The 56840-nt window shown below is 71.8% G+C and carries 52 protein-coding genes (1 of these 52 running past the window's edge); 27 read left to right on the top strand and 25 right to left on the bottom strand.

What is annotated here, in order from left to right; genetic code table 11:
* The 5 genes from G5C60_RS00260 to G5C60_RS00240 all read left to right on the top strand — a co-directional run.
* Positions 1-1009, top strand: the 3' portion of a protein-coding gene (locus G5C60_RS00260; protein WP_165254063.1) for an FAD-dependent oxidoreductase. 83 nt of this gene lie to the left of the window's left edge; 1009 of the gene's 1092 nt are visible here — the last part of the coding sequence; its start codon lies off the left edge, out of view; its stop codon occupies positions 1007-1009.
* Positions 1010-1018: 9 nt separating this feature from the next.
* A complete protein-coding gene (locus tag G5C60_RS00255; protein ID WP_420907325.1) occupies positions 1019-1660 on the top strand; it encodes a helix-turn-helix domain-containing protein in 642 nt (213 codons plus the stop codon).
* 102 nt (positions 1661-1762) lie between these two features.
* Complete coding sequence (locus G5C60_RS00250; RefSeq protein ID WP_165254062.1) at positions 1763-3070, top strand: ammonium transporter; 1308 nt, start codon at positions 1763-1765, stop codon at positions 3068-3070.
* Between the two features lie 97 nt (positions 3071-3167).
* Positions 3168-3953: a cyclase family protein gene (locus G5C60_RS00245; protein WP_165254061.1), complete on the top strand. Its 786-nt coding sequence runs from the start codon at positions 3168-3170 to the stop codon at positions 3951-3953.
* Entirely contained in the window at positions 3950-5587 is a 1638-nt protein-coding gene (locus G5C60_RS00240; protein WP_165254060.1) for a thiamine pyrophosphate-binding protein, read from the top strand. Before G5C60_RS00245 ends, G5C60_RS00240 begins: the two co-directional genes overlap by 4 nt.
* Positions 5588-5642: 55 nt before the next feature.
* Here the strand turns inward: G5C60_RS00240 and G5C60_RS00235 are convergent, their stop codons facing one another.
* Positions 5643-6572 (bottom strand): TIGR03619 family F420-dependent LLM class oxidoreductase, encoded by a 930-nt coding sequence (locus tag G5C60_RS00235; RefSeq protein WP_206438920.1) that lies wholly within the window; start codon positions 6570-6572, stop codon positions 5643-5645.
* A gap of 116 nt (positions 6573-6688) precedes the next feature.
* Between G5C60_RS00235 and G5C60_RS00230 the strand changes: the two genes are divergently transcribed.
* Positions 6689-7480: a PIG-L deacetylase family protein gene (locus tag G5C60_RS00230; RefSeq protein WP_165254059.1), complete on the top strand. Its 792-nt coding sequence runs from the start codon at positions 6689-6691 to the stop codon at positions 7478-7480.
* Between the two features lie 63 nt (positions 7481-7543).
* Here G5C60_RS00230 and G5C60_RS00225 read toward each other — a convergent pair whose 3' ends face one another.
* From G5C60_RS00225 to G5C60_RS00205, 5 genes are all read right to left on the bottom strand, one after another.
* Entirely contained in the window at positions 7544-8887 is a 1344-nt protein-coding gene (locus tag G5C60_RS00225; protein WP_338145630.1) for a D-arabinono-1,4-lactone oxidase, read from the bottom strand.
* Positions 8888-8951: 64 nt separating this feature from the next.
* Positions 8952-10130: an amino acid deaminase/aldolase gene (locus G5C60_RS00220; protein ID WP_165254164.1), complete on the bottom strand. Its 1179-nt coding sequence runs from the start codon at positions 10128-10130 to the stop codon at positions 8952-8954.
* Positions 10131-10204: 74 nt separating this feature from the next.
* Complete coding sequence (locus tag G5C60_RS00215; protein WP_165254058.1) at positions 10205-11056, bottom strand: SDR family NAD(P)-dependent oxidoreductase; 852 nt, start codon at positions 11054-11056, stop codon at positions 10205-10207.
* A 122-nt stretch (positions 11057-11178) separates the two neighbouring features.
* Complete coding sequence (locus G5C60_RS00210) at positions 11179-12150, bottom strand: SMP-30/gluconolactonase/LRE family protein (RefSeq protein ID WP_165254057.1); 972 nt, start codon at positions 12148-12150, stop codon at positions 11179-11181.
* Between the two features lie 18 nt (positions 12151-12168).
* Positions 12169-12768 (bottom strand): TetR/AcrR family transcriptional regulator, encoded by a 600-nt coding sequence (locus tag G5C60_RS00205; protein WP_241266372.1) that lies wholly within the window; start codon positions 12766-12768, stop codon positions 12169-12171.
* A gap of 227 nt (positions 12769-12995) precedes the next feature.
* Between G5C60_RS00205 and G5C60_RS00200 the strand changes: the two genes are divergently transcribed.
* The 7 genes from G5C60_RS00200 to G5C60_RS00170 all read left to right on the top strand — a co-directional run bounded on the left by G5C60_RS00200 (position 12996) and on the right by G5C60_RS00170 (position 23952).
* Complete coding sequence (locus tag G5C60_RS00200; protein ID WP_338145629.1) at positions 12996-15263, top strand: serine/threonine protein kinase; 2268 nt, start codon at positions 12996-12998, stop codon at positions 15261-15263.
* On the top strand, positions 15167-16384 hold the full coding sequence (locus tag G5C60_RS00195) for a hypothetical protein (protein ID WP_165254056.1): 1218 nt from the start codon (positions 15167-15169) through the stop codon (positions 16382-16384). The genes G5C60_RS00200 and G5C60_RS00195 overlap by 97 nt, the downstream gene beginning before the upstream one ends.
* Positions 16381-17658 (top strand): extracellular solute-binding protein, encoded by a 1278-nt coding sequence (locus G5C60_RS00190; protein WP_165254055.1) that lies wholly within the window; start codon positions 16381-16383, stop codon positions 17656-17658. The genes G5C60_RS00195 and G5C60_RS00190 overlap by 4 nt, the downstream gene beginning before the upstream one ends.
* A 111-nt stretch (positions 17659-17769) precedes the next feature.
* Positions 17770-18225 carry an SRPBCC family protein gene (locus tag G5C60_RS00185; protein ID WP_165254054.1) on the top strand — a complete coding sequence of 152 codons (456 nt, stop codon included), beginning with the start codon at positions 17770-17772 and terminating at the stop codon, positions 18223-18225.
* Positions 18222-19715 (top strand): MFS transporter, encoded by a 1494-nt coding sequence (locus tag G5C60_RS00180; RefSeq protein ID WP_165254053.1) that lies wholly within the window; start codon positions 18222-18224, stop codon positions 19713-19715. Before G5C60_RS00185 ends, G5C60_RS00180 begins: the two co-directional genes overlap by 4 nt.
* Positions 19712-21100 carry a carotenoid oxygenase family protein gene (locus G5C60_RS00175; protein ID WP_165254052.1) on the top strand — a complete coding sequence of 463 codons (1389 nt, stop codon included), beginning with the start codon at positions 19712-19714 and terminating at the stop codon, positions 21098-21100. Before G5C60_RS00180 ends, G5C60_RS00175 begins: the two co-directional genes overlap by 4 nt.
* 86 nt (positions 21101-21186) lie before the next feature.
* The gene (locus tag G5C60_RS00170; protein WP_165254051.1) at positions 21187-23952 is read left to right on the top strand and encodes an ATP-binding protein; all 2766 of its coding nucleotides are present in this window, start codon (positions 21187-21189) and stop codon (positions 23950-23952) included.
* Between the two features lie 34 nt (positions 23953-23986).
* Here the strand turns inward: G5C60_RS00170 and G5C60_RS00165 are convergent, their stop codons facing one another.
* Complete coding sequence (locus G5C60_RS00165; protein WP_165254050.1) at positions 23987-24766, bottom strand: DeoR/GlpR family DNA-binding transcription regulator; 780 nt, start codon at positions 24764-24766, stop codon at positions 23987-23989.
* A gap of 130 nt (positions 24767-24896) precedes the next feature.
* Between G5C60_RS00165 and G5C60_RS00160 the strand changes: the two genes are divergently transcribed.
* Positions 24897-25781 (top strand): SIS domain-containing protein, encoded by an 885-nt coding sequence (locus tag G5C60_RS00160; RefSeq protein WP_165254049.1) that lies wholly within the window; start codon positions 24897-24899, stop codon positions 25779-25781.
* A 33-nt stretch (positions 25782-25814) separates the two neighbouring features.
* Positions 25815-26669 (top strand): ketose-bisphosphate aldolase, encoded by an 855-nt coding sequence (locus G5C60_RS00155; RefSeq protein ID WP_165254048.1) that lies wholly within the window; start codon positions 25815-25817, stop codon positions 26667-26669.
* A gap of 10 nt (positions 26670-26679) precedes the next feature.
* Here G5C60_RS00155 and G5C60_RS00150 read toward each other — a convergent pair whose 3' ends face one another.
* Positions 26680-26964: a hypothetical protein gene (locus G5C60_RS00150; RefSeq protein WP_165254047.1), complete on the bottom strand. Its 285-nt coding sequence runs from the start codon at positions 26962-26964 to the stop codon at positions 26680-26682.
* Positions 26961-27782 (bottom strand): phytanoyl-CoA dioxygenase family protein, encoded by an 822-nt coding sequence (locus G5C60_RS00145; RefSeq protein ID WP_165254046.1) that lies wholly within the window; start codon positions 27780-27782, stop codon positions 26961-26963. The genes G5C60_RS00150 and G5C60_RS00145 overlap by 4 nt, the downstream gene beginning before the upstream one ends.
* A 70-nt stretch (positions 27783-27852) precedes the next feature.
* Here G5C60_RS00145 and G5C60_RS00140 point away from each other — a divergent pair, with 70 nt between their 5' ends.
* Positions 27853-28644, top strand: coding sequence for an AraC family transcriptional regulator (locus G5C60_RS00140; RefSeq protein WP_165254045.1), 792 nt, complete (start codon positions 27853-27855; stop codon positions 28642-28644).
* Here the strand turns inward: G5C60_RS00140 and G5C60_RS00135 are convergent.
* Positions 28634-29800, bottom strand: coding sequence for a methyltransferase (locus G5C60_RS00135; RefSeq protein WP_165254161.1), 1167 nt, complete (start codon positions 29798-29800; stop codon positions 28634-28636). The two genes, G5C60_RS00140 and G5C60_RS00135, sit on opposite strands and share 11 nt — an antisense overlap.
* Before the next feature lie 101 nt (positions 29801-29901).
* Between G5C60_RS00135 and G5C60_RS00130 the strand changes: the two genes are divergently transcribed.
* Both G5C60_RS00130 and G5C60_RS00125 read left to right on the top strand, forming a co-directional pair.
* The gene (locus G5C60_RS00130; RefSeq protein WP_165254044.1) at positions 29902-30591 is read left to right on the top strand and encodes an alpha-ketoglutarate-dependent dioxygenase AlkB family protein; all 690 of its coding nucleotides are present in this window, start codon (positions 29902-29904) and stop codon (positions 30589-30591) included.
* Positions 30592-30642: 51 nt separating this feature from the next.
* The gene (locus G5C60_RS00125) at positions 30643-31878 is read left to right on the top strand and encodes an ROK family protein (RefSeq protein WP_165254043.1); all 1236 of its coding nucleotides are present in this window, start codon (positions 30643-30645) and stop codon (positions 31876-31878) included.
* A 54-nt stretch (positions 31879-31932) separates the two neighbouring features.
* Here G5C60_RS00125 and G5C60_RS00120 read toward each other — a convergent pair whose 3' ends face one another.
* A complete protein-coding gene (locus tag G5C60_RS00120) occupies positions 31933-32958 on the bottom strand; it encodes a hypothetical protein (RefSeq protein WP_165254042.1) in 1026 nt (341 codons plus the stop codon).
* Positions 32959-33085: 127 nt separating this feature from the next.
* A complete protein-coding gene (locus G5C60_RS53480) occupies positions 33086-33733 on the bottom strand; it encodes a LysR substrate-binding domain-containing protein (RefSeq protein WP_338145628.1) in 648 nt (215 codons plus the stop codon).
* Between G5C60_RS53480 and G5C60_RS51405 the strand changes: the two genes are divergently transcribed.
* Entirely contained in the window at positions 33728-33958 is a 231-nt protein-coding gene (locus G5C60_RS51405; protein ID WP_241266371.1) for a hypothetical protein, read from the top strand. The two genes, G5C60_RS53480 and G5C60_RS51405, sit on opposite strands and share 6 nt — an antisense overlap.
* A 68-nt stretch (positions 33959-34026) precedes the next feature.
* On the opposite strand, the gene G5C60_RS00105 is transcribed toward G5C60_RS51405, so the two are convergent.
* Genes G5C60_RS00105 through G5C60_RS00095 form a run of 3 tightly spaced genes read right to left on the bottom strand, consistent with a single transcriptional unit; the run spans position 34027 to position 36137 of the window.
* Positions 34027-34935 (bottom strand): phosphotriesterase family protein, encoded by a 909-nt coding sequence (locus G5C60_RS00105; RefSeq protein WP_165254041.1) that lies wholly within the window; start codon positions 34933-34935, stop codon positions 34027-34029.
* Positions 34932-35516: a DUF4865 family protein gene (locus G5C60_RS00100; RefSeq protein WP_165254040.1), complete on the bottom strand. Its 585-nt coding sequence runs from the start codon at positions 35514-35516 to the stop codon at positions 34932-34934. The genes G5C60_RS00105 and G5C60_RS00100 overlap by 4 nt, the downstream gene beginning before the upstream one ends.
* Positions 35517-35573: 57 nt before the next feature.
* Positions 35574-36137 (bottom strand): TetR/AcrR family transcriptional regulator, encoded by a 564-nt coding sequence (locus tag G5C60_RS00095; protein ID WP_241266370.1) that lies wholly within the window; start codon positions 36135-36137, stop codon positions 35574-35576.
* 188 nt (positions 36138-36325) lie between these two features.
* Between G5C60_RS00095 and G5C60_RS00090 the strand changes: the two genes are divergently transcribed.
* From G5C60_RS00090 to G5C60_RS00080, 3 genes are read left to right on the top strand one after another with little or no spacing between them, the layout of a single operon-like run.
* Positions 36326-36631: an SHOCT domain-containing protein gene (locus G5C60_RS00090; protein WP_165254038.1), complete on the top strand. Its 306-nt coding sequence runs from the start codon at positions 36326-36328 to the stop codon at positions 36629-36631.
* Entirely contained in the window at positions 36628-37404 is a 777-nt protein-coding gene (locus G5C60_RS00085; protein ID WP_206438919.1) for an ABC transporter ATP-binding protein, read from the top strand. The genes G5C60_RS00090 and G5C60_RS00085 overlap by 4 nt, the downstream gene beginning before the upstream one ends.
* Entirely contained in the window at positions 37401-39962 is a 2562-nt protein-coding gene (locus G5C60_RS00080) for an ABC transporter permease (protein WP_165254037.1), read from the top strand. The genes G5C60_RS00085 and G5C60_RS00080 overlap by 4 nt, the downstream gene beginning before the upstream one ends.
* A gap of 23 nt (positions 39963-39985) precedes the next feature.
* Here the strand turns inward: G5C60_RS00080 and G5C60_RS00075 are convergent, their stop codons facing one another.
* Entirely contained in the window at positions 39986-40546 is a 561-nt protein-coding gene (locus tag G5C60_RS00075; protein ID WP_165254036.1) for an ATP-binding protein, read from the bottom strand.
* Between the two features lie 183 nt (positions 40547-40729).
* On the bottom strand, positions 40730-41053 hold the full coding sequence (locus G5C60_RS00070) for a hypothetical protein (RefSeq protein WP_165254035.1): 324 nt from the start codon (positions 41051-41053) through the stop codon (positions 40730-40732).
* 343 nt (positions 41054-41396) lie between these two features.
* Here G5C60_RS00070 and cds1 point away from each other — a divergent pair, with 343 nt between their 5' ends.
* Positions 41397-42494 carry an L-cysteine desulfhydrase Cds1 gene (cds1, locus tag G5C60_RS00065; protein WP_165254159.1) on the top strand — a complete coding sequence of 366 codons (1098 nt, stop codon included), beginning with the start codon at positions 41397-41399 and terminating at the stop codon, positions 42492-42494.
* Positions 42495-42626: 132 nt separating this feature from the next.
* Here cds1 and G5C60_RS00060 read toward each other — a convergent pair whose 3' ends face one another.
* On the bottom strand, positions 42627-43106 hold the full coding sequence (locus tag G5C60_RS00060; RefSeq protein ID WP_165254034.1) for an SRPBCC family protein: 480 nt from the start codon (positions 43104-43106) through the stop codon (positions 42627-42629).
* A gap of 112 nt (positions 43107-43218) precedes the next feature.
* Positions 43219-44067 (bottom strand): DeoR family transcriptional regulator, encoded by an 849-nt coding sequence (locus G5C60_RS00055; protein ID WP_165254033.1) that lies wholly within the window; start codon positions 44065-44067, stop codon positions 43219-43221.
* A 303-nt stretch (positions 44068-44370) separates the two neighbouring features.
* Here G5C60_RS00055 and G5C60_RS00050 point away from each other — a divergent pair, with 303 nt between their 5' ends.
* On the top strand, positions 44371-46815 hold the full coding sequence (locus G5C60_RS00050) for a hypothetical protein (RefSeq protein ID WP_165254032.1): 2445 nt from the start codon (positions 44371-44373) through the stop codon (positions 46813-46815).
* On the opposite strand, the gene G5C60_RS00045 is transcribed toward G5C60_RS00050, so the two are convergent.
* The 4 genes from G5C60_RS00045 to G5C60_RS00030 form a co-directional block, all read right to left on the bottom strand.
* Positions 46785-49220, bottom strand: a complete 2436-nt coding sequence (locus G5C60_RS00045; protein WP_165254031.1) for a right-handed parallel beta-helix repeat-containing protein — start codon at positions 49218-49220, stop codon at positions 46785-46787. The genes G5C60_RS00050 and G5C60_RS00045 overlap by 31 nt on opposite strands.
* 180 nt (positions 49221-49400) lie before the next feature.
* Positions 49401-50006, bottom strand: a complete 606-nt coding sequence (locus G5C60_RS00040; RefSeq protein ID WP_165254030.1) for an Rv1733c family protein — start codon at positions 50004-50006, stop codon at positions 49401-49403.
* Positions 50007-50167: 161 nt separating this feature from the next.
* On the bottom strand, positions 50168-50992 hold the full coding sequence (locus G5C60_RS00035; protein ID WP_165254029.1) for an MOSC domain-containing protein: 825 nt from the start codon (positions 50990-50992) through the stop codon (positions 50168-50170).
* Between the two features lie 54 nt (positions 50993-51046).
* Positions 51047-51496 (bottom strand): DUF6643 family protein, encoded by a 450-nt coding sequence (locus tag G5C60_RS00030; protein WP_165254028.1) that lies wholly within the window; start codon positions 51494-51496, stop codon positions 51047-51049.
* Positions 51497-51790: 294 nt separating this feature from the next.
* Between G5C60_RS00030 and G5C60_RS00025 the strand changes: the two genes are divergently transcribed.
* The gene (locus G5C60_RS00025; protein WP_165254158.1) at positions 51791-53062 is read left to right on the top strand and encodes a TerD family protein; all 1272 of its coding nucleotides are present in this window, start codon (positions 51791-51793) and stop codon (positions 53060-53062) included.
* Between the two features lie 4 nt (positions 53063-53066).
* On the opposite strand, the gene G5C60_RS00020 is transcribed toward G5C60_RS00025, so the two are convergent.
* Positions 53067-54242 (bottom strand): glycosyltransferase, encoded by a 1176-nt coding sequence (locus G5C60_RS00020; protein ID WP_338145627.1) that lies wholly within the window; start codon positions 54240-54242, stop codon positions 53067-53069.
* Between the two features lie 58 nt (positions 54243-54300).
* On the opposite strand from G5C60_RS00020, the gene G5C60_RS00015 reads away from it, so the two are divergent.
* Together G5C60_RS00015 and G5C60_RS00010 are read left to right on the top strand one after the other, a co-directional pair.
* Positions 54301-55086, top strand: a complete 786-nt coding sequence (locus G5C60_RS00015) for an aspartate/glutamate racemase family protein (protein WP_165254027.1) — start codon at positions 54301-54303, stop codon at positions 55084-55086.
* Positions 55087-55182: 96 nt separating this feature from the next.
* Positions 55183-55740: a hypothetical protein gene (locus tag G5C60_RS00010; protein WP_165254026.1), complete on the top strand. Its 558-nt coding sequence runs from the start codon at positions 55183-55185 to the stop codon at positions 55738-55740.
* Between the two features lie 9 nt (positions 55741-55749).
* On the opposite strand, the gene G5C60_RS00005 is transcribed toward G5C60_RS00010, so the two are convergent.
* On the bottom strand, positions 55750-56835 hold the full coding sequence (locus G5C60_RS00005; RefSeq protein ID WP_420907328.1) for an O-antigen ligase family protein: 1086 nt from the start codon (positions 56833-56835) through the stop codon (positions 55750-55752).
* Positions 56836-56840 lie beyond the last annotated feature (5 nt).

Here is a 56840-nt window from a genome sequence, read left to right as displayed (position 1 = left end):
CGAGGCGTACGACATCGCCCACCGGCACGGCAGTTCGCACGGCAGCTCACGGATCTTCCGCCGGGCGTACGCCGACCCCCTCTACGTACGACTGACCGGGCAGGCGCACGACCAGTGGCAGGAACTGGAGGACGATGCGTCAACTCCCTTGCTGCGCACGGCCGGTGGCCTCGACCTGGGGGAGGGGCGGGACCCGGAGGGGCTGGCGGCCGTGCTGGGCGCGGCCGGGGTGCCATGCGAACTCCTCGGCGCGGAGGCCGCCGCCGAGCGCTGGCCGTACATCCGCTTCCCGGGTCCGGTGCTGTACCACCCGGACGGGGGCGTGATCGACGCCGACCAGGCGGTCGTGGCCTGTGTGCGGAGGGCGATCGAACACGGCGCGGATGCCGTCATCGGCGTACGCGTCGAGGGAATCGACGTCCTCGGCGACGGCAAGGCGCTGCTGCGCACCGACGACGGGCGTGAGGTCGTCGCGGACACGGTGGTGATCGCGGCCGGTCCCTGGCTGCCCGGTCTCGAACTGCCCGTCCCCCTTCCGCCGTTGAGCGTGACCCAGCAGCAGGTCTTCCACTTCCGGCAGCGGGACCCGTCCGTCGCGTGGCCGGTCCTGGTCTCCAAGGACGCGGACATGCAGGTCTTCGGCCTGCCGTCCGGCAGTGACGGTGGCCCGCTGCCCGCCGTCAAGGTCGCCGAGCACGACCGCGGCACTCCGAGCACGGCCCGCACCCGGAGCGGAGCCGTCGACCCCTCGTCGCGTACGAGAATCAGCGCATTCGTGCGCGATCGACTCCCGGGACTCCACCCGGACCCGGTCGCCGAAGCCACCTGTCTCTACACGACGACCCCCGACGATGACTTCGTCCTCGACCGTCACGGCCCCCTCGTGATCGTGTCCCCGTGCTCCGGGCACGGCGCCAAGTTCGCCCCGCTGATCGGGGCGATGGCCGCCGACCTGGCCATGGGCCGTGCCGAGCCTCACCCCCGCTTCCGCCTGGACCGGGCGGGCTAGGATGCGCCGGTGACCGAGCACGACCACCACGACGACCACGACGACGAGGACCAGGCCGCCGACGACCTCGACGACAAGGCGCTGGAGCGCATCATCGCGGTCAGGGCCCGCGAGTACCGGCAGGCGGCCGGGGTCTCCGTCGGCGAGATGGCGCAGCGGGTCGGTATCTCCAAGGCCATGCTCTCCAAGATCGAGAACGCTCAGACGGCGTGCAGCCTCACCACCCTCTCGCGCCTCGCGCGCGGCCTCGGGGTCCCGGTCACCGCCCTGTTCCGCGGTATGGACGACGAGCGTGAGGCGGTCTTCGTCCCCGCCGGGCACGGCGCCCGCATCGTCCGGCGCGGCACGCGCGTCGGCCACGAGTACGCGCAGCTCGGCTCGCTGCGCGGCGCCCACAAGCGGATGGACGCGCTGCTGGTCACCCTGACCGAGTCCAGCGAGGTCTTCCCGCTCTTCCAGCACGCCGGTACCGAACTCCTCTACATGCTGGAGGGCGTCATGGTGTACGGCCACGGCAAGTCCAGCTACACCCTTCGCCCCGGTGACGCCCTGCAGTTCGACGGCGAGGCTCCGCACGGTCCAGAGAAGCTGGTCGAGTTGCCCATCCGATTCCTGACGGTTACGGCCTTCGGAGACAGCCCGCAGCACTGAAACCCGCCCTTAATTCGCCGTGGAGCAGGCGCGTAACGCCCCTCCGGTCTACTGCGGTGAAACGTCGTTTCCTTCTGCTGGACCACTTCGCGGAGCGTGCGCATGGATACCGGAAGTACCGCCTGGATGCTCGCGAGCACGGCACTCGTCTGCCTGATGGTGCCGGGGCTCGCCCTCTTCTACGGCGGCATGGTCGCCGCCAAGAGCGTCCTGAACATGATCATGATGACCTTCGGAGCCGTCGCCCTGGTCGGCTGCATCTGGGTCGTCTACGGCTACTCGGCCTCGTTCGGCGACTCACTCGGCGGCGCCGGAGTACTGGGTGACGTCACCGAGTACTTCGGCCTGAGCGACGTCATCAAGGACGACCCGAAGGCCACCATCCCGCTTTCCGTCTTCGCCGCCTTCCAGGCCCTCTTCGCGGCGCTCACCGCCGCCCTGATCTGCGGTGCGATCTCGGACCGCATCAAGTTCGGGGCGTGGCTGGCCTTCACCGGAATCTGGGTGACGCTGGTGTATCTGCCGGTCGCCCACTGGGTGTTCGCCTTCGACGGCGAGGACGTCGTCGGCGGCTGGATCGTCAACAAGCTCGGCGCCATCGACTTCGCGGGCGGCACCGCCGTCCACATCAACTCCGGTGCGGCAGCCCTGGCGATGATCATCGTCCTGGGCAGACGCATCGGCTGGCAGAAGAACGCGAAGAACGGGGAACGGCCCCACAACCTGCCCTTGGTGATGCTCGGCGCGGGCCTGCTGTGGTTCGGCTGGTTCGGCTTCAACGGCGGCTCCGCGCTCACCTCCTCCAACGCCGCGTCCGTCGTCGTCCTCAACACCTTCACAGCGACGTGCTCCGCGATGCTCGGCTGGCTCCTCGTCGAGAAGCTCCGCGACGGTCACCCCACGAGCCTCGGCGCCGCGTCCGGAGCCATCGCCGGTCTGGTCGCCATCACCCCGTCCTGCGGCGCGGTCTCCCCGGTCGGCGCCCTCGCCCTCGGCGCCATCGGCGGCGCGGTCTGCGCCCTCGCCGTCGGCCTGAAGTACAAGTTCGGCTACGACGACTCCCTGGACGTGGTCGGCATCCACCTCGTCGGCGGCCTCACCGGAACGCTGCTGGTCGGCATCCTCGCCACGGCGGACGCCCCCAACGGCGTCGACGGCCTCCTCTACGGCGGCGGTCTCGGTCTCCTCGGCAAGCAGGCCGTCGGTGCCTTCGCCGTCATGCTGTACTCCTTCGGCGTGACCTGGCTCATCGCCCAGGCCCTGGACAAGACGATGGGCCTGCGGGTCCGCCCCGAGGTCGAACAGGAAGGCGTCGACACCCACCTGCACGCCGAGAGCGCCTACGACCTCAACCACTCCCCGGTCACCGCCCCGACCGCCCCGGCACCCACACCTGCCTCCGCGGGCTAGCGGACGAGAGGCCAAGCTGCGCGACCCGGAGCGGCCGCCGTATCGGACTGCGATGCTGTCAGTGCTGTCAGTCCCAGCACCCTCCCGGGAGGCATCCATGTCCGAGCCGTCCGTTCTCACCGCACTGGTGTCCGGGTTGCGCAGCGGGTCGATAGAAGTCGTCGACCTCACGTCGCCGTTGTCGTCGTCGACACCGGTGATCCAGCTGCCGCCCGAGTTCGGCCAGACCGCCACCTTCGCACTGGAGGAGATCAGCAGGTACGACGACCGGGGGCCGGCCTGGTACTGGAACAACTTCCGCAGTGGTGAGCACACCGGCACCCACTTCGACGCTCCCAACCACTGGGTCACCGGGAAGGACCTCGCCGACGTGGCCTCGGTGCCGTCGCGTCGGCTGATCGCACCGGCGGTCGTGCTGGACTTCAGCGCCGAGGCGAAGCACGATCCGGACTTCCTCGTCGAGGTCGAGCACGTGAAGGCGTGGGAAGCCGTGAACGGGCCGCTGCCGGAGGGCGGCTGGCTGCTCCTGCGCACAGGCTGGGACGTCCGCTCGCACTCGCAGGAGACGTTCCTCAACGCGGACGAGAACGGCCCGCACACCCCCGGTCTTTCGCCGGACTGCGCCCGTTGGGTGGCGCAGGAGTCGCCGGTGATCGGGCTCGGTGTCGAGACGGTGGGCACCGACGCCGGCCGTGCGCACGGGTTCGACCCGGCCTTCCCGTGCCACTCCTACCTCATGGGCAGCGACAAGTACGGGCTGACCCAGTTGCAGAACCTGGCGGTGCTGCCGGCGACCGGCGCCGTCGTCATCGCGGGACCGCTGCCCATCGTCACGGGGTCCGGGGCTCCCGCGCGGGTGCTCGCGCTGGTGGAGCGGCGATGAAGGTCGCGGAAGCCGTCGGCCGGGCGTTGTCCGCGTCCGGGATCAGCCATGTGTTCGGCGTGGTGGGTTCGGGCAACTTCCATCTGACCAACGCGATGGTCGCGGCGGGCTCGCGGTTCGTCGCCGCACGCCACGAGGGCGGCGCCGCGACCATGGCCGACGCCTACGCGCGGATGAGCGGCACGGTGGCTGCGCTGAGCGTGCATCAGGGACCTGGCCTGACGAACGCCGTCACCGGTGTCGCCGAGGCGGCCAAGAGCCGTACCCCGCTCCTCGTACTGGCGGCCGAGGTGACCCGGCCGACGTCCAACTTCCACGTCGACCAGGAGGCACTGGCCCGCGCGGTGGGCGCGGCCACGGCGCGGGTGACGTCGGCGGAGGACGCCGTAGAGCAGGCCTGCGAGGCGATGCGGCGAGCCCTGCACGAACGGCGCACCGTGCTGCTCAACCTCCCGTTGGAGGTGCAGACTCTGGACATGCCCGACGGCGCGCCGATCCCGGCGCCGCCGCCTGCACGACGGGCCGTTGAGCCGGCCGCGTCCGACGTGACGGCGTTGGCGGAGGTGCTCGAGCGGGCTCGACGACCGGTCTTCGTGGCCGGCCGCGGATCACGCACACGTGGTGGCCGGGACGCCCTCACGGCACTCGCCGAGCGCCACGGTGCACTGCTGGCCACATCGGCCGTCGCCCGCGGACTGTTCCACGGCAACCCGTGGTCCCTCGACGTGTCCGGAGGCTTCTCGTCGCCCCTGGCAGCCGAGCTCATTCAAGCGGCGGACGTCATCGTGGGCTGGGGCTGCGCGCTGAACATGTGGACGATGCGGCACGGCCGGCTCATCGGTCCGGAGGCGACCGTCGTACAGGTCGACGACGACGCGTCGGCGCTCGGCACGCACCGGGAGGTGCATCTCGGCGTCACCGGAGATGTGGAACTCACGGCGCGGCGCCTGCTCGAGACCGGCGGCGGGCCACGGCAGGGTTACCGGAGCGCCGACATCGCCACGGCCATCGCCGAGCGCGTGCGCCGGCGGGATGTGCCGTACGAGGACACGAGCAGCCGCGAGCGGATCGACCCGCGAACGCTGAGCATCGCCCTGGACGACATCCTTCCCGGTGAGCGGGTGATCGGCGTGGACTCGGGCAACTTCATGGGCTACCCGAGCATGTACCTGTTGGTGCCGGACCAGGACGGCTTCTGCTTCACCCAGGCGTTCCAGTCGATCGGTCTGGGCCTTGCGACCACGATCGGTGCGGCGCTGGCACAGCCGGACCGGCTTCCCGTGGCCGCGCTCGGGGACGGCGGGGCGCTGATGGGCGCCGCCGAACTCGACACGGTGCGCCGGCTCGGGCTGCCGATGGTGGTCGTCGTGTACAACGACGACGCCTACGGAGCGGAGGTGCACCACTTCGGGCCCGACGGACACCCGCTCGACACGGTCGAGTTCCCGCCGACGGACATCGCCGCCGTGGCCCGGGGATATGGCTTCGAAGCAGTGACCGTGCGCACGCGCACTGACCTGAAGGCCGTCGAGGACTGGGTCGCCGGGCCACGATCCGCGCCCCTGCTCATCGACGCCAAGGTGGTACGCGATCACGGGGCCTGGTGGCTGGAGGAGGCGTTCCACGGCCACTGACCTGTGGGGTTGAGTGGCCGCGGGCGAGAGTGACCGTCAGGAGTCGCCGTGCGGGTCAGGAGCCGCCGGAGCGTTCGGCGTACGCCTCGCCGAGCCGGCCCAGTACATCGAGCTGCTCGTCCTGGTCGATCATCAACCAGAAGACGTGGTCCGCCCCGAGCCGGTCGAGCTCGATGAGGTCGTCGGCGACCTGCTCGACCGCGCCGGTGAGGGGTGCCCGCTCGTCGACCGCGCCGCCACCGGTCACGGCGCCGTTCACCTGCACCACGAGCGGCAGCGACGCGACGTCGTGCCCGGCCGCCTCGGCCGTGCGGCGATACGCCGCGACGGTGCCGCGCAGGGCGTCCCAGTCGAAGACGACGAGGCAGAGGCCGAGGCCGAGCCGGGCCGCCCGGTCGACCGCCGGCGGGGTGGCAGCACCGACGAGGACGCTCGGGCCGCCGGGCCGTACCGGCTTCGGCCCGATCTCGCTCTCCGGGACCCGGTAGAACCGGCCGTCGTGGCGCACCGGGTTGGGCCCCCAGACCGCGCGCATGACCTCGAGGTGCTCCTCGAACCCGGCGCCACGCCTGGCCATCGGCACACCCGCCGCGGTGAACTCCTGCTCCATCCAGCCCTGGCCGAGCCCGGCCATGAGCCGGCCGCCGCTCAGCCGGTCGAGGGTGGCCAGCCGCCGCGCCAGCACGACCGGGCCGTGCAGCAGTGCCGCGACCACGCTGGTGCCGAGCCGAATGCTCTCCGTCTTCGCCGCCACGTAGGCCAGCGTCTCGATGGGGTCGTAGGCGTCGGCCCACTCCGGCGGGCCCGACATGACCGGCCCGCCTGCACCACCCATCGGGATCGGCTGCGTCGGCCGCAGCAGTCGCTCGTACGTCCACACACTGCCGAGCCCCATCCGCTCGGCGGCCTGGGCAACACCGGCCAGGGCATCGGCCGACGCTCCGACACCGGCACTCGGAAGGGCGGCACCGATCTGCACCATCATCTGCTCCTCGTCCGTCGCGGATCCGTTGTGAGAACAGACCCGGCCGCTGACGAAAACTCATCGCTGCCGTACGCGCCCCTGTCGGTCGACGTGCCGGAGCCATCATGATGTGAGATATGACGACTCTCGATGACACGGGCGGATTCGCCGCGGGGACCGCGCTGCCGCCGCTGACGGAGGACTGGGAGCGCTGCCTGGCTGTGGCGGCGCACCCCGACGACATCGAGTACGGGACGGCCTCTGCCGTGGCCCGGTGGACGGCCCAGGGCAAGCAGGTCACGTATCTGCTCGCCACGCGGGGCGAGGCGGGCATCGACGGGCTGCACCCCGACCGGGCGGCGCCGTTGCGCGAGGACGAGGAGCGGGCCGGCGCTCGCGAAGTCGGTGTGGACGCGGTGGAGTTCCTCGACCATCCCGACGGCGTCGTCGAGTACGGCCCGGCGTTGCGCCGTGACATCGTGCGGGCGATCCGCCGCCACCGGCCCGAGGTCGTGGTGTCGGGCGCGTTCACCGTGCGCATGGTGGCCGGAGTGACCAACCAGGCCGACCACCGTGCGGTGGGCCTCGCCGCGCTGGACGCGGCGCGGGACGCGGGCAACCGCTGGATCTTCCCGGAGCTCGCCGAGGAGGGCCTCGAACCCTGGGGCGGAGTCCGCTGCGTGTGTCTCGCGGGTGCCGAGAGGCCCACCCACGGCGTGGACGTCACCGGTGAGCCTCTGGAGCGGGGCATCGCCTCACTGAACGCCCATGCCGAGTACACCAAAGGGCTGGGGGCGCAGGGCTTCGAACCCCGCGCCTTCCTGACGTGGGCGGCCAAAATGGCCGGACCCGCACTCGGCGTCGACGCCGCGGTCCTCTTCGACGTACACCAACTCGCCTTCGAGGGGCCTCCGCCCTGGGAACAGTGACGTAAAGAGCCGAGGTCCCGCCCCCCGGCCCGTATCCGCCCGTGTCCGGAAATTTTGCCCGGGTCAGTCGCCCAGGACCCGGCGCAGGTAGGCGTTGCCGAAGCGCCGGTCCGGATCGAGGCGGTCGCGCAGTGCGGTGAATTCGTTGAAGCGCGGGTACGCCTTGGAGAGGTAGTCGGCGTCGCGCGTATGCAGTTTGCCCCAGTGCGGCCGTCCGTCGTGCGCGGTGAAGATGCGCTCCGCGGCCGCGAAGTACTGGTGGTACGGAGTGCCCCGGTACATGTGGACGGCGATGTAGGCGCTCTCGCGGGCCGACGCCGTGGAGAGCGTGATGTCGTCCGCGGGTGCCGTACGGACCTCGACGGGGAAACTGATCCGCAGATCCGAGCGGTCGACCATGGCCTTCAGCTCCCGCAGGGTTTCGACCAGGGCCTCGCGCGGGACGGCGTACTCCATCTCTGTGAAGCGCACCCGGCGCGGGCTCGTGAACACCTTGTACGCAAGGTCCGTGTACGTGCGCGCGGAAAGGGCCCGGCTGGAGATCTTCGCGATCGCCGGGACGGCGCCCGGCACGGCACGCCCCAGCGAATTGGCCACCTGGAAAGCGCCGTTGGAGAGAAACTCGTCCTCGAACCAGCCGCTGAACCGGCCCACCGGGTCGAATGGGCCCGCACTGCGGTTGTTGCGCAGGGTGTTGCAGTTCCCGGTGTGCGGGAACCAGTAGAACTCGAAGTGCTCGTTCTCCGCGTGGAGTTCGTCGAAGGCCGCGGTGACCTCGTCGAACCTCATCGGCGCCTCGCGCGCGGTGAGGAGGAAGAGCGGTTCCACGGCGAAGGTGACCGCGCTGACGACTCCCAGCGCGCCAAGACCGATTCGGGCCGCGGCGAAGACCTCCGGGTTCTCCTCCTCGGAGCAGGTGAGTAACGAGCCGTCCGCCAGTACCAGTTCAAGGCCGCGCACCTGTGCCGCGATCGCGGCCGAGCCGCGGCCCGTGCCGTGGGTGCCCGTACTGATGGCGCCCGAGACGGTCTGCTCCATGATGTCGCCCATGTTCGTGAGCGACAGGCCCTCCCGGGCCAGGGCCATGTTCAGTGTCCTGAGCCGAGTACCCGCCTCCACGGTCACCGTGCCGGACTCGCGGTCGATGGCGCGGATGCCGGTGAGGCGGTCGGGCCGTATCAGTACGCCGTCGGTCGCGGCGGCAGGGGTGAAGGAGTGGCCGCTGCCGACGGGTTTCACCGCCAGGCCGTCCTCGGCCGCGTCGCGTACGACGGCGCAGAGCTCCTCGGCCGAGGCGGGAGAGACCTCGCGGACCGGCCGGGCTGTGACGTTCCCGGCCCAGTTCCGCCACACGCTCCTGTGCTCGGGCGCCTTTTCTCCGGGCGTGCGGTAGCGGGTTGTCTCCACGACCTTCCTTCCTGCTTGCTTCGGATGCTGGACGAGCGGTGGTGTCACGCCGCTGGGGGCCTGGTCAGAGGAAGGCGTGTCCCTCGCCGCGGTACGTCGGGACCTGGTCGACGATCTGTGTGCCCGACACCAGATGGAGCGTGTTCACGCGCTCGCACAGCTCGCCCGCCTTGGCGTGCCGGAACCACACGTGGTCGCCGAGCCGCAGTCCGTGCGCCGCCTTGCCGAGCACCGGCGTCTGGACCTCGCCCGCGCCTTCCAAGGGGTTCATCCGCAGACCCTGGGGCCAGCTCAGGGTGGGCAGACGGTCGCGGCCGGCCGGTCCCGAGGCGACCCAGCCGCCGCCGAGAACGGTGGCGATCCTGGCGGTCGGGCGGCGTACGACCGGCATGACGAAGTAGGCCGCGGGCCGGGGACGGAAGTGCCGGTAGAAGTCGAACAGTCCCGGCCCGTAGAGACCCGAACCGGCGCCGATCTCGGTGATCACGTGCTCGGACGCGGTCTGCTCGATGGAGCCGGTGCCGCCGCCGTTGACGAACTCCAGCGGTGCGACGGCCTCGACCGTGGCGATGGCAGCGGCACGCCGGTCGGCCAACTCCCGGGCGGAGAAGCGCTGCATGGCGCGGAGCGCGGCCCGCTTGAGGGGAGAACCGGGCTGGTTGTCACCGAGACCGGCGATCTGGCCCTCGTAGGACATGATCCCGGCCAGGTGGAACCCGGGCCGGCCCGCGATCGCCCCGGCGAGTGCCGCGGCCTGCCGCGGGGTGTGCACGGGGGAGCGGTACGGGCCCAGATGGAGGCGGCCGCCGGCCAGTTCCAGCGAGGCGTCCAGGTCGATGCAGACGCGGAGGTCGGGCCGGGCAGCGCCGACTACGTCGTCGATGAAGTCCAGTTGGCCGATGGAGTCGACCATGAGCGTGATGCGTGAGGCCGCGCGCTCGTCCTTCGCCAGATGCTTCAACGCGGTGCGGTCCGTGGTCGGATAGCCGATGACCACGTCCGTGTGCTCCCCGGCCAGCCACAGGGCTTCGGGCAGGGTGAAGGCGAGAATGCCGCGGTAGCCCTGTCGTTGGACAGCGCGCCGCATCAGATGGCGGCTGCGGACCGACTTGCTGGCCAGGCGGATGGTGGCGCGGCCGCCCGTCCGGCGTGCGAGATCGGCGGCGTTGGCGTCGAAGGCGTCCAGGTCCACCACGGCGAACGGCGGATCCAAGTGCTCGGTGGCCCGGTTCAGTTGGGCCATCCGTACCTCGCTCAGGCCGACGATGGCGGAGGCGGCCGATTTCAGGTCCGGCGGCCGGGACGCCGCAGGTGTGCTCACAACTGCACCCTTTCCGGGTTGTTCACGTTGCCCGCGATCCGTCGTTCCCGAATGCGCCTGCCCCTGGCCTCGGCGAGGGGGATCGCCCACCGCATCAGGCGGGGAAACACTCCGGCGATCCGCTGGACGCGTCCGGCCAGCGGCGGGAACACCACCTCGACCGGCTTGGACGCGATCGCGTCGACGACGGTCCTGGCCAACTGCTCTGGTACGTAGGCCTTTTCGGCGAAGGAGATGGCGCAGGCGGGGTCGGCCATCTCCTGTTCGAGCATCTTCGTCCGGGTGGACGGCGGATGGATGATCGTGAAGTCCAGCGGCCCGTCGCGTTCCTCCAGGGCGACGCTGTGGTGGAAGGCCCGCAGGCCGTACTTCGTGCCGCAGTAGGTGGCGTATCCGGGCAGCGGCAGGAACGACGTCATGCTGCAGACGTTGATGATGTGACCGTGGCCCTGTGCGGTCATGCGCTCGAGTGCCGTGCACACGCCCGTGATGGTGCCGAGCAGGTTGACCTCGACGATGTCGCGGTGCTGTCGGGTGCTGAGGTCCCGCGCGTGCCCGGTGTGGATGATGCCCGCGTTGTTGACCAGGACGTCGACGGCCCCGAACTCGGCTTCGGCCGCCTCGAACGCCTTGATCCAGGCATCGGGATCCCGGATGTCCAGTACGCAGGCCGCGGCACGGCCGCCCGGACCCAGACCCCGGGCGCGCGTCCGCACAGCCTCCTCGTCGACGTCGGTCAGCATCACACGATGGCCGCGAGCGACCGCCAGATCCGCGATCGCGGCGCCGATTCCGGTGGCCGCGCCGGTCACGAGAATGACCTTGTCCTTGTCAGACGTTCGGCTCATGGCCGCAGCCTCCTCTCGGTCAGACGTCCAAGTCAAGTGTCCGAAGCGAGATTGAACGCGGTCGTTACGAGGCGATTCACCACCGACACATGTGGCGAGTCACAGCCGCCGCATGTGGCGATTCACAGCCGGCACATCTCGATGCGGCCGCCGCCCAGCTCGGCGGCGCGCACCGGATCGTCGGTCGGAACGGTCGCGGCGAACAGGGTGCGCCCGTCCCGTCCGGCGACCAGACAGCTCAGGGTGTTCTGGCTCGTCCTGACGCGATCGAGTACGCGACCGCCCTCGGCCACGCGCACGCATTCACCGCGCAGCGCGTTGGCGACCCAGATCGTCTCTCCGTCGCTGTCCCAGGCGATGCCGTCCGGCGCGATCGGCGAGGCCGAGCGCTTGGCCACGGCCGGATGGTCCAGGAGCGCCGAGACTCTGCGGGTCATCCGGCCGACAGAGCCGGGATGGTTCACCAAGTGCCACAGCAGCGGTGAGATCAGCGGAGCCCACAGCCGTGGTGTGCCGAGAGTGCCGTCGGGGCGTACGGGGAAGGCGGTGAGCCGCATGGCCAGGGTCTCGGCCGCCACCAGCGTGGTGCCGTCGGCCGTGAGGAGGCAGCCGTTCGGGAAGAGCATCGGCTCCGTCAGGCCCAGAAGTGTCCCGTCCGGGGCGAGGCAGGCGATCGGCGTCTTCGGAGGGCCGGGTGGCGCGTAGAGCATGGAGTTGGGGTGCTTGCGTACGAACGCGTGGTAGTCGAAGCCGAAGTTGCCGACGTAGGCGCGTCCCTGCGGGTCGACGAGCATGTCGTTGACCGGGCCGCCGACGAGGTGCCGCAGATCCGCGTGTTCGGCCAGTTCGCCGTCCGGCTCCAGGCGGTAGACGCAGCCCCCGTCCATCGAGACGACGAGCATGCGGCCGTCCGGAAGCCGGCCGAGCCCGCCGGCCCGGCCTGGGACCTTGACGACGGTCTCCGCCTCCCCGCTGCCGTCCCAGCGGTGCACCGTTCCGTGGGCGAGATCGGAGAACCACAGGGCTCCGTCGTACCAGCGCAATGACTCGGGAACACCGAAGCCGCTCAAGGCGACCGCTGCCGTCCGTCGCATTCCAGGGACTCCTCGAGGTCACTCGTCCTTGCTGACGAGGGTCATCAGGTGCTCGCCCGTCAGGCGCAGGACCTCACGGCTGTGCTCGCTGTCGTGGTCGACCAGCCAGCACAGCGTCACGCCGTCCAGTACCGCGTTGAGATAGCGGGCCAGGACGGGAAGGGGCACGGTCCACCGGATCCCCGCGCTCTCGGCGGCTTGCGTGAGGAACTCCTGGTGGACTTCGAGGTAGTGGTCGTACTGCCGGCGAGCCAGTTCCCCGAACCCGGCCTGGCGCAGGGCGTAGTGGGTGAGTTCGTACCCCACCTGGTGTTCTCCCGGGCTGAGTTCCACGCCCTCCCAGAAGGTGAACAGGGTCCTGGTGACGCGCGTGCCGAGGTCGCCCTCCGCCGCGAACACGTCCCTGGCCTTGGCGACGCTGCTGTCCGTGAGGCGGGTGATGACCTCTTGCAGGAGTTCCTCCCGCGAGTGGAAGCAGTAGTGGAAGACGCCGAGCGGCATGCTCGCCTCGTTGACGATGGCGCGTGTCGTGGCCTTGGTGACGCCGTCGCGGACCATGACGCGGATCGCGGCGGCGATCAGCTGCTCCCGTCGGTCCTTCGCTGCCATGCGAGACATTCCGGCCGCCGCTCCTTCAAGGGTGAATGCGTACCGGCATGCTATCGCAGTGTCTTGGACGATTGACCAACATGCGCGGGTACGCCCGGCAGCCCGGCGAAGCGCACTTGAGGTCCCGTCCGTCGCCCGCCCCCGGTCACCTCACCCTCCGCACATGGCACGCAAGGAGTCATTCCCCGCCGCGCGCCCTATGCTGAGGACACATGATGGGGGATGCGTACAGGCGCGTGTCCGCTGAACCGGCGGACTCCGGCGGATCGTTCGGCCCGTTCGTCGTCGCGCCGGCGGCGCCCCTGCGGGCCGCGCGCGTCGAACTCCCCGAGGAACACCCCGATCCGACCCTGCTGCCCACGATCACCCTCCTCGAACGCGCGGTGTCGCTGGGCGGCGCCCCGGACGATCTGCCGCTGCCCCCCGGGCAGTTGCTCGCCGGGCAGTACCGGCTCATCCGGCCGCTCGGCTACGGCGGGATGGGCGAGGTCTACCTCGCGCTCGACACCAAGGTCGACGACCGCGAGGTCGCCATCAAGATCCTGCACCCCGAGCACCTGGCGTTCGCGGCGGGTGCCCTGGCCCGGGAGCGGCGGGCCCTGGTCGACCTCAGCCACGACGACATCATCCGCGTCTTCAACTACGGTCATCACCCCGAGGTCGGCGACTTCCTCGTCCTCCAGTACGTGGACGGGCTCACGCTGGAGGAGGTGCGGGCACGGGCGCAGGTGACTCCGGCGGAGTTCGGCGGCAGCCGCTTCCACGAGTTCGTCCTCGCGTACGGCGTACGGATCCTGTCCGCGCTCGGCCACCTGCACGCCGACCGGCCCGGCAAGGTCTACGGCGACCTGAAGCCGGACAACGTCATGCACGACGGCACCGCCACGAAGATCATCGACGTGGGGAGTGTCCGCACGGCCGGGCTGCCAGGTCTGACGACGGACGGGTTCCGCGCCCCGACCGTGGGCCCGAACGGCGAGTCCACCGGCCAGGACGACCTGTTCAGCCTCGGCGAGACGCTGCGGCGGCTGAGCGGTCTCGGCTCCTCGCCACAGGACCTGAGAGAGCTTGGCGACCTCGGCACCCTTGCCACCTCCGCCGTCCCGGCGGCCGAAGAGATGACCACTCCCCCTCCCCGCGGGCTCGGCCTCGTCTCGCTCGCCCGTGTGCTGCACCGCGCGACCCGCAGCGAGCGGACCGAACGGTTCGCCGACGCACGGGAGATGCAGGAGCAACTGCGCGGAGTCTTCCGGGAGTTGAGGTCGCTGCGGACCGGCACGGAGACCTTCGAACCGTCGCCGCTCTTCCTCCAGTCGGCGTACGCGCTCGACGGCGCGCTCGGATCCGCGCCGCCCCTCGCGCGCTGGGCCACGCCGGGCGCCTCGGCCCCGTACGCTCCGCCGTCGCCCGCCGAGGCCGCACAGCGGCTGCCCGTCCCGCGGCCCGACCCGCACGACGAGCACCATGCCGAGCTGAGCAGGCTGGCCGACCTCGCCCCGGAGGCGCTGCTCCAGCACACCGGGGACTGGCGGGACTCCACGGAGGTCCATCTGCTGCGCTGCCGTCTGCGTTTGAGGGCGACGGGCGACGGTCCCGAGGCCGCCGAGCGGGCGCTGTGGGCCGCCGAGCAGTCGATCGGCCCCGAACGCGCCCTGAACGACTGGCGGCTGGACTGGCACCGCGGGCTGCTCGCGCTCGCCCGGGACCAAGTGGACGCGGCCTGGCGGCACTTCGACCGGGTGTACGCGTCGATCCCAGGGGAGTACGCGCCGAAGCTGGCCCTCGGATACTGCGCCGAGCAACTCGGCCACCGGCAGGAGGCGCTCACGTTCTACGAGGCGGTGCGGCTGCGCAACCCGTCGCTGGGCAGCGCGGCCTTCGGCGCCGCGCGGGCCCGCCTCGAGCTGGGCGGCGAACGGGCGCGGGAGGAGGCCGTACGAGCGCTGGACGCGGTGCCGCAGCACTCACGGCACCGGACCGCCGCCCGTACGGCGGCCGTGCGCATCGGGGTCGAGTACGTACGGACCACCGGGCGCAACGGTGAGGTGGCGGGGCGGCTGCGCGAGGTAATGGAGCGGCTCGCCCTGCTGTTCCACGCGCACGGACTGACCGACGCCCAGGCCCGGATCCGTATGACCGCGGAGGTCTGGGAGGCCGTGCAGGGTGCGCTAGCCCGGGCTGCCCTCGACGAGGAGGGACTCACCGAGCTGGCCGCCGGCGCCGACCCACGGCTCGCGGTCCCGGCCGATGAGCCCGGCCTGCGCAAGGACCTCTCCCGGCTCTACCTCGCCCTCGCCCACCAGGCCGCCCGCTCCGCCGCCCTCGGCGACGAGGCCGTCGCCGAGACCTTGCTCGACCGCGCCTACGAAGTCCGCCCGCTCGCCTTCCGACACCACAGGGACAGCCCATGGCTCGGGAAGAGAGTCGCCGACTGGCTCCGCACGATCGCCTCCGTGTCCTCGCACAGGCCGCCGTCCGCCTCGTACCGGCAGCTGCCGCCGTAGCCGCCGAACTCGCCCGCCGCATCGGGCGCTACGCCTGGCCGTCGACCACCGGCCGCCGCAACCGCGCGTATCTGCGGGACCGGCTCGTCGCGCTGCCGCTGCTCGCCGTGGTGGCCTTCGGGACGTTCGGCTGGGCCTACGCGGGTGTGCGCGGCGACTCCGCCCACGTACGCGACCGGGTGGCGCCCGCGCTCGTCGACCTCGCGGACGCCAGGGCCTCGCTGCTCATCGCGCAGGGTGAGGCCGAGACGAGCCTCGACGAGGGGCTGTCCGCGGAGCTCAGCGGACTCAGCGAGCGGCACCGGACACGGATCGCGCGGGCGACACAGAGCCTGAACCAGGTCACCCGCAGCGGGGCGCTGACCGTCGCCGAGGAGCAGCGGCTGCGCGTGGTGTCCGCGCTGGTCGTGGACTACACGGGCTGGATCGGCCGGGCCCAGGGGCATGTGACCGACCCGGTCCTGCGGGACGCCGAGCTGACGTACGCGCGCAGCATGCTCTGCTCGCGGCAGGCCGCCGCGGACGACGGGGACCGCTACCCGGCGTGCCCGGCCGCGACCGGCTCCGGCGCGACCACGATCGTGGACCGGGTGTCGGGCCTGGAGCGGCAGTTGCGCGAACGGCTCGCGCACCGGGCCGCCTGGGGCGGTGGCGTGATCGCCGCCGCGGTCGTGTCCGGGCTCGCCTTCGTGCTGCTCGCCGCCGGGCTCTGGCGCACCCTGACCTTCCTGCGCCGCCGCTTCCGCATCCGGCTCAGCATCCCCCTCGCGGCCGCCGCCCTGCCGCTGCTCGCCGTACCGCTCCTGACGGCCGACGCGCTGCTCGCCAAGCACGCCCAGGACGAGGCCGTCCCGGTCGCGGACACGCTCGCCGAGCGGACCTCGCCGGAGACCGAAACGGTCGCCGAGGAGCGCCCCTTCGACGGCCCCGACCCGCAGGCCATCGACGTCCTGGAGTCCCGCATCGACGACGACCTGGCCGACGGACGGCTCGCCTTCCTGGACGGAGCGGCCCGGTTCGTGTTCCCCGCGGGCCTGGCCTCAGCGGCCCTCGCCGGCGGCGCCCTGCACGCGTACCGCCGCGAGTACCTCGTGGTCACCCGCCCGGGAGCCGTCTCATGAGCCGCGTCCTGCGTGTCCTCCTCGCGGCCTGCCTCCTCGTCCTAGTCCCCGGCTGCACCTCGGACACCCCCGACCCGCTCGTCGTCCTCGGCCCGTGGACCGGCAAGGAGGGCGAGGCCTTCGAAGCCGCCCTGAAGAAGCTGGACGACGGGACCGGCCGGACGTACACGTACGAAGGCACCCGGTCCCTGCGCGAAACCCTCGTCTCGCAGCTGGAGGCGGGCGCCCCGCCGGACGTGGCGATCCTCAACAGCATCGGCGAACTCACCGAGTACGCCCGCCGCGACCAGCTGAAACCCCTCGCCGAGGAGACCGCCGAGCGCGCCTACCCGCCATGGGCGCCGACCCTCCTCGTGGACAGCAGACGGCGTACGTACTGGGTGCCGCTGAAGGTCGATGTGAAGAGCCTGGTGTGGAGCAAGGAGGGCACACCGAGCGACGACCCCGAGTGGTGCGTGGGGCTCGCCTCGCAGGCCACCTCGGGCTGGCCCGGCACCGACTGGATCGAGGACATCCTGCTCCACCAGGCGGGACCCGCCCGCTACACCGAGTGGGCCACGGGCAGGCTCGACTGGCGCGACCCGGCCGTCGAACGCGCCTGGACGACCTGGGCGGGGCTGCTCGGCGACCGCTCGCCGGAGTCGATCGAGCGGTCCCTGACCACGTCGTACGAGGGCACGCCCGGCCCCGACGGGCAGCCGCGCGGACTGCTCGCCTCGCCCGGCTTCGACTGCACCCACGAGCACCAGAACGCCTTCATCCGGTACGTGTACGCGGACGACGACGTCCGCGTGGAGCCGTCGGCCCGCTTCCTGCACGGGCGGCCCGAACACCGGGACGCGTACGAGGTCGCGGGTGACATGGCCGCCGTCTTCAGCGACGATCCGGCGGCCCAGGAACTGGTGGAGCGGCTGTCGAGCTCTGACGGGCGTGAGCGCTGGCGGGCGGAGGCGGACCCGGCGGTGCGGCCGCTGTTCCCGGACACGGCCGGGCTGCCGCCGACGACGTCCGCGGACCCCATCGAGCAGGAGATCGACTCCCTGCTCACCTCACGCGCCCGCACCCTGTGCTTCGACGCCTCCGACGTGATGCCGCCCGAACTGCGCGACGTCTTCTACCGGGCGGTGCTGGAGTTCTTCCGCGACCCCACGGCCAAGCACCTCGACTCGCTGCTCCGGCAACTGGAGACCGTACGCGTCCAGGTGGCCGAGGACTCAGGCGGCGACCGCACGTTCCGCCCGCCGCAGGACATCTGCGCGAGCCCCGGCGGATGAGGGGCGCGGCGGACGGCCAGGTTCGGGCGCCGGTTCGGGCGGTAGGCGAAGCCGGCGGTTAGGCAGGTTCCGCCGACGCGAGCGGACGCGTGGCGCAGCCACCCTGGCGGCATGACATACCCCGAGCGGATCGACACCGCCGCACCCGTGATCGCACGCCACGACATCAGCATCGACGCGCCCCTGGAGCGGGTCTGGCGGCTGCACACCGACGTGACCGGCTGGTCCCTCTGGCAGCCGGACATCAGCACCTCCCGGAGCGACGGCGCGCTGACCGTCGGCAGCACCTTCCACTGGAGCACGGCAGGTCTCGACATCGCCTCCACCGTGTACGCACTGGACGTCCCGCACCGGATTCTGTGGGGTGGCCCCGCCCACGGCATCACGGGCATCCACCTGTGGACCTTCCAGCCCGGGCAGCACGGAACGGTGCTGGTCCGCACGGAGGAGTCGTGGGACGGCGAGCCTGTACGAGCCGATCCCGCCGGCATCCAGCAGGCGCTCGACGACTCGCTCAAGCACTGGCTCGGCCACCTCAAGAAAGCCGCGGAAAGCGACCAGGCGTGACCGACACCGCCGACTGCACCCCCGGCCATGACGCCACCCCCGGCAACGACGCTCGCACGCCTGGCTGGGCGCCTCTGGCGGTGCTCGCCACGGGCCAGTTCCTGGTGGTCCTCACGACCTCGATCGTCAATGTCGCGCTGCCGTCGGTCAGCGACGGTCTGCGGCTGTCGGAGCCGGGCCAGACCTGGATCGTGAACGCCTACGGCCTGGCCTTCGGCGCCCTCCTGCTCGTCGGCGGACGCGCCGCCGACCTGCTGGGACGGCGCACGGTCCTGCTGGCCGGTCTGGGACTCTTCGCCGCCGGGTCCGTCCTGGCGGGATCCGCGCCGGTGCCCTGGCTGCTCATCGCCGCCCGCGTGGTCCAGGGTGTCGGGGCCGCCGCGCTGGCGCCCGCGGCCCTCGCCCTGGTGATGGTGGTGTACCCGTCGAGGGCCGCGCGCGGCCGGGCCCTCGCCGTGTGGGGCGCCGTGTCCGCGGTCGGCGGCGCGGCGGGCGTCCTGCTCGGCGGTCTGCTCACGGAGGCGCTCGGCTGGCGGTCCGTCTTCTGGGCGCCGGTTCCCGTGACCGTGCTCGTCATCATGGGCTGCCTGCGGTACATCGACCGCGACGCACCGCAACGCGCGGGCGGCGGCACCGACTTCCCGGGCGCCGCCGCCGTCACCGCGGGACTGGTCGCCTTCGTCCTCGGCATCAGCCACGCCGGACGCTCCGGATGGCTGTCGGAGGCGGTCCTGGCACCCGTCGGGGCGGCCGTGGTCCTGCTCGGCGTCTTCCTGATCGTCGAACGCCGGACGGCACAACCCCTTCTGCCCCTGCGGCTGTTGAGCACCGGCACGGTGGGGCCCGCCAATCTCGCCATGGCGCTCCTGGGCGCCGTATGGGTCTCGCTGTTCTTCTTCCTTCCGCTCTACCAGCAGCGCGTTCTCGGGTACGGCCCCCTCGTCACCGGGCTCGCCCAGCTGCCGCTCGCGGGAGCCAACGCCCTGGCCGCGTGGGCGACTCCGCGGCTGGCCGGACGGCTCGGCGCGCGACGTACTCAGGTGGCCGGGGTGCTGCTGCTGGCCGCCGGGCTGCTCTGGTTCGGCCGACTTCCCGCCGACGGCACCTTCGCCGCCGACGTCCTCGGCCCTTCGCTGTGCGCCGGAGCCGGCCTGGGCATCGCGTTCGTCCGGCTCACCGCGGGCGCGGTGGAGGGCGTGCCGGCCGCCGACGCGGGCATCGCCGGTGGCCTGGTCAACACCACACGGCAACTGGGCGGAGTCGTCGGTCTCGCCTTCCTGAGCACCCTGGCCTCCGCCCGCACCGACGCCGCGCCGACAGACCTGACGCGCCTTCAGGCGCTCACCGAGGGATACCGGCTGGCCTTCACAGCCGGAGGAGTCCTCATGCTGCTCAACGCCCTGCTCGTCGCACTCGCGCTGCGAAGCCCCCGTAAGGGCTCTCCCGCGCGCCACGAGCCCCTCATCACGACAGGAGACAACCGGTCATGACCGACCACCGCACTGACGACCCCACCGCCGGCATCGACGCCAAGCCGTACCTCGCGGGCCACTACACCCCGGTCGCGGACGAGATCACCGAGGCGGACCTCAAGGTCCGCGGCACCCTGCCACCCGAGCTGACGGGCCGTTACTTCCGCAACGGCCACAACCCCAGGCCCGGCGACGTCCCCACCCACTGGTTCCGGGGCAGCGGCATGCTGCACGGAGTCCGTCTGGAGGAGGGCCGGGCGAGCTGGTACCGCAACCGCTGGGTGCGCACCCCCGCCCTGGACGGCGCCCCCTACCTGCGCGAGGACGGCGGCGTCGACCTCACCGCCAGCATCGCCGGCACCCACATCGTGGAGCACGCGGGCCGCATCCTCGCCCTTCAGGAGGCCAACCTCCCCTTCGAGGTCACCCCCGAACTCGACACGGTCGGCGCGTACGACTTCCAGGGCCGGCTCACCACCGCGATGACCGCCCACCCCAGGGAGGACCCGGTCACGGGAGAACTCCACTTCTTCGGCTACTCCCCGTTCCCGCCGTACCTCACCTACCACGTGGCGTCGGCCGCCGGCGAGATCGTCCGCAGCGAGGTCGTCGAGGGCGCAGGGCCCAGCCTGATGCACGACTTCGGCCTGACGCGCCGTAACGTCGTCTGGCTCGACCTGCCCGTCGTCTTCGACCCGGCCGAGCACTCCGGCATCCCATACCGCTGGAGCGACTCCTACACCCCCCGGATCGGCGTCATGCCGCGCACCGGTCCTGCCGAGGTGACCTGGTACGAAGTCGAGCCCGGCGCCATGATCCACGTCTCCGGCGCCTACGAGGACGAGCGGGGCCGCATCGTCGTCGAAGGCCCCCGCTACGACCGCGCCGCCTGGACGACCAGCTGGAAGTGGTGGGTCGGTGCACCCGGGTATCCGACGGAGCCGCTGACCGGCGCCCTGCAGCACCGCTGGATCCTGGACCCGGCCACCGGCACCGCCCGGGAGGAGGACCTCGACTCGCTGGTCACGGAGTTCCCCACCATCAACGACACGGTCCTCGGCACCCCCAACCGGTACACCTACGCGATCGCCTTCCCCGGTGCGGGCCTCGGCGAGCACGCCGTGGTCAAGTACGACAACCGCAGCGGCGACCGGCAGGTGGCGCCGGCCGGGGCCGGGCGGCTGCCGGGCGAGGCCGTCTTCGTGCCCGCGGCGGGTGGCACCGCGGAGGACGACGGCTACCTGCTGACCATCGTCAGCGATCTCGCCGAGGACTCCTCCGAGCTCCTCGTGCTGGACGCGGGCGACATCACGGCACCGCCGATCGCCGCCGTCGAACTGCCCCGCCGCGTCCCCGGCGGCATCCACGGCTCCTGGATACCGGACGAGGAAACGGCCGGGTAGGCGGCCGAGCAGGCGGCTACGCGGACGTGGTGATCTCCTGGCCGGAGTCCATCCGTCCGCTGTTCCCGCCGTGTCATGCTTCGCACATGCATGCGACTTCTTCGTCTGTTCCGGAGCATTTGTACGGCCGCGAGGCCGAAGTCGAGGCTCTGGAACGGCTGTTGGCCGACGTGCGGGCAGGGCGCGGCGGGAGCTGTGTCGTGTACGGGGAGCCGGGCGTCGGCAAGACCGCGCTGCTGGAACACATACTCGTCGGTCCGGCCGGACGGGTACCGGGCGCCCGGACGCTGCGCGCCGACGGCGTCGAGTTCGAGATGGAGCTGGCGTACGCCGCGCTGCACCAGCTGTGCATGCCGTTGCTCGACGGCCTGGGCCGACTGCCCGAGCCGCAGCGCACGGCGCTGGAAGTGGCTTTCGGGCGCAGCCAGGGCAGAGCACCGGAACGCCTCGGCGTGGCGCTGGCCGTCCTCGGACTGCTGTCGGAGGCGGCCGGTGACGGACCGCTGGTCTGCGTCGTGGACGACGCCCAGTGGCTGGACCGGGCGTCCGCCCAGGCGCTGGCCTTCGTGGCCCGCCGGATCGAGGACGAGCCGATCGCGATGGTGTTCGCCTCCCGTGAGCATGGTGGGGAGCCCGGTGGTTCCCCCGTACTCGACGGCCTGCCGGAACTCCACCTGACCGGCCTGGCCGACGAACCCTCCCGGGCGCTCCTGGCCTCCCGCGTGCATGTGCCACTCGACGACCGGGTGCGGGAACGGATCCTCGCCGAGGCCGACGGCAACCCCCTCGCGCTGCTGGAACTCCCGCGCGGCATGGGCCCCGCACAACTGGCCGGCGGCTTCGGACTGCCCACACCGGCACCCCTGTCGAGCAGGATCGAGCGCAGCTTCCGTGAAAGGGAGGCTCAACTCCCCGCTCATACGCGGCTGTTGCTCCTGCTGGCCGCCGCCGAACCACTCGGGGACGCGGGCCGGCTCTGGCGGGCCGCCGACCTGCTGGCCGTCGACCCGGCCGCCGGGGCGCCCGCGGAAGCCGCCGGGCTCATCGAGCTGGGCGGCCGGGCGCGCTTCCGCCACCCGCTGGTCCGCTCCGCCGTCTATCTCGCCGCCTCACCCGCCGACCGACGCAGGGCGCACCAGGCGCTGGCCGAGGCCACGGACCCGGCCGCCGACCCCGACCACCGGGCCTGGCACCGCGCCCAGGCGGCGGCCCGCCCCGACGACGAGGTGGCCGCCGAACTGGTCCGCTCGGCGGACCGGGCCCAGGCCCGGGGCGGTGCCGCGGCGGGCGCCGCCTTCCTGGAGCGCGCCGCCGCCCTCACCGCCGACCCCGCACTGCGCGCCGGACGACTCCTCGCCGCCGCCGGGGCGAGCCTGGAGGCCGGAGCACTCGACGCAGCCCTCCGCATGATCGCCGACGCCGAGGCCGGGCCCCTCGACGACCGACTGGGCGCGCGGGCCGACCTGCTGCGCGGCAGGGCGGAGTACTTCCTCAGCGGCGGCGACGAGGCCGTACGTTTCCTGGTGCGGGCCGCGGAACGCATCGCCCCTTTCGAGCCGCGCACCGCCCGGGAGTACCTGCTCGACGCACTCCAGGCCGCCCTGGTCAGCGGACGGGCAGGCAAGGGCATGGCGCTCGCCGTCGCCGCCGCCCGCACGGCACCCCCGCCGCCCGGCCCGCCCACCACCACCGACGAACTGCTGGACGCGCTGCTCGGCTGTCTGGACGGAGATCCCGGGAGCGTGCCGGTGCTGCGGCGGCTCCTCGCCGACGCGGACGACGCGATGTGGACGAAACGGCTGACGCTCGCCGCGATGCTGGCCGTGGTCGTGTGGGACACCAGCCTGTCGAAGCGCATCCTCACCCGGCAGGTCGAACAGGCCCGTACCGAGGGCTCGTTGACCACGCTGACCGTGAGCCTGGCGCTGCTGAGCGCGGCGGCGATCCACGACGGAGACATGGCGGCGGCCGTGTCGATGATGAGCGAGGAAGAGACCCTGGCCGGGCTGACGGGCGCGGCACCGCACCGGAACACCCGGCTGCACCTGGCCGCCCTGCGTGACGCGAAACGGGACGCCACCGCGCTGATCGAGCAGACCCGCAAGGCCGCCCACACCCTGGAGAAGAACCTGCTCATCGTGTTCGCCGACTGGGCGAGCGCCGTCCTGCACAACGGTCTGGGCGACTACCCCACCGCGCTGGCCGCGGCCGAGCGGGCCGGCGCCGACGGAGACCTGCCGGTCGCCGGATTCGCCCTGCTGGAACTGGTCGAGGCGGCCGTGCGGTGCGGTGACCGCGAGCGGGCGACGGCGGCGTTCCGGACGCTCGACACGCAGACCACCGCCGCCGGAACCGACTTCGCGCTGGGCGTCAGGTCGTACACGGCCGCGCTGCTGGAGGAGGACGGCGCCACGGCGGAGAGCCACTATCGCGCGGCCGTCGGACACCTCACCGACTCGGGCGTCGGTACGTTCCTGGCGCGGGCCCACCTGGTGTACGGCGAATGGCTGCGCCGGGAGGGCCGCCGCCGCGAGGCACGGCGCGAGCTGCGTCTGGCCTTCGAGAAGCTGTCCGCCATGGGCGCCGGAGCCTTCGCCGACCGGGCCCGCGCGGAACTGCGTGCCACCGGGGAACGGGCCAGGCGCGTCATCCCGGACTCGGCGGCCCTGACCGATCACCTCACCGCGCACGAACTCACCATCGCCCGCCTGGCCGCCACCGGCACCACCTCACGGGAGATCGCGGCCCGGCTCTTCCTCAGCCCGCGCACGATAGACGCCCACCTGCGCAACATCTTCAAGAAGCTCGGCATCACCTCGCGGCGCCAACTCGCCGCGGTACTCCCTCCGTAGCGGGCAGCAACTGGAAGCGAAGAAGCCCCGGACGTCAGACGGCGACGACCGTGATCCCGGCCTCCTCGAATCGCCCCACCATGTCCTGGCTCGCGGCCGAGTCCGTGACCAGCGTGTCCACCGACTCGGCCGCACAGATCCGGGCGAACGCCCGCTGGCCGAGCTTGCTGGAATCCGCCGCGACGATCACGCGCTCGGCGCGCTCGCACAGCAGTCGGTTGATCGCGGCCTCCGCCTCGTCGTGCGCCGCGGCACCGTGTGTGACGTCGAAGGCGACCACACCGAGCACGGCCACGTCGAGGGTGATCTGGCTGAGCACGCCGTCCGCCAGAGGGCCGATGAGTTCGTACGACTGCGGGCGCGCGACTCCGCCGGTCAGCACGATCTTGAACTGGGGACGTACGGCAAGCTCGTTGGCGATGTTGAGCGCGTTCGTGACGATGGTCAGCGCGGGCGAGCCGGACGCGAGATCGCTGTGTACGGCCAGGGCGCGCGCCACCTCCGTGGTCGTCGTGCCGCCGGTCAGGCCCACCGCCTCGCCGGGCGCGACGAGATCCGCGACGGCCTTCGCGATGCGCTGCTTCTCGGAGGCGTGGCGGGCCGTCTTGTAGCGCAGGGGCAACTCGTACGAGACACCGTGCACGACCGCGCCGCCCCGGGTGCGGACGAGCATCTGCTGCTCGGCCAACTGATCGAAGTCACGGCGGATCGTCGCGGCCGACACCGCCAGCTCGGCCGCCGCTTCCTCGACGTCCAACCGGCCGCGCTCCACGAGCAGTTCCAGCAGTGTCTTCCAGCGGGCGTCGCGCGACATCCACCTTCTCCGTTCCTCGATCTCCCGGTGACCTTAGCGGATGCTGTTCAGGGCAAGGATGCTTCGTTATGCTTGAAAGTGCGCTATATATTGCAAGAAAAATCATCCAGTCATCCGGGGAGCATACGGCGTGAGCCATCTCGAGAACGAGCTGAACAGCCAGCCCGAGTGCTGGATCCGTGCCGCCGAGGAGGCCGCGGAGCACGCGGCCGCGCTGCCCGCGGCGGGGGAGCGGGTCGCGATCGTGGGATGTGGCACCTCATGGTTCATGGCGCAGGCGGCCGCGGCGCTGCGTGAGCAGGCGGGCCAGGGTGAGACGGACGCCTTCGCCGCCTCCGAGTTCCCGTACGGACGGACGTACGACCGTGTCGTCGCCCTCACCCGCTCCGGCACCACCACCGAGGTGCTCGACCTGCTCGGCCGGCTGAAGGGGCGTACGCGCACGGTCGCGATCACCGCGGATCCGCGAACTCCCGTGATGGAGGCGGCGGATGACGTGATCGTGCTCGACTTCGCCGACGAACGGTCCGTGGTGCAGACCCGTTTCGCCACCGCCGCGCTCACGCTGCTGCGGACGCACCTGGGCCTGCACACCGACGCCGTCGTCGCCGATGGCCGCACCGCTCTGTCTTCGCCGCTGCCCGAAGGGCTGGTCGACTGCACGCAGTTCACGTTCCTCGGCCGCGGCTGGAGCGTCGGTCTCGCGAACGAGGCCGGGCTCAAGATGCGCGAGGCCGCGCTGGCGTGGACCGAGGCCTATCCGGCGATGGAGTACCGGCACGGCCCCATCAGCATCACCTCCGCCGGAACGGCGACCTGGATGTTCGGCGAGGCACCCGAGGGGCTGGCCGAACAGGTGCGTGCCACCGGCGGGTTGTGGATCGCGGGCGGACTCGACCCGCTCGCCGAACTCGTCCGTGCCCAGCGGCTCGCCGTGGCCGTCGCCGCGGCCCGCGGCCTCGACCCCGACCGGCCCCGCCACCTCACCCGCTCGGTCATCCTCACCACGCCGTGATCGGCGATTCCCGTCACGCCGAAAGGAGAGGCCGTGTCCCTCGCAGTCACCGGTGAACTGGTCGCCCAGGCCGCCGCGGCACGCGGCGCCGTCCCCGCGTTCAACGTCATCACGCTGGAACACGTCGAAGCCGTCATCACCGGCGCCGAATCCGTGGACGCCCCCGTCATCCTGCAAATCAGCGAGAACGCCGTGAAGTTCCGGTACGGACGGCTCCTCCCGCTGGCCCGCGCCACGGTCGCGGCGGCCGAACAGGCCTCCGTGCCCGTCGCGTTGCACCTCGACCATGTGCAGAGCGACGGCCTGCTGCGGCAGGCACCCGAGGCCGGATTCAGCTCCGTGATGTACGACGCGTCGCGGCTGCCGTACGCCGAGAACCTCGCCGCCACGCGGGCCGCGGCCCACTGGGCTCATGACCAAGGGCTGTGGATCGAGGCCGAGTTGGGGGAGGTCGGCGGGAAGAACGGCCGGCCGCCGCTGGATGCCCACGCGCCCGCCGCCCGTACCGACCCCGCCGAGGCACGCGTCTTCGTCGCGGAATCCGGCGTGGACGCCCTCGCCGTGGCGATCGGCAGCACGCACGCCATGACCAAGCGCACCGCCGCCCTCGACCACGACCTGCTCAAGCGCCTCACCTCGGCCCTTGACGTGCCGCTCGTCCTGCACGGTTCGTCCGGCGTCCCGGACGCCGAGCTGACGGCGGCCGTCGCGGGCGGCATCGCCAAGGTCAACGTCGGAACAGCCCTGAACCTCGCGATGACCAGCGCGATCAGGGAGTTCCTCACGGCTCACCCCGATGCGGTCGACTCGCGCAAGTACCTCACGGTGGCCCGGGAGGCGATGGCCGACGCGGTGGCCCGGATCATCCGCGTGCTGCGAACCGAATGACATCCAGGTGCTAGGAGCTCACCGAGGTGTCGACGAGCTTCTCGAAGAAGAACTCGTGCTTGAGGAACGACACGTCGTACTCGCCCCCCGGGTAGGGCGGGATCAACTGGGCCGCCTGGAACAGCCGCCAGCCGTCCTCCAGAGCGTGCACGCCCGACTTGTACGGGGGTTCGTCGCTGTCACCGGTCGTGGGTGACGTACGGCCGGTGCCGTCGTAGACCGACCAGCCCACGACCGGCGCGTCCAGCGCGGAGGTGGCCAGATACAGAACCAGAACCTGCTGACGGATGCTCATGCGGCACTCTCCTGCGGGCGGTTGGAGACTCGGGTCACCCAGCGCTCGAGGTCGAAGGACGCGTCGCCGGTCAGCGACCGCCACAGCAGAACGCGGTTGTACAACTCCAGGCGACCGGTGGCAGGTTCGTACCAGGGAAAGGTCGTCGAGAGCTCCTCGGTGACGCGCGGGTCGCCGAGGTCCGAGGTGTCCCACAGCCGTCGCTGCCGCACGGTCGGATTGAAGCGGATCTTGAACATGTAGCGCACCTCGTCGCTGTCGTTGCGCCGTCCGCCGTGCCAGAGTCCGTGGTGCAGAAACACCACGGTGCCCGCCGGGCAGACAAGACGTGACTGGCCGAGCAGGTTCTGGTAGCGGCCGGTGTCCGACTCGTTCGTACGCCGCAGATGGCTGCCCGGCACGCTGAGAGTGCCGCCCATGTCCAGCGTCACGTCCTGCGGGTAGTACATCAACTGCACGTCGAAGGCGTCGGTGCGGACGTCGATGATCGCGTCGCCGTGGAGCGGCTGCGCCTGTCCCTCACGGGGCTCGCGGATGTGGACGGCATGGTGGTCGACGGTCGGGTCAGGGCCGACGAGGCTGCGCAGTGCCCCCGCCACGGCCGGGATGTCGAGGAGGCGCCGGGGGAAGGACCCCTCGGGGTAGGCGTCCGGCACCTTGCTGCCGAACGGCACTCCCGGGACTCCCCGCCGCAGGAACTCGATCGCCTCGGCGTTCGTCTCCGCCGGAACCGCCGCGTCGAGGCGCAGCGAGCCGTGGGCCACGAAGTGCGCCATCCGCACCGAGCTGAGGAGCGTGGGCTGTTGGCTTTTCGTCATGGCTTCAACGTAGGGACCGGGCCCCGTCCGGCGCGTTGGCGCCTCTCACCACTACTGGTACTTTTTCACCATGCGAGAGACGGAGGTCCACCTCGGGGAGCCGCCCGTCGTGGTGAACGCCGGGGTGGGCGTTCACGGCGTCGCGAGCCGCACCGACGTCTTCCGGCTGCCCGAGCTGTGGCAGCTGCACGTGTACCAGTACGACGCCGAGCTGATCGTCGACGGCACGCCGCACGCCATCCGCCCCGGCCGGGTCAGCCTCGTACCTCCCGGCACGACGGTCCGCTACCGCTACCAGGGCCGCTCGGAACACCTCTACGCGCACCTGCGCATCGCACCCGCCGGCTCCCCGCGTGTCGTCCCCGTGATGCAGGACGCCGGTCCCGAACTCCCCATGCTCACCGGCCTGTTGCTCCAGGCGATCGCCTCCGTGCCGGGCGCGCCCGAGCGCACCCGGGCCGAGATCTGGACGGCCCTGTGGCGCATCGCCCACCTCACCCCGGCCGCCGAGCGCCCCGGCCCGCACCAGGCCGTCACCGCAGCGATCGCCTACATCGAGGCGAACCTGGCCGTCCCGCTCACCGTGCCCGCCGTGGCCCGCGCCGCGGGCGTCTCGCACAACCACCTGACCCGGCTCTTCCGCGCCACGACGGGCGGCACGGTCGTCGCCCACATCCGCCGCCGCAGACTGGACCGGGCCCACCATCTGCTGCGCGCCTCGACGCTCTCCATCCCGGCGGTCGCCGCGTCCGTCGGCATCCCCGACCTGCAGGCCTTCAACAAGGCGTGCCGACGCGAACTGGGGGCGTCGCCACGCGCCCTGCGCGGCGAGACGGCCCCTGCGGGCGTGCCTACTTCCTGACGGCCTTCAGGACCACGAACTTCGCGTCACTGGCGACGACCTGGCTGTTGCCGAAGAGACGGCGCAGCTTCACGTGGTAGCCGAGGTGCCGGTTGCCGACCACCCACAGCTCGCCGCCCGGCCGCAGCGCCCGGCGCGCTCCCGTGAACATCCGCCAGGCCGTGGCGTCGGTCGTCGCCTGGTGTGAGTGGAAGGGCGGATTGGTGAGCACGAGATCGACGCTCTCCGGCGGAACGCCGGTCAGCCCGTCGCCGACGCGGAACTCCGCCTTGCCGACAGTTCCCTCCGCGTCCAGGGACGTCTCGGACGTTGCCCGGTACGTCGCCTCCGCCGAGGTCACCGCCTGGTACGACTCGTCCACGAACAGCACCTCGGCCTCCGGGTCGGCCAGCGCCATCGCCGTACCGACCACGCCGTTGCCGCAGCCCAGGTCCACCACGCGCCCGGCCCCGGGCCCGTACGGCAGATGCTGGAGGAAGAACCGCGTGCCGATGTCCAGACGCTCGGCGCAGAAGACGCCCGCGTGGTTGACGACGGTGCGGCCGGAGACGGGACCGATGCCGTCGGGCAGCGTGTAGCTGTGCGGCCAGGGGTTCTTCGGCCGGGTGAGCGCGGGGTCCGGCTCGCAGAAGATCAGCCGGGCCTTCTTCTCGGCCAGCGAGGTCCTGGTCGGACCGAGGACCCGTTCGAACAGCCTCAGCGTCGAGGTGTGGATCTCCTTGACCATGCCGGTACCGACGACGAGCGTCCCCTCATGCACGGCGGGCGCCAGACGCAGCAGCTGGTCCTCCAGCAGCGCGAGGCTCTTGGGCACACGGATCAGGAGTGCGTCGATCCGGTCGGGCGGCGGATCCTGGGTGGTGAGGAGGCGCACGGAGTCCGTGTCGACGCCGTTGCGCGACAGGTTCGCCCCGGTCGCCTCCTGGGTGAGGAACGAGTCCGTGATCTGTACCGGCCGGTGCAGGTGCAGGGCCGTGACGAGGGCGCCCCAGCGGTCGCCGACCACGACGACGGTCCCGTCGAGCGGTCGCCCCCGTTCCGCGAGTTCGGACAGATGCCTCAGCAGATACGCGTCGGAGGCGTCCCAGGCGCGCAGCCGGTCGCGGGCGTTCTCGGGGAAGCGGTCCAGCTCCGGCTCGCCCCATGGCGTCGTCATACGGTCGCTCATCGTGGGCCAAGGCTAACCGAGCCGCAGTTCAAGCCGCAGTTCAAGAGGGTCCGGCGGTCCGTTCGTGGGCCGTGCGCGAGGATGGGGACATGGACACCGAGCTCTTTCCCCGAAGTCGTACGGAGGTCGCGCCGGGCGCGGTGCATGTGCCGGACTGGCTGGATACCGGGCGCCAGCGCGAGCTGATCGAGGCCTGCCGCGCATGGGCGCGCCCGCCCGCCGGCCTGCGTACGGTCCGCACGCCGGGCGGCGGCACGATGACCTCGCGGCAGGTCTGCCTCGGCTGGCACTGGTATCCGTACGGGTACGCGCGGACGGTCGTCGACGGTGACGGCGCCACGGTGAAGCCGTTCCCGGAATGGCTGGGCGAGCTCGGCCGGCGGGCGGTGGCCGACGCCTTCGGAGGCGGCGATGCGCTTGGCGGCGACGATGCGCTTGGCGGCACGTCGGCAGCCCCGTATGACATCGCCCTGATCAACTTCTACGACGCCGACGCGCACATGGGCATGCACCGCGACAGCGACGAGAAGTGCGACGCCCCCGTGGTGTCGCTGAGCCTCGGCGACTCGTGCGTCTTCCGCTTCGGCAACACGCAGTCGCGTGCACGCCCGTACACGGACGTGGAACTACGCAGCGGCGACCTCTTCGTCTTCGGCGGCCCCGCCCGGCTCGCCTATCACGGAGTACCCCGCGTGCACGCGGGCACGGCACCCCCGGAACTCGGCCTGACGGGCAGACTCAACGTCACGCTGCGGGCGAGCGGGCTGCAGCAGGCCTGAACAGGCCTCCGACAGACTCCCAGCAGACCGGATCATGGGAGACTCCCCCTCATGAACGGCAAGTCGACCCCCCGGGCAGCGGGAGAAGGAACCACGAGGGCCCGTCTGGACCGCGGACGCGGCGCGCTCGGGCCCGCGCTGGAGCTCGTGCACACGGGACGCGCGCCGACGCGGGCCGTGCTCACCGCCGAGCTGGGGGTCACGCGGGCGACGGCGGGTGCGGTGGCCGCGGAACTCGAAGCGCTGGGGCTGATCCGCGTCGACGCGCGCCCGGGGGCGGCCGCCGGCTCGCAGGGCCGCCCCTCGCACCGGCTCCGACTCGCCGAGGACGGCCCCGTCGCCCTCGCCGCGCAGGTGCACGCCGACGGCTTCCGTGCGGCGCTGGTCGGCCTCGGCGGCCGTCTCGTCGCGACCGCGCCCGGCTGCGAGATCGTCGACGCCGACCCGGCGAAGGTGCTCGGCTCGGTCGTCGACGCGGGCGCCCAGCTGCTCCAGGAGACGGGACGCCGCTGCGTGGGCGCCGGACTTGCCGTGCCGTCCGCCGTCGCCGAACCCGAGGGCACCGCCCTCAACCCGCTGCATCTGGCCTGGCCGGCGGGCGCACCCGTACGGGAGATCTTCGCGGAGCGGATCCACGCGGCCGGGATCGCCGGCCCGGCGTTCGCCGCCAACGACGTCAACCTCGCCGCGCTCGCCGAGCACCGGCACGGCGCGGGCCGCGGCGCCCGTGACCTGCTGTGCGTGGCCACGGGACACCGCGGTGTCGGCGGTGCGCTCGTGCTCGACGGCCGTCTGCACACCGGCAGTTCGGGCCTGGCGCTGGAAGTCGGCCACCTCACGGTCAACCCCGAGGGCCGCCCCTGCCACTGCGGCAGCCGAGGCTGCCTGGACGTCGAGGCGGACCCGCTGGCCTTCCTCACCGCGGCGGGCCGCGACCCCGGCCCCGAGGTCTCGCTCCTTCAGCAGGCCAACGACCTGATCCGCGACCAGTACGCCGAACCGGCCGTCCGCACGGCCACCGAGGCGCTGATCGACCGGCTGGGGCTCGGACTCGCGGGCCTGGTCAACATCCTCAACCCGGACCGCATCATCCTCGGCGGCCTCCACCGCACCCTCCTGGACGCCGACCCGGAACGCCTGCGGGCCGTCGTCGCCGACCGCAGCCTGTGGGGGCAGAGCGGCGGCGTACCTATCCTGGCCTGCACGCTCGACCACAACAGCCTGGTGGGGGCAGCCGAGTTGGCGTGGCAGCCGGTACTGGACGATCCGCTGGGGGCGCTGACCTGACGTCCGGCGTCCGGCGTCGGCGTCCGGCAGGGCGTTACCGGTGGTCGGGTCGGGTCAGCCGCACGGCCAGATGGCCGGCATCGAGAGGGTGCCGGCCTTGTAGTAGGAGCCGGCCAGGGTCCCCGCATCGTTGACGGTGTACACGTTGGGGCCCGGAGCGGCCCCCTGGGCGGTGGTGAGCTGCCAGAGGGCCGCCCCCCGCGGCCTCGCCGAGTCACCGACGATGAGCCCCGAGGAGTTGATGGCACCGGCCTGGTAGGAATTGGGGAGCTTGGCCGCGAGGCCGTTCTTGTCCCACAGGACACCGAAGGGCTCGCCGCTTGCCGCAGCCGAGCCCACCGCCCGGCCGTTCGAGATGGACGCGATCTGTGAATTGGTGGCACCGGTGGGCAGCGGCAGGGTCTTCAGGCTGCCGTCCTTCCACAGGTACGAGCGGCTGCCGGCGTTGATGGCCAGGGTGCCGTCCGCGTCGACGTCGATGACGCTGCTCCCGGCCGGGAAGTTCGTCGGCGTGACGACTGTGCCCGGCTGCGCGGCCGGCCAGAGGAACAGCTTCCGGTTGTTGGCGGCGTCTTGGCCGCTGCCGTAGATGTCGCCGTTCGGGCTGATCGCGTCCGCCACGACGTTTTTCGCCCCGGCGGGCACCGGCAGCTGTTCGAGCCGGCCGTCACGCGAGCGGAACGGGTAGTACTCGCCCGTCGGCCAGCCACCCGTGCTGCCGGTGCTGTGGTAGCCGGTGCCGACCACGACACCGCTGGTGCTCACGTCGTTGATGGTGACGTCGTCTTCGGCGCCCGGCACGGTTCCGAGGTCGGTGAAGACGCCGTTCTTCCACAGCGCGGCGTGGGACGGAACAGAGCTTCCGCCACTGTCGACCCTGCCCGCGTACGTGCTGGTGCCGGCGGTCGCGAAGACGTGACCGGAGACCACGCCTTGCGACACCGGCAGGAGGGTCGGTTTGTAGGTGCAGGCCGCCGCGGCCGACGGGGCTGCCTGGGCCGGCTGCGCGATGATCCCGGCTCCCGCGGCGATCACGGCCGCGGTGAGGAGGGAGCGTGAGGTGCGTTGTCTGTTGTTCACAGGAGACCGTCCATAGCGGTGAGGATCGGACAATACCGACGGTCACCCTATGGATCCGACCTATATTCGCCCTCTGCCTGATCTTGCTGGGCGGTGCCGCCGGGGAGAGGCAGGACCGCTCGGCATTTCACCGACTCAGGCTCCAGAGGGCCGCCACCGACGGACGGCGCAGGTCAGCCCTGCGTACGCACAGTCCGATCGGGAACGGCTCCGGTGGGGGAGCGGCGGGCAGCACCGCCGGCCGGTCGCGGACAGCGCTGTGGTCGAGTACGACACGGGGTACGACGCCGGTGCCGCAGCCGAGCGCGACCAGTGTCAACAGCCCTTCGTGCCCGTCGAGTTCGGCTGCCACCTCGGGCGTGATGCCCTGCGCGCGGAACCAGCGATGGGCCGCCTCGCGCACCAGGCCGCGGTGCGGCAGCAGGGCGAACGCGGCCGCCGCGTCGCCGGTGCGCAGATCGAGACGTACCTGCGGATGCGCACCTGCCGCGAAGAGCACCCGGACCCGGCCGAACTCGACCCGGCGGGGCGGGACGTCTTCGACCGCGCGTACGCGGCGACGTACGGCCCGGCCCGATGACCGAGATCGGCGGCTCGCCGATGTGCGCGCCCGGCGTGCCGAACGTGCCCTGCCCGTCGACCCGTTCACGGCCGGAGTGTTCATCGCCACCATGACGGCCCAGATCGACGAGTTCGCCGAGCGCGGCCACCCCTGGTCGGAGAGGTCAACGAGTCGGTCATCGAAGCGGTCGACTCGCTGCTGCCGTACATGCACGCACGCGACGTCGCGTTCATGGTCGACAACTGCTCCCGCACCGCCCGCCTCGGCGCCCGCCGCTGGGGCCCGCGCTTCCAGGCGGCGTACGAGCAGATCGCCTTCCCCGCCTCGGAAAGCCCCGCGGACCAGGCCCTGTTGGACGCCTTCGTCACGCATCCCGTGCACGAGGCGCTGAGCGCGGCAGCGAAACTCAGGCCGTCCGTGGACATCACCGTCGGCTGACGCCACTCGACTCCGGCGTCGTCCCACGCCACTCGACTTGATCGCCTACCGCCCTACCGTCCCACCGCCTACCGCCACTCCACGGCGAAGGCGTCCCCCGGATTCACGGTGAGAACCCGCTCCACCAGGTCCTTTCCCAGGGCGAGTTCGAGCCGCGGCCGTACCCGACGCAGCAGATACGGCATCCCCGGCCCACCGTCGACCGAGCGCGCCCCGGCCGTCGTGGTGTCGCCGCCGAGCAGGAGCCGATGGCCGAAACCGGCCTCGGCGAGGGCCCGTACGGCATCCGGCATGCGCCAGTCGGTGGCGTGGTTCGCGCGCGAGGGGCCGTCAAAGGCCAGAAAGGCGCCTGCTTCCGCCGCCTGGCGATGCACGGCGAAGTCGGGGGAGCGGTTGAGGTGTCCGAGGATCACCCGGTGCGGTGGCACGCCCAACTCACCGCACAGCAGGTCGAGTACGTCGAGCGCACCCGTCCCCAGCTCCAGGTGGACGGCAACGGGCGCGCCCGTCGCATGGTGGGCCTCGGCCGCCGCGGTCATCGTCCAGCGGGCATGGGCGTCCAAGGCGTGGAAGCCGCCCGCGACCTTGATCAGCCCGGCCCTGACCCCGGACGTGCCGATGCCCTCCGTCAGCTCGGCGACGAAGAGCTCGGCGAGCCCGCCCCGCAGTCGCGTCAGCAACTCGGCTTCGTAGTGGGCGGCTTGATGCAGTCCGGTCGCCGCGATCACGTGCACGCCCACGTCACGGGAGAGCAGGGGCAGGTCCGCCGCCCGGCGCCCCATGGCGTACGGCGTCCACTGCGCCACGCTCCCGCCGCCCGCCTCGCGGAACGCGGCCAGCTCCGCCCGCGCCGCGGAGGCCTCGCGCAGCTCCTGGCCGGGGAGTTGAGGACTGCTGAGGAAGAGGTGGTCGTGCGCGTCGCACAGGCCCAGAGCTTCGGGGAGTACGTCTCCGAGGACCGTACGGACGGTGCTCACCACTGCCGGCCCCGCGGCAGCCGGTCCTGTTCGGGCGCCGACATGTGCAGCACCCGGAACACGTCTCCCGGCGCCTTGGGCGCGTCGTGGTCCCACAGCGAGAAGTGCAACAGCTCCCAGCGCCCCGGATCCACGGCGGCGGCCGCGCAGACGGCGCCTTCCAGCGCGGCCAGCCGCCCGGCCTCGCGCACCGCTTCAGCCATCACCTCGGACAGCTCCACTCCCTCCGGCACCTGCTGCCGTCGCCGCACCGCGACCTGGGCGGGGGAGCCGACGGCGACTCCGGTGTCGTACGAGAGTCCCGTCCACTGCCGTACCGCCGGACGCCCGAAGTCATTGACGGGCCCCTGGAAAGGGCCTCCCCAGAGGAAGGAGTTCATGCCCTCGACGGTGTTCCAGAGATAGAACGGCGCGTACTGGTTGACCGGCGAACCGTCGACGCCGCGCTCGCGCATCAGGTACGTCTTGAATCCGAGCCCGTCCCAGTCGTCGAGCAGGTGGCCGACGCGGGACACCCGGCCGCGGAGGATGTCCATGTCGTAGTCGGCGGGCAAGGTGATCTCGTACTGCATGGCGTGCACGGGCTGCCTCCAGAAAGGCGTCGGCGGAGAGCGCGGCGGAAAGGCAACAGCGGTGCTTCAGCGGGTGGGTCGGAGCAGGGCGAGCAGGCCGCGAACCCCCGTGTCGAAGGCCGCGGACGAGCCCGAAGCGCGCGCCAGCACATAGCCGCCCTGGACGGTCGCGACGATCGTCGCGGCGATCTCCTCGCCGTCCAGCGAGGGCGCGAACTCGCCCCGCTCCTGGCCCTCCTCGACGATCCCGGCAAGCCGTTCGCGCAGCCAGTCCAGCGTCTCGTCGACGGGCGCGCGCAACTCGTCGCTCCCGACGACGTCCGGGTCCATCGTCAGCCGCCCGACCGGGCAGCCGCGCAGCACGTCACGCTCGCGCCGCAGATAGGCCTCGATGCGCTCGTACGGAGATCCGGGGCCGCTCAGTACTCCCTCGGCGGTAGCGCGCATCTCCTGTGCCGTCCGCCGGATCGCGGCCAGCGCGAGATCGGGCTTACCCCCCTTGAAGTGGTGGTACATGCTGCCCTGCCCGGCCCCCGCGTGCTGCTGGATGGCCTTGGGGCTGGTGCCCACATAACCGCGTTCCCACAGCAGCTCGCGAGTGGACTCGATCAATCGCTCCGGGGTGCTCATGAAAGCACTGTACATACTAGTAGGTACAAACTCCATCCATGGCTACAGCCGCCGAGGGAGCAGCTGAAGACCGCGTTCGTACTCCGGGGGAGGTACGCGCACTGCCGCTGGCCGTACGACGACCCGGACCCCCTCCCGGGGCGAGTCTCGAAGCATCACCGGAACAGCCATCGAGGAGATGACTTCAGATGCAGACCCTGGCGCACTGGGACGGCGGGCCCGGCCCGTGGATCCTGTTTTTCCCGCTGATCTGGGCGGCCGTCGTGATCGGCGTCGGGACCGTCCTGCGCCGCACCGTCCGGCGCGGTCGCCGCGGACCGTGGCGCGGCATGACCGACACCCGCCCCGCCGACGCGCCCCCGACCGGCGACTCGCCGATCGCCATGCTCGGCCGCCGCTTCGCCTCCGGCGAGATCGACGAGGACGAGTACTGGCGCCGGCTCTCCGTCCTGGACGAGCAGTTCGGGCGTACGGGCAAGGGCGGTGCGGCATGAGCACCGTGACCGCCACGAACAGCACGAAGACCGCAGCGCGTGTCGCCGACGCCGTCAAGGTGTACGGCAGCGGCGACACCGCCGTCCGCGCCCTGGACGGCGTGAACGTGACCTTTCCGGCCGGCCGCTTCACCGCGATCATGGGGCCCTCGGGCTCCGGCAAATCCACCCTGATGCACTGCGCGGCGGGCCTGGACACCCTCACCTCCGGCGCGGCCTTCATCGGCGACACCGAACTGGGCAAGCTCGACGACCGCCGCCTCACCCTCCTGCGCCGCGACCGCATCGGCTTCGTCTTCCAGGCCTTCAACCTGGTGCCGACACTGACCGTCGCGGAGAACATCACGCTGCCCATGGACCTCGCGGGCAGCAGGAACGGGCGGGCGTCCAGGGAGTGGATCGACGCCCTCGTGGACGTCGTCGGCCTGCGCGACCGACTGCACCACCGGCCCGCCGAACTCTCCGGCGGACAGCAGCAACGCGTCGCCGTGGCGCGGGCGTTCGCCGGCCAGCCCGATGTCGTCTTCGCCGACGAGCCGACCGGGAACCTCGACTCGCACTCCGGCGAGGAGGTCCTCGGCCTGCTCGGCCGGGCCGTACGGCAGATGGATCGCACCGTCGTCATGGTCACCCACGACCCGGTCGCCGCCGCGCACGCCGACGAAGTCGTCTTCCTCGCCGACGGGCGCCTCGTGGACCGGATGGAATCCCCGACGGCCGACAAGGTCCTGGACCGCCTGAAGGCCTTCGACAGCAAGGGGGCGCCCTCATGAACGCGTCCGTGCGCATCAGCGTGTCGTCCCTGCGCTCCCACAAGCGGCGCTTCGCCGGTACGTTCCTCGCGGTGCTCCTCGGAGTCGCCTTCCTGGCCGGCACCCTCGTCATGGGCGACACCCTGCGCGCCAGCTTCGACACGATGTTCGGCAACGCGACGAGCGGCACCGACGCCGTCGTCCGCAGCGCCGACACCATCACCACGCCGGGCGAGAGCCAGGGTGTACGGCAGCCCGTCGACACCGGCCTGGTGAAGACGATCGAGGACACACCCGGTGTCGCGGCCGCCGTGCCCAACATCGAGGGCGCGGGCCAGCTCATCGGCGCCGACGGCGACCCCATCGGCGGCCAGGGCCCGCCCACGCTCGCGGGCAACTGGATCGACGACCCGAAGCTCAACGCGTACCGACTCGCCGAAGGACGCGCCCCGTCGAAGTCCGGCGAGGTCGTCGTCAACCGCGGCGCCGCCGAGCAGGGCGACCTGAAGATCGGCGACACGACGACGCTGCGCACGCCCGACCCGGTCAAGGTGACCATCGTGGGCCTCGCGACCTTCGGCGGCGAGGACGGCATGGCGCAGGTGACCTTCACCGGCATGACGCAGGCCGACGCCGAGAAGTACCTGACCGCGAAGCCCGGCGAGGCCGCGACCATCCAGGTGCGGGCCGGCCCCGGCACCAGCCAGCAGGAGCTCGTGGACGCCCTGACTCCCGTACTGCCCAAGGGGATCGAGGCGATCACCGGTCAGGAGTCGGCCGAGGAGAACACCGACATGATCTCCGGCCAGTTCCTGACGCTCTTCACCACGTTCCTGCTGGTGTTCTCCGGTATCGCGCTGCTGGTCGCGACCTTCTCCATCCACAACACCTTCGCGATCGTCGTCGCCCAACGCACCCGGGAGAACGCCCTGTTGCGTGCTCTCGGCGCCTCGCGTCGCCAGGTCACCGTCTCGACCCTCGTCGAGGCGAGCGCCGTCGCCGTGGTCGCGTCCGTGGCGGGCCTCGCGGGCGGCATCGGTATCGCGGCCGGAATGCAGGCGCTGTTCCCGGCCATCGGATTCCCCTTCCCAGAAGGCGACTTGGTGATCAGCGGCCTGTCGATGCTGCTGCCGCTGGCGGTCGGCATCGTGGTCTGCCTCGGCTCCGCACTGCTGCCCGCCGTCCGCGCCGGCCGCACCGCACCGCTCGCCGCGCTGCGGGAGACGGCCGTCGACCAGTCCGGCGCGTCCCGCACCCGCGCCGTCGTGGGCGGCGGACTCGGCGCGCTGGCCGTCGCCGTCACGCTGACCGGCGTGCTCCTGAGCCCCTCCCTGTGGCTCGCGGGCACCGGCGCCCTGCTGGCACTCGCCGCCTTCGTCGTCCTGGGCCCCGTCGCGTCCACCACGGCCGTACGTGTCCTGGGCAGCCCCCTCGACAGGCTGCGCGGAGTCACCGGCGGGCTCGCCCGGCGCAACGCCCTGCGCAGCCCGAAGCGGACCGCCGCCACCGCGAGCGCGCTGATGATCGGCGTCGCCGTCGTCTCGCTGTTCACGGTGTTCGGCGCCTCACTGAAGGCCACCATGGACCAGACGGTGTCGCGGTCCTTCGCGGGCGACGTCGCGGTCAGCACCCCGTCGTTCGGCGGGGGCGGCAGCGGACTGAGCCCCAAGCTCGCCGGCGCGATCGGGGAGCGACCCGAGGTGGACACGGCGGTCGGTCTCGGGCGTGGTGTCGCCGAAGTCGAAGGCAAGGGGCGCCCGTTGACGGTCACCGACCCGGCCGCGCTCGAGCGGACCTTCGACCTCGGCGAGGTCAAGGGCTCGATGCGGGACCTCGGCAGCGACGGCATCGCCATCACCGAGAACGAGGCCGACAAGCTGGGCCTCAAGACCGGCGACAAGGCTCAACTCGCCTTCACGGACGGCAAGAAGGAGACCTTCACGGTTCGCGCGGTCTACGGCCTGTCGGAACTCGCCGGAGACTACGTCATCACCCGCGACGCCTGGGCTCCGCACCGCACCCAGGACTCCGACACCCTGATCGCCGTCTCCTTCAAGGACGGCGTGAGCGCGGCCGACGGCAAGGCGGCGGTCGAGAAGGCCGCGGCAGCGTACGGCAATCCCGAGGTGCAGACCCGCGACGAGTACGCGCAGTCCTCGGCCGGCGGCATCGACATGATGCTCACCCTGGTCTATGCGCTGCTGGCCCTCGCCGTACTCATCGCACTGCTCGGCATCGCCAACACGCTGACGCTCGCGATCCACGAACGCACCCGCGAACTGGGCCTGTTGAGGGCCGTCGGGCAGACCCGGGCGCAGTTGCGCGCCATGGTCCGCTGGGAGTCGGTCCTGGTCGCCGCGTTCGGCACGGTGGGCGGACTCGTTCTCGGCGGGTTCCTCGGCTGGGTGCTCGTCAAGGCGTCCGACGGCGCCAGCGACAGTGCCTTCGCCTTCTCGCTGCCGCCCACGCAGCTCGTGGTGGTGGCGCTGGTGGGCCTCGCGGCCGGAGCCCTCGCGGGCCTGCGCCCGGCCCGGCGGGCGGCACGCCTGGACGTGCTGCGGGCCATCGCCACCGAATGAGGGGCGCCCAGGTCACCGCCCGGTCAGCCGGCAACGGCCGACCGGGCGGGAGCGTGTCCGGACCTGACCCCGCCCGCCGCCTCCTCCACCTCTGCGAAGCTGCGAGACGCGGTAGGCGTGGGAGACGTGGGAGACACAGTTTCCGCGCCCGCGTTGTACGGCGTACGGGCGGGCAGCTCCACCGTGCGGGCGGACGCCGGAAGCGTGAACCACACGACCTTGCCTGACTCGCCGTCCGGACGCACACCCCAGCTCTCGCTCATGGCGGCGACCATCGCCAGACCGCGACCGCAGGTGGCGGTGGCGTCGACGTCCCGTACCTCGGGAAGGCGGGGGTCGCGGTCACGCACCGAGACCGTGAGCCGGTCGAGCAGCAGCTCGATCTCCACGGTGCACAGTTTGTCGGGCTCGGCGTGCCGGTGAACGTTGGTCAACAGCTCGGTCACACCGAGCGCGGCCCGGTCTATCAAGGGGTCGAGATGCCAGTAGCGCAATTGCGCCGATACGATCCTGCGGACCTGGCCGATCCGCGACGGCAGGGCTTGGAGCTCCACCGTGCAGTGCCTGCTTGGCTGACTGATCACGGCTGCGACTCCCCGAATTGAGGTCCGGAAGAAGACGAGTACGGATCCAGCAGAGTGCCTGCGTGCAATGGCCGCCTGCTGTTCGTGGCCGGCGGGCTGGTTCGCAGCGTTATCGCCGGTAAACCCAGAGTTACGTGGGATCAGCGTGACTCAGGAGGTGGGGTCCTGCAACTCGTGTCACTTTCAGCGGCCGTGCCCCGCCGCCTTGCGCACCGCCTCGATGAACCGGCGCGCGGCGGGCGGCCCGGGCTCCCCCGGAGCGGGGTCGTGTTCGCCCAGGGTGAGTGTGTAACGGGTGCCGTTGACGTCCGCCAACGCGCGGTCGTCATGGGCGAACCAGGGCTTCGACGCGCGGACCGCCTGGACCGGCGCGCTGTCGATCTCGCTGCCGTAACTGGTGAGCAACTCCAGCCTGCCGCCGCTGATCCGGACCTGTCCGGCCCGGGTGAGCGAACGCAGCCTCTTTCCGATCCGTACGCCCGTGGCCGTGAACTCCGGCTCCGCCATGATGCCCCGCCCCCTTGTGCGCTACGGCTGTGCTCCGGTGGTCCTGAACCAGTGTGCGTCCCACTCGGGATCGCCGTCCCGTGCGGTGCAGTGTGCACGTCCCTCGCGTCGAGCACCAGTGCGCATGCGGGCCTGACGCGCGCGGTTCGGCGCACTCGGGCGGGTGCGCCCCCTGTCCTTGTGCCAGGGGTTCCTTTGAGATGCTCAAAGGTACGTTTATGCAGGTGAGAAGCGTGCGGAAGGTGTCTATGATCGAGGCGTCCGACCCGCGCGATCCGGCGTCGGCCCACCCTTAAGGAGCCCGGCCGTGACTACCCCACAGCAGGCCCGCACTCACGAGCCGATGGCCACACTCGATGTCGACCACAGCGACGCGGAGTACCGGCACTGGCTCAAGGAAGCCGTACGCAAGGTCCAGGCCGACGCCAACCGTTCCGCCGACACACACCTGCTGCGCTTCCCGCTGCCCGAGAAGTGGGGCATCGACCTCTACCTGAAGGACGAGTCCACTCACCCCACCGGCAGCCTCAAGCACCGCCTCGCCCGCTCGCTGTTCCTGTACAGCCTGTGCAATGGCTGGATCCGGCGCGGCCGCCCCGTCATCGAGGCGTCCAGCGGCTCCACGGCCGTCTCCGAGGCGTACTTCGCGAAGCTGATCGGGGTGCCCTTCATCGCGGTCATGCCGCGTACCACGAGCGCCGAGAAGTGCCGGCTGATCGAATTCCACGGCGCGCAGTGCCACTTCGTGGACGACCCGCGGAAAATGTACGAGGAGTCCGCCCGCCTCGCGGCCGATACCGGAGGCCACTTCATGGACCAGTTCACCTACGCGGAACGGGCCACGGACTGGCGCGGCAACAACAACATCGCCGAATCGATCTACCGCCAGCTGGAGTTGGAGCGCTACCCCGAGCCCGCGTGGATCGTCGCCACGGCCGGCACCGGCGGTACGTCGGCAACCATCGCGCGCTATGTGCACTACATGCAGTACGACACCCGCATCTGCGTGGCCGATCCGGAGAACTCCTGTTTCTTCGAGGGCTGGACGACGGGCAACGCGGACGTCACCACCGACTGCGGATCACGCATCGAAGGCATCGGCCGGCCACGCATGGAGCCGAGCTTCGTGCCGGGCGCCGTCGACCGGATGATGAAGGTGCCGGACGCGGCGAGCGTGGCCGCCGTACGGGCACTGGAACAGTCCATCGGCCGCAAGGCGGGCGGCTCGACGGGCACCGGGCTGTGGAGCGCCCTGAAGATCATCGCCGAGATGGTGGCCACGGACCGCACCGGAAGCGTCGTCACGCTGCTGTGCGACCCCGGGGACCGCTACCTGGACAAGTACTACTCCGACGAATGGCTGGCGGGGCAGGGGCTGGACATCGCACCGTATGCGAAGGCGATCGAGTCACTGCTGGCTACGGGGGTTTGGCCGGACTAGGCGCATTCGGCGAAGTCCGGTGCTGCACCGCGCCCCTTAAGGGGCGCGGGGAACTGCGCGACCAGCCACAGACGGCCCGCAGATTCCCGACCGCACTTCCAGCGGAGCGCTTGGGCGTGCACCCCGTCACGGTCACGCCGGCATGGACGTCAGTCGCCGGTCCAGCTTCGTCGCTGCGTCCCGGAACGCGCGTCCCAGGCCCGGCCGCCCCAGTTTCACAGCGAACCGGAACGCCGCGTTCCCGTCGGCGGCGAAGGTCCACTGGACCCGGGTGCCCGTCCCGTTCGGTGTCAGCCGCCACTCCTCGACGAGGGCACGGGCCCCGGGAGCGTTCGTCTCGTCGACGCGATACGTGTACACCTCGGCGGGCTCGGCCGCGATCACCGTCTCCTGGAAGCGCGTCCCGCCCTTGAGCCGGATCTGCCGCCCGGCGCCGTCCCCGGTCGGCCGGGCCAGCGTCACCGCCGAGAACCACTCCGGCCAGCCCGCCACGTCCTCCGCCAGCGCGCGGAAGACCGCCTCCGGTGGCGCGGTCACCCCCCGCGCGAACACCAGACGCACAGGGGCGGTCCGGACGAAGTCGAGCCCCACCGGGCGCAGTCGGCGAGCCATGGACGAAAACCCCCTCGCGGGAACGGAATCCGGTCAGCATCAAACCCGAGGTGAAGCGGCAGAGCGCCGGCGCACCGCCGAGCTGCGCACGGCCAAGATAACTGGCGGACCGTCAGATGTCTGTACCGTCTGTGCCGTCTGCATCGTTGTCGGGCTCGCCCGCCACCACCAGGCGCCGCAGATGCTCGGAGATCTCCGCGCGTGCCTCGGCGGGCAGTCCGGCGTCCGTGACCAGCGTGTCGACCTGCTCCAGCGCGGCGAACGAACTCAGCCCCACCGTGCCCCACTTGGTGTGGTCCGCGACCACGACGACGCGCCGCGCGGACTGCACGAGACGCCGGTTGGTCTCGGCCTCCGCGAGGTTCGGCGTCGACAGCCCCGCCTCGACCGAGACGCCGTGCACACCCAGGAACAACAAGTCGAAGTGCAGCGCCCCGATCGCCTGGTCGGCGACCGGCCCCACGAGCGAGTCCGAGGGCGTGCGCACACCGCCCGTCAGCACGACCGTGGCCGCCCCCTGCCGCTGCCCCGAGGAGCGCTGTGCCGCATGGAAGACGTCGGCCACACGCACCGAGTTGGTCACCACGGTCAGGTCCGGCACGTCGAGGAGCTGGTGGGCGAGCGCGTACGTCGTCGTGCCGCCCGACAGGGCGATCGCCGTGCCCGGTGCGACCAGGGCCGCTGCGGCCCGCGCGATGTCCTCCTTGGCGGTCAGCTCCAGACCCGACTTGGCCTCGAAGCCCGGTTCGTGGGTGCTCGCCTCGACCACCGGGACCGCGCCGCCGTGCACCTTCTCCACCACGCCCTGCCGGGCGAGTGCGTCCAGGTCACGGCGGACCGTCATGTCGGAGACACCGAGCTTCCTGGTGAGCTCGTTGACGCGGACGCCGCCGCGCCGCCGGACCTCGTCGAGGATCAGAGCGCGTCGCTGCTCCGCGAGGAGGTTCTGATTCTCACTCACGCCCGCTCCGGTCCCTTCGCCACGTCCTGCCCGACACCCTCTTGAAGCCCCTCCGACGAGGACATTCTCCCCGTCTCCGACCCCGACGACGCCCCATCCTCGCATGGGCGACCACAGCTCGCTCCACTGCCTGTACCGACCCGCACACGCCGCCCGGGCAACTTCTGGCCGTCACTGTCACACGGATCGGGGAGATTCCGTGACGAGGGGTGCGCACCGGCCCCGAAGCCGGGACCCTTGTCTCTGCACATGACACATGACGTATGACACATGCCGCGCGGCATCACGGGGGAAGCGAAAACAGTGGAGCGTTCACAAGAGCGTGCCTCGACAGGGGAGGCGGCCGGCCCCGAGCGGCGGCCCGAAACGGCCGACACCGCCCTTGAACTCCTGGTCCACGGTGTCGGCGGCACCACGCCGGAGGAGATGCTGAACGATCCGCGCACGGTGCGGATCTCCGGCGACGAGACGGCCGCCGTCTACCGCCGTGTCGATGACGCCGACGCGGAGCAGCGGCCCGACGACTACCGGGGCAAACCGGTGCCCGAGGCGTACGTGTGGTGCAACCTCACGTCCGGAAACGGCGCCCGCGCTCTGTGGCTGCTGCTCCTTCCGTTCATGGTGGCCAATCTGGCCCACTGGATGCGGCCCACGGTGAGCGACAACCGAACGCGGCCGGTACGCCTGTACGGCCTGCTCGTCCGGCTGGTGAGCCTCACGCTCACGGTGCTGCTGGTCGCCGCCGCCTGCGAGGTGGCCCTCGACCTGGCCGCCTGGCAGTGCGCGGGCAAGCGCGCGTGCGCCGCGGACCACTCCTGGCTGGGCTTCCTCTCGCCCGCCGACTCCGAGCGCGGCTGGTGGACCCAGCCCGGCCGTCGCCTCGCCCTCGCCTCCCTGGTGCCGGCCGCCCTCACCGGCCTGCTGTGGTACCTCTCCCACCGCACCTGGAGCGCGTACGAGTCCCAGCAGCCGATGACCGACGGGGCCGACCTCGACGAAGCCACCAGCCGCCTGGGCCTCGGCCGCCCCGGCTTCTGGTACGGGCGCAGGCTGGTGGCCCGGCTGCGCGCCGCCCACACCGCCGCGGGTCTGCTGACGGTCGCCGCCGGGGTCGGCAGCACCGCCGCCCGCTACGACCGCGAGGACGGCGGACCGGTCGTCCTGGAAGCGCTCGGCTGGCTCCTGAACGCCACGCTCGTCGTGGGCGCGGTCGTCGTGGTGTGGGTCGTCTGCCGCAGGGGCCGCAGCGAGAGCCGGCTCGACCGGCAGGTCGACCAGACCGTGGTGCGCTGGCTGCCCATCGGCGCACTCGTCCTGCTCGCCCTCGCCCTCCTGTACGCCGGCTGGTCGCGTCCGGACTGGCGGTCGGGCGGGCGGCTGCCGGGCGACGGGACCTTCGGCGGCATCGCCCTCGTCCAGGGCCTGCTCGTGATCGCGATGGGCGTGGTGGCCCACCTCCTGTACCGCGCCCACCCCGACACCCGCACCGCGATGCGCGGCCTGGCCGGACCGGCCGTCGCCATGCTGGCCTGCGCGCTCGGCGGCGTGTTCTCCGGCGGCGTGGCCCAGCGCGTCGCCGACTGGCTGGACGGAACCGGAGGATCGATCGACGGCCCGCCGGTGTTCCTGACGTGGCAGGCGTCCGTCATCCCGCCCCTCATCGTCGTCCTCCTGGTGCTCTTCGCCTGGCTGGCCAGGCGCACGGTGCAACTGCGCCGCGCCGCGATGAGCGAGGTGGAAGGCGACTACCCCTCGGAGCCCAAGGACACCGAGCGCACCCGACGCATCGCGCGCACGCGTGCGATGGCCGCCCTCACCGACCGGGCGCCCCGCATCATCGGCATCACCTCCACCGTGACACTGTTCCTGGGCGTCGTGGCCCTCGTGGGAGCCATGGCGACCGACGAGGTGCCGGGCGAGGCCGCGGAAGGGGCGTACGCCTTCGTGGCGGGCGCGGCCGAGACCGCGCAGGCGCTCGGCTCCTGGCTGATCGGCGTCGGATTCATACTGTTCGTCACCTGGGGCCGCCGCGCCTACAAGGACCCCTCCGCCCGGCGCACCATCGGCATCCTGTGGGACGTCGGCACATTCTGGCCGCGCGCGGCGCACCCCTTCGCGCCCCCCTGCTACGCCGAGCGCGCCGTGCCCGACCTGACCTGGCGCATGGCCACGTGGACGCGCACCACGGGCGGACGGCTCGTCATCTCCGGGCACTCCCAGGGCAGTGTCCTCGCGGCCGCCGCTGCCTGGCAGCTCACACCGTCCGTCCGCAAGCGGGTCGCGCTGCTGACCTACGGTTCACCGCTGGAGCGGCTCTACGGGCGCTGGTTCCCGGCCCACTTCGGTCCCGACGCGCTCAGCGGCCTGCACCGCGAGATCGACTGCTGGCGCAACCTCCACCGCGCCACCGACCCCATCGGCGGCCCAGTCCGGCTGCCCGGCGACTGCGGCCCCCAGGTCGACCGCGAGGCCCTCAAGGACCCCCTCGCATACGGCCGCACCGCGGAGCACCCGCTGCCCGCACCGATCCTCGGGCACTCCGACTACCAGGCCGACCCGGTGTTCGCGGAGGAGCGGCAGCGGCTGCTCGCGCGCCTGAGGCCGGATGTGCCGGGGCCGCGCCCGGAAAGCGGATCCCCAGGACCCCATGAACCCGATCCGGACACGCCGCCGCCCGGCGACGGTCCTCAGCCCGGCCCGAGCGCGGACGGCGAGCCTCAGGGCAGCTCGGGCAGGTCCTCGGCGTAGAGAAGGGTGAGGTCGTCCGTGCTCGGCTCGTCGAACTGGGCGACCCGCCCCGCGTGCCGCTCCACCATCGCCTCGAAGGTTTGCCGCGCGGTGCGGCCGTTGCCGAACGCCGGCCCCTTCGGGATCGCCGTGAAGTACTTCAGCAGCGCCTCGCCCGCGCCCGGCGCCAGCCGGTACTCGTGCTCCTCGGCCTGCTGCTCCACGATCCGCAGCAGCTCCTCGGGAACGTAGTCGCTGAAGGTGATCGTCCGTGAGAAGCGGGACGCCACCCCCGGGTTGACCCGCAGGAAGCGCTCCATCTCGGCCGTGTACCCCGCGACGATCACCACCACCGCCTCGCGATGGTCCTCCATCAGCTTCACGAGCGTGTCGATGGCCTCGCGCCCGAAGTCGCGTCCCGAGTCCTCCGGGGACAGCGCGTACGCCTCGTCGATGAACAGCACGCCGCCGCGCGCCTTGTCGAAGGCCTCCTGCGTACGGATCGCCGTGGAGCCGATGTGCTCGCCGACCAGGTCGACCCGGGACACCTCGACGAGATGGCCCTTCTCCAGGACGCCGAGCGAGGCGAGGATCTCGCCGTACAGCCGGGCGACCGTCGTCTTGCCCGTGCCGGGGGAGCCTGTGAAGACCAGATGGCGCCGGACCGAAGCCGCTTTCAGGCCGGCCTGCTGACGGCGGCGCCCCACCTCGATCATGTCGGTGAGGGCCCGTACCTCGCGCTTGACGCTGTCCAGGCCCACCAGCGTGTCGAGTTCACCGAGCACGGCCTTCGACGTGCGCGTCGGCGGTGCGGGTTCCTGAGCGGTGATGAGCGGCTCCTGCTCGGTCGTGCGCTGGCCCGGGATCGCGCCCAGCAGACCGGGGGACCGGCTCGTCGTCTCTACGGCCGTCTCCGGTGCCGGAGACCCCACGCCGGCGCTCTCGTCGCTCGTGCAGTCCTCGACAACGGGCCCGCTGCCGGACGCCTGGTCGCCGCCCGCGTCCGCGAACTCGTAACCCCCGCGCGCACACCGCTCCGTACGGCACTTCTTGAGCGTCGTACGGCAGCCGTCGATCACATGGAAGCCGTAGCCGCCGCTGCCCGTGACCCGGCAGCCGTGGAAGCTGCCGCGGCCCCCGGCCGATACGTAGAAACCGGCCTCCGCGGGCGAGGTGACGGTGCAGCGCTCGACGGTGGGGTCGGCGCCCTTGGTCACGATCACACCGGTCTGCGCACCGTCGATGGTGCAGCCCGACAGGGTGCCGCCGCTGCCGTGGTCCCGGAACCAGGCGCCCGTCGCGGCGTCCCGGATCCGGCAGTCGTCGAGCTGTGCGGTGGCGCCGTCGCTCACGGACACCGCCGTGTTGCGCACCTGCCACAGGTCGCTGTCGACGACGTCGGCGCGCGAGCCGCGGTCGAGCACGAAGAGGGCGTCCGGCACGTCGTGCACCCGGCACGAGTCGAGCACCGCGGTCGCCCCGTCGCTCACCCACACCGCGGGGTAGTCGCCCGTACTGTCATGGATCTCGCACTGGTTGGCGTCCACGCGCGTGCCGGGATCCCACACGGACAGGCCGTTGCGCCCGAACTGCCGCACGGTGGAGCGGGTCATCGTGAGCACCGAACGCGAGCGCAGATCGACCGCGTTCTCCGGGATGTCGTGGATCCGGCAGTCGGCGAGCGTCAGCACTGCGTCCGTGTCGAGCGTGACGCCGTCCGCCGTCGTCCGGTGGACATCGCAGTCGGTGAGATGCGCCGTGGCCCGAGCGGTGACCTGGACGCCACTGCCCCTGACCTCGTACACCTCGCAGCCGACGGCCTCCAGCGCGGAGTGCTCGCCCGTCGCCGACAGGCCCGCGCCCGAGGCGTGGTGCACCCGGCAGCGCTCCAGGCGCGGATGGGCGGCACCGCGCACGGCGATGCCCGACTGGCCGGCGGACACGACCTCGCAGTCCTCGAACACGCCGCCCCCGCCGTCCAGTACGGCGATACCGACGCCCGCCGGATTGTCCACCGTGCAGCGCCGCACGGTCGGACGCGCACCGCCGCGCACCTCGATGCCGGCCGCGGAACGCGTGACGATCCGGATGTCCGTGAGCTCCGGCGCACCCTCCTCGACGAGCAGCGCGGGCGCTGCCGCGTCCTGACCCTCCACAAGCAGGTCCTGGACCATGGCGGAGGCGCGCACGGTCAGCGGCACGCCGTCGATGGGCGCGATGCGTACGGAACCGGGGGAGCCCTCCGGGCCGCGCAGGGTCACCGTCCGCTGGACGACGAGGTTCTCCCGGTAGGTACCAGGAGCGACGGTGAGGACGTCACCGTCGCCCGCGGCCTCCAGGGCGGCGGCGAGCGATGCGTACTCACCCGTGCGGCGTCGCCACCGAGACGTGCCGGTGTGCGTCACCTGGACCGTGCCCTGTGCCATGGCGCTGTTGTGCCCCCACCTCGTCGTACGCGGGTCCTGAGAGGCTGTCGTCGTTCCCCCTCGCCCCCGTCCGGTCAGCTCACGGGGGTTCGGAAACAGCCTCTCACGACGGTGCCGAACAGTTCGGCCGGTCCACCGTAGCGTGCGCAGGGAGGGGGAGTTGACCGCGGCGGGAGGCTGTCAGCTGCCCGTGCCGGTCCTGCCCCAGTCCGGGCCCGCCTGCGACCACGCCTGGTCCCAACGGGCGTACCGGCGCCGCACCATGCGCCAGACGACCAGCCGCCGGGAGCCCTCCACGAGTCCGGCGCAGACGGCGGCCGCACCGAATCCGGCGAGGACGGCGTGCGTCGTCGCGGTGGCGGTGTCCAGGGGGCGGGCCACTATTCGGCCGTGCTCGTCGGTCCACAGCGTGAACCGGTCACCGGCTTGCGGGGACTTGAGGGCGGCCATGACCGTGCCGTGCTGCTCGGTGCCGTCCGGGCCCGTCCAGTGGGCGAGCACACGGTTGTGGGAGTCGCGGGCCGAGGACGTCTCGGGATCGGGGTCCAGCGGGGTGCTGTCCGCCTGCTTGACGACGGTCGCCTCCACCAGGTGACGGTCCAGCCGCTGCTGCCGTACGGACTCCTGCAGCGCGTCCTGGGCGGCTCCGCCGACCAGCGCCCCGACCAGGGGCGCGGCGACCAGGATGAGCAGCAGCGCCGCCAGTGCCACCCAGGCCTCGGCGAGATCGGTCGTACGGCGCAGCGGGTTGCGCCGCCAGCGCCAGAGTCCCCTGATGGCCCGCAATGTCCCGCACCCCCTTCCGCGTCCGTGATAACCCCCAGCGGAGCCGTCCACGCACGGGGCCGGGGAAGAGAGAGCGAAATCACCCCTCGCACCGGCCTCTCATGAACTTCTCACAGGGGCTCAACGGGCGTGCCCGGCGCTGTGGTTCCCCTCGTGAGGGCCTATTCGAGGATTCGGACCGGATCTCCCAGACGCACGGTGCCAAGGGACTCCGGCACCAGGTTCTGCCCGAAGACCAGCTTGCCGTCGAAGCGCCGGTGGCGGCCGAGCGTGCGCAGCGGCTCCCCGCCGCGCTCGGCGGTGTACTGGTCGGTGGTGGTCACGACGCAGCGCCCGCAGGCCTTGGCGATCCGGAAGGTGGCCTCGCCGATCGCGATCCGTGACCAGCCGTCCTCGGCCCAGGACTCGGTGCCCTCGACGACCACGTTCGGCCGGAAGCGGTTCATGGGAAGCGGGCCCTCGTCGGGCCGGTCACCCCGCGCGATCAGGGCGTTGAGAGTGTCGAGGGAAGCGACGGTGGTGAGCAGCAGGGGGTAGGCGTCGGCGAAGCTGACGGTTTCGCCCGGACGCGCGTACGCCGGGTCGATGGGGCGGCGCGTGGCCGGGTCGTCGAGGTGCACCAGAGACACGTCGACACCGAGAATGTCGCTGAACCAGGCGTGTGCCGCGGCATCGGCGGGGACCCCCTCCACCTTGTCGCGCGGCATCTCGACCGTCGTCGTGCCGATCGGCTCGGGCACGGGAACGGTCAGCGACTCGACCCCGGGCCCGGACAGCCGGACACCGCCGCCGGGCAGCGGCTCGGCGGCGGTCAACGCCATGCGTGGATGCGCACGCTGGGTGATGACCTGGCTCGACTCGTCGATCAGCACCCAACGTCGGTCGCCCGCAAGGCCCCACGGCTCCACGACGGCTTCGCGCGGGGCGTGGCCCCTGGCCGCCTTGAGCGGATAGACGTGAATCGAGTGCAGTACCGGCTTCGACATGACGTCATCCTGCCAGCCGGCACCGACAACCCCCGCCAGGAGACCGGTGAGACCTCAGTATCCGCCGCGGTACTGCTGCTGCTGCCCGTGGTACGGATCCTGATACGGCGCCGGGGCAGGACGGGGAGCCGCGGGGCGCATCGCCTCGTAGCCCGTGCCTCCCGCCACGGGACGCTGCGGCTGCTGGGCCTGGGCGCCCGGGTACCCGCGCGGTCCGGCTGTCTGCTGTTGCGGGATGTAGGGCGCCGCGGCTTGCTGCAGCGGCTGGGGCTGCTGGGCCTGCGGGTAGCCGTACGAAGGGCTCTGGTGAGAAGGAGCGGCCGGCAGGGCGGGCAGCGCTGCCGGAAGCGCGGGCAGATGGCTGCCTGAGTCGTACGCGGCGGGCACCCGGATCGGTGCGATCTGCGGGGTACCCCGCTCTGCGACGAGCGAGTCGTAGATCGGAGTGTCCGGGAAGGAGGCGGAGTAGTAACCGCCGCCATAGGTGGAGCGGGGGGAGGTCATGGCACATAAGTTAAGCCCACGATGTGCTGGTTGGGGAGACCGATAAGAGGGTTGTTTTTCGTGTCGGCAGTGACGGGGGATCCCTAATGCGAGCGAACTTGTCGAAAAGGGGCACCGGTCCACGTTCACATCTTGTAAAGGCCGAGTTCCCGGCGGGTTACCGGCGGTTGGCGTGACCTTCTCGAGGGCGAGGTCATGGGCGTTCGCCGCTCGGGGGAATAGGTTGGCGAACAACGATTGAATGTACTGAGGCGCGGTCTGACGCGGTGACACCCGATGGGGGCGGACATGTCAATGCCTAAAGGTTCGAATGTTCCGGTGCCGACGGCCGGACTTCGCGTCGAATTGGGGTGGCGTTCCGCCCCGGGCGTGCCCGACGCGGATGCCTCGGCGCTGCTGCTGGTTTCCGGAAAGGTCCGGTCCGACGAGGACTTCGTCTTCTACAACCAGCCTGCGCACGCCTCCGGGGCCGTGCGGCACGAGGGCAAGCGGGACGTCGGCGGCCAGGTGAGCGACGCGCTTTTCGTCGACCTCGCGCGCGTGGAGCCCGCGGTCGAGACCGTGGTGGTCGCCGCCTCGACGGACGGCGGCACGTTCCGGCAGGTGCCCGGTCTGTACATCCGAGTCCTCGATGCCCAGCAGGGTACGGAGATCGCGCGCTTCGACAGCGCGGACGCGACCGTCGAGACGGCCTTCGTGCTCGGGGAGTTCTACCGCCGTCAGGGCGCCTGGAAGTTCCGCGCCGTCGGGCAGGGCTACAGCAGCGGACTGGAGGGGCTGGCCACGGACTTCGGGATCTCGGTGGACGAACCGCAGCAGGCGGCGCAGCCCGCGCCGCCCATGACACCGCCGCCGCCCGCGCCGGCGCCCGTCGCCCCGCCGATGACACCACCGGCCGCGCCGGCCGCACCGCCGCCCGCTGCCCCGGTGCGCCTGACCAAGGTCACGCTCACGAAGGAAGCCCCGTCGGTCTCGCTCACCAAGCAGGGCGGCACCTCCGGCGCCATGCGCGTGAACCTCAACTGGCAGGTTCGCAAGCAGTTCTCGGGGTGGCGCAGCAAACTGGGCCAGGCGGTCGCCATGCACGCGGACCTCGACCTCGATCTGTGTGCCCTGTACGAGCTCTCCGACGGCCGCAAGGGTGTCGTCCAGGCGCTGGGCAACGCCTTCGGAGCGCTGCACCAGCCCCCGTACATCCACCTCGACGGCGACGACCGCACCGGTGCCGTGTCCAGCGGCGAGAACCTCAGCATCAATCTCGACCACATGCGGGACCTCAGCCGGATTCTGATCTTCGTGACCATCTACGAAGGGGCGCGTTCCTTCGCCGACCTGGACGCCACGGTGACCCTCCAGCCGCTGCACGGTGCTGCCATCGACTTCTCGCTCGGCGAGTGCACCGTGCCCTCGACGGTGTGCGCACTGGCTCTCATCACCAACACCGGCAATGACCTCGTCGTCCAGCGCGAGGCCCGCTTCCTGGTTCCCGAGCGCGGGGTGAGCCCGCAGCGCACCGTCGACTACGCCTATGGGTGGGGCATGAACTGGACCCCCGGCAGGAAGTGACCCCTCACTGTTGTTCGGGCGCCGCATCGGGACGGGCGTAGGTGCGCCCCTTCCAGGCGGCGCCGCGCCCCCTGTAGTGCTGCACCGCGGAATCCACCGTCATGAGGAGGTACAGGAACGCGGTGAACGGCAGCAGCGGAGCGAGCTGGGGCGACTGCCCGTAGTAACGGAGCATCGGCAGATACGTCGCTGTCATCAGCAGCCACGCGAACCCGCCTGCCGTGGCGGCCCACGCGCTCCCCACGGCGAGACCAACGAAGAGCGCCACCGGCGGTACCAGGTACACCACGGCCAGGCCCACGACCGTGCCGACCAGCAGCAGCGGGTTGTGCCGCAACTGGGCGTAGGCGCTGCGCGAGACCATCCGCCACAGGTCGTGCAGCCGCGGATAGGGGCGCACACTGTGGACCTGGTCGGCGAGCCCCAGCCAGATGTGGCCCCCGCAGCCCTTGACCGCCTTCGCGAGTGCCACGTCGTCGATCACGGCCTGCCGGATGGCGTCCGGAATCCGGGCCCGCTCGACGGCGTCCGCACGCAACAGGACGCAGCCGCCCGCCGCGGCCGCCGTCCGTGACCCCTTCACGGCGATCCAGCGGAACGGATACAGCTGCGCGAAGAAGTACACGAAGGCGGGCACCACGAGCCGCTCCCAGAAGCTCTCGACTCGCAGCCGCGCCATCTGCGAGACGAGATCGAAGCCTCCGGTGCGGGCCGCGGACACCAACTCCCGCAGGCTCTCCGGCGCGTGGGCGATGTCCGCGTCCGTCAGCAGCAAGTATTCGGGTGCACGAGCGCGTGCCAGGCCGATCCCGTGCCGTACGGCCCAGAGCTTGCCCGTCCAGCCCGCGGGCGGCTCCCCGGGCGAGCCGACGGTCAGCGGCAGCCCGCCGTGCCGCTCGGCCAACTCACGGGCCAGCTGTCCGGTGCCGTCCGAACTCCCGTCGTCGACGAGGAAGATCTCGGCCCGCCCCGGATAGTCCTGTGCGAGGAGCGACGGCAGGCTGCGCGGGAGCACGGCCGCCTCGTCGCGCGCCGGTACGACGACGCAGACGTACGGCCAGTCCGCCGGCTCCCGGCGCGGCGGCAACCGCAGATCGGTACGCCAGAAGAAGCCCTGTCCCAGCAGCAGCCACAGCCATGCGGCCAACGAACCGGCGGCGGTCCACACAAGGGCGTTCACCCGCCGCAGTCTGCCCCACCACGGCGGCCCGTTGAGGCGGATCGTCTATGGTGACCGGGTGAAGATCGCGCTCATGGACTCCGGAATCGGACTGCTCGCGGCGGCCGCCGTGGTACGCCGTCTGCGGCCCGACGCGGACCTTGTGCTCTCCTCCGACCCCGACGGCATGCCGTGGGGACCCCGCACGACGGAGGATCTGACCGCACGCGCCCTCGCCGTCGCCGAGGCGGCCGCGGTCCACCGGCCCGACGCGCTGATCGTCGCGTGCAACACCGCCTCCGTGCACGCCCTGCCCGCCCTGCGCGCCCGCCTCGAACCGGACCTGCCGGTCATCGGTACGGTTCCGGCGATCAAGCCTGCCGCGGCGGGCGGCGGACCCGTCGCGATCTGGGCCACGCCCGCCACCACGGGCAGTCCCTACCAGCGAGGTCTCATCCGGGAGTTCGCCGCAGGCGTGACCGTCACCGAAGTGCCGTGCCCGGGACTGGCTGACGCCGTGGAGCAGGCCGATGAGGCCGCAGTCGACCGGGCGATCGCCGCCGCCGCGGTGCTCACCCCGGACGATGTAAGGGCCGTCGTCCTGGGCTGCACCCATTACGAACTGGTCGCCGAGCGCATCCGCGCGGCCGTGCAGCAACCCGGCGCCGCCCCGCTCGTCCTGCACGGCTCAGCCGGTGCGGTGGCCGCCCAGGCGCTGCGCCGGATCGGCGACGACCCCGCCCCGCAGGCGCCCGCGCAGGGCACCCTCACGGTGCTGCTCAGCGGACGCGAGGCGGCACTGCCCGCGGCCGCCCTGACGTACGACGAGGGCAGGCTGCTGCAAGCCGTCAGCCCCGCACACTGAACGTCTCACCACGAATCGGACACCTGACGCCCGCCTGGAGCAGTAACTGTCCGCACCCCGATGCCCGCGCTGCGGAACCTGGGTACTCTCACAGGCATGAGGGACCACCCCCACGGCGAACAGGGGCCCGCCGACGCCCCGAATCCCGAGGTCTGGCACGGCCGCGCGACCAACCGCGTGCAGTGGCTGCTCGCGCTGGGCGGTGCCGCCTGCATGGCGCTGGGCATCGAGCTGGCCGTCGACTCGGCCTGGACATCGGGCATCGCCCCGCTCCTCATGTCCGTGATCGGCTGCATCGCCGGGGGACTCCTGGTCCTCTTCGGCACGCTCGCGTTCGTGCACGTCGCCGTGAAGGTCGACAAGGAGTGCCTCGAAGTGCGCTGCGGCCACATCGGCCTGCCGCGCCGCCGGATTCCTCTCTCGCACATCACCGGCGCGGACTTCCTGCCCCGGGTCACACCGCGCCATTGGGGCGGCTGGGGCTACCGCTGGCGGCCCGAGAAGGGGACCGCCGTGGTGGTCCGGCGCGGCGAGGGCCTGGTGCTCCGTCTCGGCGACGGCCACTCGTTCACGGTCACGGTGGACAACGCGGAGGCGGCGGTACGGGTCATCCGTGACCGGCTCAGGACGACCACTCGGGGCACCGCCCTCTGACACCGGCTGTCACGGTCCCAGCCGACCGCTGCGGGTGCGTCCGTCCTGGTCCACGGCGCTCTCTGGCACCCCGGGCAGGGGACGGGCCGTGGCGAGCCCCGCGAGCAGACCCGCACCCGCCGTCACCGTGGGGAGGCTCAGCGCGTTGCCGACCGCGGCGATCGCGGCCAGCGCCGTCAGGGCGGCGCCCGCGGTGAGGGCGACCGGCGTGGGGCGCGGCGCGCGCCACAGCGCGTACAGCATCCAGCAGAACACCGCGGCGAGCAGCACCACGCCGACGAGGCCCTGCTCGGCCGCCTGCTGAAACGGCGCGGAGTACGGCTTGCCCTCCGGCAGCGGCGACTGCGTGACCGTCGGGCTCAGCTCCGGGAACCGACCGGGGCCGACGCCAAGCCCCGGCTCCAGGCGGGCCATGTCGAGCGCGTCGCGCCACAGCTGGACCCGCTGCTGGGTGAGCTGCCCCTCCAGGGAGGAGGTCAGACCGTCCGGCAGTACGTTCTCGGCGACGGCCCAGGTCGCTCCGGTCACCAGGGCCGTGGCGAGGGCGAGGCCCGCGAGTCCCAGGGCCCGGCGATGCATGCGGTCGGCGGCGAGGGAGCACAGCAGCACGCCCGCGCAGGCGACGAAACCCGCCGTCGAGCCCAGGACGGCCGCGGCCACCGCGATTCCCGCGGCCAGCAGTCGCAGCCCGAGCCGCAGCACCGGCGGGCGCGCCGCCCAGGCCGCACAGCACGCGGCCCCCGCGGACAGGGTCAGCAGAGCCGCGGTGGCGCCGGTCTGCCCGAGCGGCGAGATGACCTGCGGCCCCGGCGCGGTGTTCGGGGCGGCGATCGCGAGCCCGAGCCCCGCGAGCGCGGCCGCGCAGGGGGCGGCGACCGGCAGGAGCGTCCCGAAGATCCGCCCCGACGCGTAACCGGCGGCCACGGCGAGCACCGCGAGCAGCACCCCCTCGGGGCGGCCGCCGTGCGCCGACGCGGTGATCAGGGACCAGGTCGCGCAGGCTCCGAGCGCGATCACGCCCGTCACGTCCGACACGGTGCGTCTCTCGTACGCCGACGCCGGGCCGGCCGCCGACGTCATCCCTGTGGACCCCACCCCGC

The sequence above is a fragment of the Streptomyces scabichelini genome (genome assembly GCF_011045015.1).
In the GTDB taxonomy this organism is placed as follows: Bacteria; Actinomycetota; Actinomycetes; order Streptomycetales; family Streptomycetaceae; genus Streptomyces; species Streptomyces scabichelini.
This window is presented reverse-complemented; position numbering and strand designations above follow the sequence as displayed.

What these genes read in the sequence shown, in the direction of transcription:
- G5C60_RS00250 (WP_165254062.1), top strand. Translation starts at nt 1,763, where the DNA reads ATGGATACCGGAAGTACCGCCTGGATGCTCGCGAGCACGGCACTCGTC.
- G5C60_RS00245 (WP_165254061.1), top strand. Translation starts at nt 3,168, where the DNA reads ATGTCCGAGCCGTCCGTTCTCACCGCACTGGTGTCCGGGTTGCGCAGC.
- G5C60_RS00240 (WP_165254060.1), top strand. Translation starts at nt 3,950, where the DNA reads ATGAAGGTCGCGGAAGCCGTCGGCCGGGCGTTGTCCGCGTCCGGGATC.
- G5C60_RS00235 (WP_206438920.1), bottom strand. Translation starts at nt 6,572, where the DNA reads ATGATGGTGCAGATCGGTGCCGCCCTTCCGAGTGCCGGTGTCGGAGCG.
- G5C60_RS00230 (WP_165254059.1), top strand. Translation starts at nt 6,689, where the DNA reads ATGACGACTCTCGATGACACGGGCGGATTCGCCGCGGGGACCGCGCTG.
- G5C60_RS00220 (WP_165254164.1), bottom strand. Translation starts at nt 10,130, where the DNA reads ATGGCCCAACTGAACCGGGCCACCGAGCACTTGGATCCGCCGTTCGCC.
- G5C60_RS00215 (WP_165254058.1), bottom strand. Translation starts at nt 11,056, where the DNA reads ATGAGCCGAACGTCTGACAAGGACAAGGTCATTCTCGTGACCGGCGCG.
- G5C60_RS00210 (WP_165254057.1), bottom strand. Translation starts at nt 12,150, where the DNA reads ATGCGACGGACGGCAGCGGTCGCCTTGAGCGGCTTCGGTGTTCCCGAG.
- G5C60_RS00205 (WP_241266372.1), bottom strand. Translation starts at nt 12,768, where the DNA reads ATGTCTCGCATGGCAGCGAAGGACCGACGGGAGCAGCTGATCGCCGCC.
- G5C60_RS00195 (WP_165254056.1), top strand. Translation starts at nt 15,167, where the DNA reads ATGGCTCGGGAAGAGAGTCGCCGACTGGCTCCGCACGATCGCCTCCGT.
- G5C60_RS00190 (WP_165254055.1), top strand. Translation starts at nt 16,381, where the DNA reads ATGAGCCGCGTCCTGCGTGTCCTCCTCGCGGCCTGCCTCCTCGTCCTA.
- G5C60_RS00185 (WP_165254054.1), top strand. Translation starts at nt 17,770, where the DNA reads ATGACATACCCCGAGCGGATCGACACCGCCGCACCCGTGATCGCACGC.
- G5C60_RS00175 (WP_165254052.1), top strand. Translation starts at nt 19,712, where the DNA reads ATGACCGACCACCGCACTGACGACCCCACCGCCGGCATCGACGCCAAG.
- G5C60_RS00170 (WP_165254051.1), top strand. Translation starts at nt 21,187, where the DNA reads ATGCATGCGACTTCTTCGTCTGTTCCGGAGCATTTGTACGGCCGCGAG.
- G5C60_RS00165 (WP_165254050.1), bottom strand. Translation starts at nt 24,766, where the DNA reads ATGTCGCGCGACGCCCGCTGGAAGACACTGCTGGAACTGCTCGTGGAG.
- G5C60_RS00150 (WP_165254047.1), bottom strand. Translation starts at nt 26,964, where the DNA reads ATGAGCATCCGTCAGCAGGTTCTGGTTCTGTATCTGGCCACCTCCGCG.
- G5C60_RS00145 (WP_165254046.1), bottom strand. Translation starts at nt 27,782, where the DNA reads ATGACGAAAAGCCAACAGCCCACGCTCCTCAGCTCGGTGCGGATGGCG.
- G5C60_RS00140 (WP_165254045.1), top strand. Translation starts at nt 27,853, where the DNA reads ATGCGAGAGACGGAGGTCCACCTCGGGGAGCCGCCCGTCGTGGTGAAC.
- G5C60_RS00135 (WP_165254161.1), bottom strand. Translation starts at nt 29,800, where the DNA reads ATGACGACGCCATGGGGCGAGCCGGAGCTGGACCGCTTCCCCGAGAAC.
- G5C60_RS00130 (WP_165254044.1), top strand. Translation starts at nt 29,902, where the DNA reads ATGGACACCGAGCTCTTTCCCCGAAGTCGTACGGAGGTCGCGCCGGGC.
- G5C60_RS00125 (WP_165254043.1), top strand. Translation starts at nt 30,643, where the DNA reads ATGAACGGCAAGTCGACCCCCCGGGCAGCGGGAGAAGGAACCACGAGG.
- G5C60_RS51405 (WP_241266371.1), top strand. Translation starts at nt 33,728, where the DNA reads ATGCACGCACGCGACGTCGCGTTCATGGTCGACAACTGCTCCCGCACC.
- G5C60_RS00095 (WP_241266370.1), bottom strand. Translation starts at nt 36,137, where the DNA reads ATGAGCACCCCGGAGCGATTGATCGAGTCCACTCGCGAGCTGCTGTGG.
- G5C60_RS00090 (WP_165254038.1), top strand. Translation starts at nt 36,326, where the DNA reads ATGCAGACCCTGGCGCACTGGGACGGCGGGCCCGGCCCGTGGATCCTG.
- G5C60_RS00085 (WP_206438919.1), top strand. Translation starts at nt 36,628, where the DNA reads ATGAGCACCGTGACCGCCACGAACAGCACGAAGACCGCAGCGCGTGTC.
- G5C60_RS00080 (WP_165254037.1), top strand. Translation starts at nt 37,401, where the DNA reads ATGAACGCGTCCGTGCGCATCAGCGTGTCGTCCCTGCGCTCCCACAAG.
- G5C60_RS00070 (WP_165254035.1), bottom strand. Translation starts at nt 41,053, where the DNA reads ATGGCGGAGCCGGAGTTCACGGCCACGGGCGTACGGATCGGAAAGAGG.
- cds1 (WP_165254159.1), top strand. Translation starts at nt 41,397, where the DNA reads ATGGCCACACTCGATGTCGACCACAGCGACGCGGAGTACCGGCACTGG.
- G5C60_RS00060 (WP_165254034.1), bottom strand. Translation starts at nt 43,106, where the DNA reads ATGGCTCGCCGACTGCGCCCGGTGGGGCTCGACTTCGTCCGGACCGCC.
- G5C60_RS00045 (WP_165254031.1), bottom strand. Translation starts at nt 49,220, where the DNA reads ATGGCACAGGGCACGGTCCAGGTGACGCACACCGGCACGTCTCGGTGG.
- G5C60_RS00035 (WP_165254029.1), bottom strand. Translation starts at nt 50,992, where the DNA reads ATGTCGAAGCCGGTACTGCACTCGATTCACGTCTATCCGCTCAAGGCG.
- G5C60_RS00030 (WP_165254028.1), bottom strand. Translation starts at nt 51,496, where the DNA reads ATGACCTCCCCCCGCTCCACCTATGGCGGCGGTTACTACTCCGCCTCC.
- G5C60_RS00025 (WP_165254158.1), top strand. Translation starts at nt 51,791, where the DNA reads ATGCCTAAAGGTTCGAATGTTCCGGTGCCGACGGCCGGACTTCGCGTC.
- G5C60_RS00010 (WP_165254026.1), top strand. Translation starts at nt 55,183, where the DNA reads ATGAGGGACCACCCCCACGGCGAACAGGGGCCCGCCGACGCCCCGAAT.